Genomic DNA, 57,671 nt, shown 5'->3' with positions numbered 1-57,671 from the left:
TGATTCAGCTATTTGAAGAAAAGGGGAAAAAATGAAGGCATTTATTCAACGGTTACTTGCTTTTTCAATTGGCCCGGCAGGTGGTGCGATCATTGCGTTTATTACGATCCCAGTGACGACACATTTTGTTTCACCGGGGGAATATGGCAAGGCAAGTATGTTTGCACTCGTATTGACGATGCTGTCCACTTTTCAGTATCTAGGCATTGACCAGGCCTATACCCGGGAATTCAATGAAGTGAAAGACCGAGCTTCGCTTTTTCTTCATGCCTTGCTTCTTCCCTTAGCATTTTCCATCCTCTTGCTGATCTTGATCATGCTGAATCTTGGGGCAACGTCCCATTTCTTATTTGGTGAAAGCGACCAATATGTTGCATCCATCCTGCTTGGAATTTTGCTCATTTTTGTCACGTTTGAACGGTTTATTCTGCTGTCCATTCGTATGGAGGAGAAAGCGCTGGCTTACTCCATGTTTACCATTTTTATTAAGTTAGTCATTCTAGCTGCGACACTGATTTTTGTCCTGATGATTCGAAGAGACTTTTTGGCTGTGGTATATTCGGCAGCTATTGGTCAGATCATTGGCGACGCTTATTTAATCATTCGGCATCGCCGCTATTTCGTTTTTCGTACCTTTCGTTTTGACAAAGCGCTTCTAAAGCGGATGCTGGTCTTCGGACTGCCGCTTGTGGTTGCTGCTTCTGCCTCCACGCTGCTGAATTCTGCCGGCCGTCTTGCGCTCAGATCATGGGGCAGTTTCTACGATATCGGCATGTTTACGGCTGCCTTGAAAATTGCGGCTGTTTTAGCTGTTGTCCAAACAAGCTTCACTAGTTTTTGGGTGCCGACCGCCTATCGGTGGTACAGCGAGAAACAGCCGATCAGAAATTTCAAAGTGGTCAGCGAAGGTGTCCTCCTTGTCATGTCGGTCCTCTATTTTGGCGTGCTCCTATTTAAAAATCAAGTAATGTATCTTCTTTCACCTGAGTATGTGCCCGCAGCAGGTCTGCTTGGCTTGCTCTGCCTGCAGCCTGTCCTTTATACGGTCAGTGAAACAACAACCCTAGGCATCGTTTTCTCTCGTAAAAGTTATCTGAATATCTGGGTCAGCTTGTGCGCACTGCTGCCATGTCTGGTCATTAATATTCTGATGGTCCCGCGCTTCGGTGTGATCGGCGCAGGCCTCGCAACAGGCATTTCCTATGTCTTGTTCTTTTGGAGCAGAAGCTATTTCTCCGCAAAAAATTGGCAAGGATTTTCCCTGAAAAAGCATTACCTAGTGATGCTGATCCTTCTGTTTGCGGGAATTATTAATGTTTTCCATTTTCCATTGATGGTTTTGGCAAATTTGGGCATGCTTTTAGTAGTGATTCTTATTCAAGCGCGATCGCTTAGTACTGTTTATCGAAAATGGATCCGAACGAAACATTCGGAAGAGGGCTCGTCCACACTTTTCTCTTAAAACTTCAGTTATCGATGATCTGAATAGAGGGGATTTGTAAAGCGCTCGACACATTGTTTACACAACCTTTAATAAAACACCACATTCCCTACATAAACGTTCTCTATAATTGAAACAAGTTCAGCAGAGCAAGCAGCAGATGAACTAGAGAGGTGTTTCATGTGAAGGCGGAAAAAGAAATAGAGGTTTATAGCGGTTATACGTTGGTGAAGCCGTCAAAGATGGCCCTTCCCGAGGGTATCGAAACCTATCTCTGGATCAAAAGGGTCTTTGATATTCTATGCGCATCTGTTGGAGTGGTGCTTGCCGCGCCGATCATCCTTGTTTTTTCACTCCTTATTGTGCTAGAGACTCCTGGATCGCCATTTTATGTTCAGGAACGTGTCGGCAAAAACGGAAAAACGTTTCGGCTGGTCAAGCTCCGCTCGATGCGCAAGGATGCTGAACGCGGAGGCGCAAAGTGGGCAGAGGCACACGATCCGCGTGTAACCCGAGTCGGCCGCTTTATTCGAAAAACGAGAATCGATGAACTTCCTCAACTTATCTCTGTTCTTAAAGGAGATATGTCGATGATCGGACCGAGACCTGAGCGGCCGATGTTCACGGAGGAATTTGATCGCGAGATTCCAGGCTTTAAAAATCGTTTGCTCGTGAAACCGGGTCTGACGGGACTTGCTCAAGTCAGCGGAGGTTATGATTTATCACCAAAAGAGAAACTTGTTTTTGACCTTGTCTATGTACGCAATTTATCGCCGATGCTGGAACTGAAAATTTTGCTGCGTACCATCAAAGTGCTCTTGACCGGCGAAGGTGCACGATAAATCGCATTATGGAATACGAAATCAGGAGGAATTTTCATGGAAAAAGTGCTGGTTACAGGAGGAGCTGGATTTATTGGCTCTCACGTTGTTGAAGCATTACTCCGGAAAAACTATGCGGTTGCTGTTATCGACAATTTTTCAACTGGGCATCATGAAAATATAGCGGGACTGCCCGTTGACTTATATATTTGCGATATTGCTGATCCTGCCGTCATTAATGTGATTCAGTCCATTCAGCCTGATTACATTATTCATTTAGCAGCGCAAATCAGCGTTTCTCAGTCCGTTGCGGATCCGCTTTTTGATGAGCGGACCAATGTTACAGGTTCATTGAACATTATGAATGCTGCAAGGCTTGCCGAAGTGAAGAAAATCGTGTTCGCCTCTTCGGCTGCCGTTTATGGAAATCCTATTGAAATTCCTGTGACCACGAAGCACCCGACGAAACCGGAATCACCCTATGGCTTGACGAAACTAACCGTTGAGCATTATTTGCAGATGTTCGAGAAATTTTACCAGCTTCCATACAGCATTCTTCGCTTCAGCAATGTCTATGGACCAAGGCAGGATGCGGAAGGAGAAGGAGGAGTCGTTTCGATCTTCTCAGACCGTATTCAAAAAGGAACACCGCCGATGATCTATGGTGATGGTGACCAGACGAGGGACTTCATTTTCGTTAAAGATGTTGCAGCAGCAGCTGTAGCTGCCATCAATGTGAAGGAGAGCCTGTGCGTGAATATTTCATCACAGACTGCAATCAGCATCAAAGATCTTTTTCAATTAATGAAAGATGTGTCCGGCTCTGAACTTGATGTCTATTATGGTCCAAAACGCGAGGGAGACATCAGACACAGTGTGCTCTCAAATCAATTGGCTAAAGAATTGCTGCATTGGGAACCTACTGTCTCTTTATCTGATGGTCTTCGTATGACGATCCGTTCAATTAGACGCAAAAAACGTGCAGCGGTGCAAGCGCGTTAATGTGGAGGCATGGGATGGCCGAAACCTCATTATTTGTAGGCGAGAGTCCTATAGAAAAACATCGGATCGTTCTTGAAACAGCGTTAATCATTAGCCTCCTGACGGCGGGTCTCATCGGGGTTTACTGGATCGGAACAGTTTGGCTGCAAGTGGTCGCACTGTTGTTATGGACATGGCTGACTGTATTTTCTGCACTGTATTTCAAGGAACGTGCGACAAGCGCTGACCTGCTCTCAAGCATGATGTACGTATTGATCGCGTCCACTTTCTTGAATCAGGTTTTGCTTAGTCTTTCTGTAGGATTTTTCACTCTATTTATATACCGATTGCTCTTAATCACCTGTCTTGTCGTGTTTTTGGCTCATTCTGTGAAGATCGGCGGTTTCTATAAAGAGTGGAAGACAATGCCGGTGAAAGGGATAATCTATTTTCTCATGTTTTGGATGGCCTACGGCGCTGTATCTTTGCTATGGTCCTGGTCGGTTATCGAAGGCATTAAATATCTTTTTCTGCTTGGCATTGGTCTTCTTTTTATTTTTCTGGCCGTGTTCACGTTTACGCGTGTCGATCACTTAATTGCCTTTCACATGATTTGGTTGTTGATGAGCGGATTGCTTATTGCCATTGGCATGCTCAACCATTTTGGGCATATTCAATTGCCGACATCGACTTTGTATGGCGGGCCGAACTATAAACAAGCGTATCCAACCGCTGTGTTCACGAATCAAAATGATTTCGCGACAATGCTTGCGATCTCATTCTTTTTTTATTTGGCAGCAGCCAGGCATTTCAAAAAGCCTATTGCTAGGGCAACCTGTCTTGTATTCGCGACTGCTTCAGTTTGGCTCATTTATTTAACTGAGTCTCGTGCAAGCTTGCTTGGCGTGGCAGCAGGGGGAATTCTTTATTTGTTTCTGTTGCTTCCTGCAAAGTACAAAAAAGGTACATTGCTATTCAGCCTGTGTCTGACTGTCGGAGGCCTTCTCGTTATCTCAGGCAAGCTGTTTGTGAAGTTGCATGATTTAGTTGTACCATACACGGCATATTCAGTGAACGAAAATCCCAGCTCCAATACGGTGCGTGTCCATCTGCTTCAAAGCGGCTGGCATTATTTGACGGAAACGTTCGGCATAGGTGTTGGCGCGGGCAATCTACCTGTCTATCTTGAGCATCAACCCATCTTGAATACGAACCATATTTTCGAAATTCACAATTGGCTGGCTGAACTAACCGGAAATTTTGGATTTCTGATTGGTGCCGGTTATCTAGCAATGTATCTGACGATTTTTTTCTCGTTATACAAAATATATGCAAAACAAATGGGTAGAAAAGCAAAGCTGCTTCTGGAAACATGCATGACTGCTCAAATTGCATTCTTGGTGTCGAGCATCAGTCCTAGTTCTATTAGCAATTTGTATTTTCACTGGGTATTTTTGGGATTTGTCATTTGCACGGTCTCTGTGCTCAGTCAATCTCAACAACAACCTATACAGTCGGGAGAGGCGTAAAATCGATGAATGCTTTTAATCGAGTGGCAACAAGATTGAAGACACATATTTGGATTGTCCTCGCGTTGCCTATTCTGCTTGGAATCGCCGGATGTGTTGTCCCATTAGGCAAAATGCCATCAAATTATACGGCGCAGGCGACCATTCAATTGGGGAGTTATGGAAATACAGAGTACAACACTCCAGAACAGGTGATTATTCTTCTTTCCAATGCTCCTTTTTATCAGAAGTCACTGCCGGATTTATGGCAGGAAAATAAGCAAAACTTGACGAGTCAGCTGAACATCAGTTCTTTGCCGAATCATCTGATTCAGATCAGCTCTAGCGGCAAGACAGCTGATGAAACTGCGAGACGCGTTAATTTAATTGCAAATGCTTTTCTCACGAATGATCGGAAACAGTTCAATCAAAAATCAAAAATGATCGATCAAGCAATTGGTGACCTGAAAAAGGTAAAGACGTCACAGAGTGATGCTGTGGATCGCGTGCGGCTGCTCTACAAGCTTGAATCTGAGAAATTCAAATTACAACCGGCCCAGTTGCTAGAGGCTGCGGTACCGGGAACCGGATCAAGAACTGTGCCTTTTTCTTCCAAGAAAAGAGCAATACTGGGCTTTATGGTTGGAATCACAATTATTCTGGTTGCGGCATCGCTGCCGGAGTTTGTACGCAATAAGGAAGAAGCGTAGGAGGTGGAGAACATGGCCATAGAACATACGCTGGTTTCAATTATTACACCGACATATTGTTCGGAGAAAACAATTGAACAAACGATCGAATCTGTACGTAACCAAACTTATCCTCATTGGGAAATGATTATTGTTGATGATGGATCAACAGATCAAACTCGTCGATTGCTTCGTGAAGCTGCAGCGGCAGATAAGCGTATACGTCCTATTTTTCTGGAGGGCAATCACGGAGCGGCAGTGGCACGAAATACAGCCCTGGATCTTGCACAAGGCCGCTACGTTGCATTTCTCGACAGCGACGATTGTTGGAAACCAAAAAAATTGGATGAACAGCTTCGCTTTATGGAGATGCATCAATATGAATTTACGTTTACGGGATATGAGCTGATGAGCGCAGGTGGAAATCTTTTAAATAAAGTGATCTCGGCGCCGGCACGAGTAACCTACAAGCGTATGCTGAAGAACACAATTGTCGGCTGCCTAACGGTAATGATTGACAGAGAAAAGACAGGTTCTTTTCATATGCCGGATCTGCGCGCACGGCAAGATCTGGCCACATGGTTGTCTCTGCTCAAAAAAGGGACAGTGGCATATGGGTTAGATGAAACTTTGGCGGAATACCGGATTAGCGGCAAGGCATCTCTGTCCGGAAATAAGTGGAAAGCGGCTAAAAAAACGTGGTTTGTCTACCGACGGGTGGAACGACTTCCACTCTGGCTGTCCTGCTGGTATTTCTGTAATTACGCCGCAAATGCAGTCATCAAACGATTTATCAGTATTTGAATGAGTGCCTTAGTGCTCTATCGAAGGGAAGGAAGACCTTGGAAAATATACATGTTGTGGTTGGTGCGGGCATGTGGAAGCAAGATGGGCTGCGTTACCGCCGTCACCGGCTTGCGGATTTTCTGGCGTCGCAACCAGAAACACATCAGGTATTCTGGGTATGTCCCTCGCCAAGTCAGGCATCTGACACGAGGGTGGGTACGTCCGGAACTATTGAGCAGTGGGCAATAAAAGATTTACTCCCACAGAAATGGTTTCGGTTTGGACGCTATGTGCAGCTCCTTCACAAACAGAAGCTAGAGTCGTTTGTTCGCCGAATACAACCGCTTTCCGGTCAGTATCATTTCTATCTGTGGTATACTTTCCCAGGTTTTCCCGTTCTGAGTGAGATGTTTCATTGGGATAAAGTGATTTATGACTGCAGCGATCTTTGGGCAGCTCCGATCAGCGGCAGGATGTCACTTGCCGGAAAAACGCGCAGACAGCTCATCTTAAATGCTGAGAAGCACATCGTTAACCGAGCCGATCAGATTTTCTGCACCTCGGACTTCCTACATCTTCAGACGGACTTAAAACTGCCTGCCGAGAAGCGAAACCGTGTGCTCACTTTTGAAAATGGGGTTGATTATGACCTATTCGCTACAAATGAGCACATACCAGCCGATTTTTCAGATTATGCCGGAAAAACCGTGCTTGGCTACATCGGCGGCATTAAGCCTAAATTGGATTTTTCACTCATTGATGCCGTTGCACGTAAAAAGCCTGATTGGCAAATTTTACTGGTTGGTCCGGATGGAACAAATGGCGATCCGACATTCGCTCGTCTGCTTGAACGCAATAATGTGAAATGGGTTGGAGGCGTCTCGCCTAAAGAGGTACCTCAGTACATGCGTTTGATTACGATCGGAATGATGCCCTATAAATCCTCTCCTTATAACGACGCGGTGTTTCCATTGAAATTGTTTGAATTTCTTGCGGCGGGCATATCGGTGGTTGGTGTTCATCTGCCGTCCACCAAAAAATATGAGGAAGCGTCTGTATACACATGTCTCGATAGTGGGGATCCAGAGCAGCTCATTCGTGTTTTTGAGCAGATGGAACATGGTAACGACAATCAAACCGCTGTTGGACGGAGGAAAGCTCTGGCGCGATCAAAAGATTGGCCGACAATCTTTACACAAATGATGGAAGCTCTATAACGTAATGTGCCTTCGCGTTCGTTTTATCCATTTCAAAAAGCCTGAATTTAAAATGGCCTTGTGACGGATAATCACGACACGCGTTTTTTTCTTTTATCAGCGCTATAATATATTGTGAATAAGAGAGGAGAAGCGGAACTTATTTTTGCTTGACTTACGGCTACTTCTCTATATAATTGAAATTGAATTTTTGTCGAATACTAGGAGGTAATCCTCCTTTTTGAGTGACTCATAATAGTAAAAATTAGCGAATCAGCGCGAATTTTGTATCGTCCGATTTCGCTACATGGATAGAGCACTTATCTCGCCGTTCGAAAAGAGGACAAAAAGGACCAAGGTCAGGCAGAACGCCACGTCCTGTGGCATGCCTGACACTAGCTCGTCCTGAGCGTCGAAGGTTAAGGAAGCGAAGCTTTGAGCACCGGAGCGTACTTCTACAGGATGTAGTGACTTCAACGTTGCGCATAGGACGTGCGCGTTCTTAGTTGAAGTTCCCCTGTTAATACGTGAGGAGCGGAAAAGCAAGCTGACGCAGAGATTCGCCGGTAATTTTTCCCGGAATTTTCGAACACTCACTTATACATTTTTCCTCTTCTAATACGATGCGATGTCATGGACCCAAAATAACTGGGAAAGGCTGTGAGGATAGGGTTGGAAAATAAGCTGAAATTGTACGGCTTTAACAACCTCACGAAATCACTGAGCTTCAACATTTACGATGTATGTTACGCGAAAAGTGAACGTGAGCAGCGCGATTATATTACTTACATTGATGAACAGTACAATTCAGAACGGCTGACCCATATTCTTTGCCGAGTGACAGAAATGATCGGCGCCCATGTCCTTAACATTAGCAAACAGGACTATGATCCCCAGGGCGCAAGCGTAACGATCTTAATCGCGGAGCAGGAATTTCCAAAAGACAAGATTGATCGCTCGTGCAACTTAGGTCAATATACGAGTGATACGATTGTCGGACACTTGGACAAAAGCCATGTCACGGTACACACGTATCCCGAATTCCATCCTGGGAATGCGATCGCTACGTTCCGTGTTGATATTGATGTGGCCACCTGCGGAGAAATCTCCCCGTTAAATACATTAAATTATTTGATCGGCAGTTTTGATTCGGACATTATTACGGCGGATTACCGCGTGCGCGGTTTTACCCGCGATGTAAATGGAAAAAAGCTGTTCATGGATCATCCCATGACTTCAATCCAGAATTATATTGATGACGAGACACTTGAAAAATATGATGCAGTGGATATTAATGTGTACCAAGCCAATTTATTTCATACTAAATTACTCATTAAAGAGCCGGAACTGCAGAACTACTTGTTCAATCGGGATGTACTTGAAATTCCGCCGAAGGAGCGACTGAAAATCAGCAACAACCTCCGCAAAGAAATGATCGAAATTTTCAGCGGAGCTAATATATTTGATTAGTGGAGTAGAGAAAATGACACATTTAACACAAGAAAGTGCGCCGGTACTTGAGGCGCTGAACCGCTACAAATCGATGCGTGTTGTGCCCTTTGATGTGCCGGGGCATAAGCGGGGCAAAGGAAACCGGGAATTGACTGAATTTCTCGGAGAAAAGTGCCTAACTGTGGATGTCAACTCGATGAAACCGTTAGACAATCTTTGTCATCCGGTCTCGGTCATTAAAGAGGCGGAAGAACTGGCAGCTGCCGCATTTGGCGCTCGTCACGCCTTTTTTATGGTTAATGGAACAACATCTGCTGTTCAAAGTATGGTGATGAGCGCCTGCAAGCGAGGCGAGAAGATCATTATGCCGCGCAATGTGCACCGCAGCGCGATTAATGCTTTGATTCTCAGCGGCGCGATTCCTGTCTATGTCAATCCAGGGGTTAACAAAGAACTGGGTATTTCCCTTGGCATGTCGCTTTCCGATGTTGAGCAGGCTATTCTTGAAAATCCTGATGCGAAAGCTGTTCTCGTCAATAACCCGACATACTATGGTGTGTGTTCCGATCTGAAGGCGATCACAGAGCTTGCCCACAAACACAACATGCTCGTACTCGCCGATGAAGCACATGGTACCCACTTTTATTTTGGCGAGGGGCTTCCTGCTTCTGCAATGTCGGTTGGCGCAGATATGGCGGCAGTCAGCATGCATAAATCAGGTGGTTCGCTGACGCAGAGTTCGCTGCTCCTTGTCAACAACGAATTAAGCGAAGGTTATGTTCGCCAGATTATCAATCTGACACAGACGACGAGTGGTTCCTATTTGCTTATTTCTTCACTCGATATTTCACGAAGAAATTTAGCACTCAGAGGACGCGAGATTTTCAAAAAGGTTGGCGAAATGGCGGAATACGCACGGGCGGAAATTAACCAGATCGGCGGTTATTATGCTTATTCGCGCGAACTGATTAACGGAGATTCGGTCTATGATTTCGATGTGACGAAATTATCGATACTAACGCTGGACATTGGTCTCGCCGGCATCGAAGTCTACGATATCCTCCGTGACGAATATGACATACAGATTGAATTTGGCGACATTGGCAATATTCTGGCCTATATTTCAATCGGAGACCGGATCCTTGACTTGGAGCGGCTTGTCTCCGCACTTTCAGAAATCAAGCGCCGTTACGCGAAGGACAGAACGGGAATGCTCAGCCAAGAATATATAAGGCCACAAGTGGTGCTCGGTCCTCAAGAAGCCTTTTATGCGGAGAGCGAACCGACACCGCTTGACCAGAGTCTCGGACGTATATGCGGTGAATTTGTCATGTGTTATCCTCCAGGGATACCGATCCTGGCACCCGGAGAGAAAATTACCGCTGAAGTGCTGGAGTATATTAAGTATGCGAAAGAGAAAGGCTGTTTTCTGACCGGTACCCAGGACAGTCTGGTGAACAAAATACAGACCGTAAAGGAGTGATCCGATTGGAACTGTGGTTTACAGAAGAGCACACAGATAATGTCACTTTTTCGATAAAGGTGGATCGGCAGATTTACAGTGGTCAGAGCGAATTTCAGCGTATCGATATTTTTGATTCGCTGGAGTTTGGCCGATTTCTGACCCTTGATGGCTATATGATGCTGACGGAAAAAGATGAGTTCATTTACCATGAGATGATTGTCCATGTACCAATGGCTGTTCTCCCTGAAGTCAAAAAGGTGCTTGTGATCGGTGGCGGTGACGGTGGAGCCGTTCGTGAACTGGTGCGCTATCCTAACGTCGAACAGATTGATCTGGTTGAAATTGACCGACAAGTGATTGAGGCATGTAAAACTTATCTTCCACAGACGGCCGGCAAGCTTGATGATCCGAGAGTAGCTATTCATTATGCTGACGGATTGAAATTCGTCCGCTCAAAGAAGGATGAATACGATCTGATTATTGTTGATTCGACGGATCCCTTCGGACCTGGTGAAGGTTTGTTCACAAAAGAATTTTACGGAAATTGCTACAAGGCATTGACAGAAAACGGTGCGATGGTGAACCAGCATGAGAGTCCGTTCTATCCTAAGGATGCCGTTGCTATGCAGCGTGCGCATAAGCGGATTATTGATTCCTTCCCGATCAGCAGGGTTTACCAGGCACATATCCCGACATACCCTTCAGGACACTGGCTGTTCGGATTCGCGTCGAAGAAATATCATCCGATTGAGAATTATGATGCTGCAGCTTGGAAAGCGCTTGGGCTGAAAACAAAATACTATAACGATAAAATTCATGTCGGTGCGTTTGCGCTGCCGAATTACGTGAAGGAACTGCTTGAAGAAATGGAATAGGAGAGATCTGCCTGACTGTAAGGCAAAATCCAGAATCCGGTTCGTAAAGCATTTAATGAGCAAGTCATATGGACAGGCTTAACTATAAGGAGGCGTTTCGATTGGGTAAAGCATTGATCATCGGCGCGGGAGGCGTCGCGAGCGTTGTGGTACATAAGTGCTGCCAGAACTCAGAGGTTTTTGAAGAAATTTGCATTGCGAGCAGAACAGTTTCAAAATGTGAGGCTTTAAAAAAGAAGCTTGATGGTGGAAAGACAAAAATTACGACAGCGCAAGTCGATGCGAACAACGTACCGGAACTGATCACGTTAATTGAAAAGGTTAAACCTGATATCGTCATCAACGTTGCACTGCCTTACCAGGATTTGACGATCATGGATGCTTGCTTAGCGACAAAGGTCGATTATGTAGATACGGCAAACTATGAACCGGAAGACACAGCAAAATTCGAATACAAATGGCAATGGGCCTATCGTGACCGTTTCAAGGAAGCAGGTATCACTGCGCTGCTCGGAAGCGGATTTGATCCTGGTGTCACGAGTGTCTTCTCGGCTTACGCACAGAAGCATTATTTCGATGAAATCCATTCGATTGATATTCTCGATGCGAATGCAGGAGATCACGGTTATCCGTTTGCGACAAATTTTAATCCGGAAATCAATATTCGTGAAGTGACTGCGAATGGAAGCTATTTCGAGAATGGCCATTTTATTGAAACGGAACCGATGTCCATCAAGCGCGTCTACGATTTTCCGCAGATCGGACCGAAGGACATCTATCTGCTTCATCACGAAGAAATGGAGTCGCTCGCACTTAACATCAAAGGCATTAAGAAAATTAGATTTTGGATGACGTTCTCCCAAAACTATTTGACACACCTTAAGGTACTGGAAAATGTCGGTATGACCTCGATTGAACCGATTGAATTTGAAGGTAAGGAAATTGTGCCGCTGCAATTCCTTAAAGCTGTGTTGCCGGATCCATCGTCACTCGGCCCACGGACGAAGGGCAAGACGAACATCGGCTGTATCTTCCAAGGTGTGAAAGATGGTAAGCCATTGACTTATTATGTTTATAATGTCTGCGATCATCAAGAATGCTATAAAGAAGTCGGTTCTCAGGCCATTTCGTATACTACAGGTGTTCCGGCGATGATCGGTGCATCGATGGTAATGACCGGTAAGTGGAAACGACCAGGTGTTTACAATATTGAGGAATTCGATCCGGATCCATTCATGGATGCGCTGAATAAATTCGGCTTGCCTTGGCATGAGAATTTCGCTCCGGCGCTGATTGATTAAGGAGTTATTCAATGAATATAGATTTTAAAAGTGCCCCGTCTCCAAGCTATATCGTTGATGAGCGGCTGCTGACGCGCAACCTTGAAATCTTGAAAGACCTGGAGGAACGGACAGGCTGCAAGATTCTACTTGCTCAGAAGGCTTTCTCAATGTTCTCGCTTTATCCACTTGTTGGCCAATACCTGAGCGGTGTGGCTTCGAGCTCCTTTTATGAGGCACGGCTCGGACGCGAGGAAATGGGCAAAGAGGTGCATATTTATTCACCGGCATATGATGAAAAAGACTTTGCAGAGATTCTTAAGGTCAGCGATCACATCGTATTTAACTCATTCAGCCAGTGGGCGAAATTCAAAGACCAAGTGAAAAGCTCGCCTAAGCACATTGAATGCGGCATTCGAGTCAACCCTGAATATTCAGAAGTGGAGACCGGCCTTTATGATCCATGCGCCCCTTATTCACGAATGGGCGTGACCGAGGCGAACTTTGACTTTGAAGCACTTGACGGAATTGACGGGCTGCATTTTCATACGTTGTGTGAGCAGAATTCAGACGCGCTAGAGCATACATTGGCTGTGGTCGAGCGAAAGTTCGGCGACGCTCTAAAAAACATGAAGTGGATTAATTTCGGCGGTGGGCATCACATTACACGCAAGGATTATGATCTTGATCGTCTGGCACGGTGCATTACACGTATTAAAGAGAAATACGATGTGGACGTTTATTTGGAACCTGGTGAAGCAGTCGCACTGAATACAGGTTATCTCGTTTCCACTGTTCTCGATGTTTTTGAGAATGGGATGCCACTTGCAATTCTAGATACGTCGGCAACTTGTCATATGCCTGATGTTCTCGAAATGCCGTATCGTCCGGAGATTATTGGAGCCGGAAAGCCTGGGAAACGTACCCGAACGTATCGGCTCGGCGGCCCTACATGTCTGGCAGGCGATGTGATCGGCGATTATTCTTTTGATCGTCCACTTCAAGTAGGCGACAGAATTGTGTTCTGCGATATGGCGATCTATTCGATGGTCAAGAACAACACATTCAATGGGATTGCGTTGCCTGCAATAGCTTCGTTCAATGAAAAAGACGGCATTCGCGTCATCAAACAATTCAGTTATGACGACTTCAAAACTCGGTTGTCCTGATAAAATTGAGTGTTTTGAAGCATCAAATAGAATGAAAAAAACCTGAGCTTGCGATGATCACATCGCGGCTCAGGGTTTTTTATTAATGTAAGATATTGGATCCATACGTATTCTAATCGACTATTTTTTTTCTAATTGCTTTTAATAATCTTTTCGGCGTAGCTGTTCTTCTCTCATAATACGGATTCCGTTTTGAGACGTTCGCACTTGATTCCGTTTGCGGCGGATACGATCTGTTTCCGTTCCATCCATACTGAGCGAAACATAAGCGTACCAGATTAGCATCAGGATAGGAAGAATGAACATAATCCAGTAAGCGGTGCTACTGATGTAAGCGCCACTCTCAGTCTGATAAATCATAAATTGTAAGTCTTTCTTTGTGCTCGTCATATCGCTTTGAATCAAGCGGCCGTCAGGATAAGCATCACGTTGGTCATAGGCTTTTCCACTTATATTAAAGGTGAGGGCGGATCCGGGACTGCCTTTGATGCGTGTAATCTTAATGATTTCTTCGTCCCCGATTGCCGAATTTCCATGATTCACTTTTAATGTTACTTTGCTTTTTGCTTTAGTGACAGAAAAGTCCTTAGAAAAAATGACTTTGCCTGTCCGCATATTTTTGATGGTGGCGTGATACGTACCGGCGCCTCTAACATCTCGAATGCCAATGGATACGCGGTTATACTGGTCATACGCGAGAAATGTTTGAGTGATGGAATGACCAGCATCCACGGTAATACCTTTCTTGCCAACGGAGTAACGTTGGTCGACAATGTAGCTCTGTTGCGGTGATTTTGCCTGCGTATAATCAAAGAACCCTGCGTAAGCACACAGAAATACTGCAGCTAGCAAGCTGCCTGCTAGTACGAGTCTGAATCTTTTTCCAATCTGTACACCTTGGGGATCGTCTCTCTTTTTCATATTTAGAGCATGGACCAGCTCTTTAAAGCCAAAAACGCTGCCAAGTAAAATGAATGGTGTAAAGAGCATGCTATATCGCGGCTCTGCCTCCCAAACAAAGACATAGAAAATAAAATTTCCAAACAGACAGATCTGGATGAGCAGATTCAAGTCGACTTGCTTGGTTCGGAAATAGCGGAAGACAGAAACAAGCAAAAGAATGATGTTTACAAGATAGAACACCTGGATGATAAAGATCGTCAGCTGATTTTTATGATTAAATAAATACTGATAGGCTTTTGTCGGATGGCTCGACAGATGCGTGTACCAATAATAGCCATGAGCGCCTGCTCCCCAGGTTCGCGCAGTCTTGATGGCCCATAGCCGGGCGAGCCCGGCTATTCCGTAGGCCTTTACTCGCTTTTTAATTTCCAGCTGTTCCGCCTGTTTTTTTGAAGTCTGATTCGGCTGCAGTCGTGAGAGCTGATAGTCATGATGGTTGTAACCCCCATCGCGGGAAAATCCCAGCAAAATCCAGTTATAAGTAGGCATAGAAAGTGAAGGATCCTGAACATACCCGAAATGCCGTTCTACGCCCTGGGAAGCGAAATTGGTAGCACTGATCAGCATGCCGATGATGGCGAGATTGATCAGGACCTTCTTCCAATTCAGGACAAAAAACATGTAAATGGCTAATGCAGGAAGAAACAGGATCAGATTCGGACGGATCAGATAACCGATACCGAGAGCAAGCCCAATCAGCACAATGTAGCGAATCTTTCCCTTTTGACTGTAAAGATACCATAGATAAAGGAGGATAATGGGAAATATGATCGCAACAGTATCTGTGTAAAAATACATTGTGTAAAAGAACAACGGCAGACAGGTCAGCGCGATCAGCAGGAACAAACAGGCTGTACGGGCATCAAATAATTTTCCAACAAGTTTCCAGGACAGAAAGATACCGGCAAGCAGCATAAGTGCACAGAATGCACGATCGATAAGCATGTAATTTGATATATGTGCAAGACCAAACCCGCTGTAAAGAAAGTAGCGCAGCAGTGTGATCGGTATGTTATTCGGGTAAATTTTAAAATAAATACTGTCGGACGCATGTCCATGAGCAAGCAGATAAAGCGCCTCAACGTATGTGTGCCCGCCGTCAATAATCGGTGGAATAATCGAATGAAAAGTGATGATCATCGTTACCTCAAGCAGCACCATGATCAGGAAAATCCCTGCTGAGATTTTATTAATCGTCGGATCAGTAAATCTGACAAGCCAACGGTAGACAGCAAGAAAAAAAAGAATCACGATCAGTGCGAACATCGCCAGAGAAAGTGCAATTGGCAGAAGACCGGTATAATGTTGAAAAATCATCGGATAAAGAAAGCCGATCGCGAGTACGGCGAGAAAGCATGACGCAAATGCAATACTGAATAGCGTGATCAAGCTTTGTTTAAGTCTTAAAATTGTTGACACATCCCATCTGAACCCGGGGAGCAATTTCACGAAAGCCCCGGTGAAAGTTCTCAGATTTATTCTTTGACGTTTTTATTCAAAGCGCTTTTTGCTCAAAATGTTCATTTTTCGGTCTTACTTGCTGTTTTTCAATAATGTAGCGCGGACGATGCTTTGTTTCTTTGAAGATCTTGCCAATGTATTCTCCAATGACACCGATCGCAATAAGCTGCATGCCGCCAATCAGCCAAATCGAGAGAATCATTGATGTCCATCCGCTGACCGCATGACCGAGAAAGTGCTGGATAAGCGCGTACAAACCGATTAGGAACCCGATCCCGGCAACCGTGCCTCCAAGATAAGTGACCATCCGGATCGGTGCAATTGAAAACGAGGTGATGCCGTCAATGGCGAAATTCAGCATTTTTTTCAGAGGGTATTTTGATTCTCCTGCGAAACGTTCAGCGCGGTTGTAGTATACCTCGGTGCTCTTGAAACCAAGCAGCGGGATCATACCGCGTAAAAAGATATTTTCTTCTTGGTATTTCACAAATTCTTCAAGCACGCGGCGGCTGAGCAGCCTGAAATCAGCGTGATTGGGAACCGTTTTAACGCCGAGCCGGCTCATAACCCCGTAAAAAAGAAGTGCAGTGTTTCTCTTGAAAAAGGTGTCCGTCTCCCGTTTGTCGCGAACCCCGTAAACGATATCAAAGCCTTCCCGGTATTTGATCAGAAATTTTCTGATCGCATTTACGTCATCCTGAAGATCTGCGTCAATGGTGACTACGCAGTCGGAATAAGGAGTCGCTGTCTCCATTCCGGCAATCAAGGCGTTCTGGTGTCCAAAATTGCGGCTTAATTTCAGGCCGGTAACTTCTTTATATTCTTGTATATACTGATTAATGATTTCCCATGTGCGATCACTGCTCCCGTCATCGACAAACAGAATTGTGCTTCCCTGTGAGATCAGCTGTTCTCGGCATGCCCGTACCAAAACGGCACGAAGCCGGGTCACTGTCTCATTTAGGACGGCTTCTTCGTTATAACAAGGAACGACAATCGTTAGAATAGGTTCATTCATTTATTTTTTCCTCCTGAGATTTCTCTTAATCGATTTCATTCAAATTTGGTTACATTGACCATCTTAAACTTGAATTGTTACGTGGTAACAAAGGCAGTATGAAAATATCATGAGAATTTTCTCATTGAATTCTCATGCTGGATTCCTGACAGCTGTTTCTAGGAACAGTATAATAAGCAAGAATGAAACTGATTAAAGTAAGGGAAAATTTCTAACATTGGAAGAGATGTGCGTTCTCTATGAATAAGGCAAATATATTACTTGTTGAAGATGAGAAGAGCGTGGCTTCATTTTTGTCCACAGAATTAAGCTTTGAAAATTACCAAGTCGAGGAAGCCTATGATGGGGAGCAGGCTCTTGATCTGTTTCTTCAGAACGAATCAAAGTGGGATCTTGTTCTGCTTGATTGGATGCTGCCGAAACTTAATGGACTGGAAGTGTGCAGACGCATTCGAAAGAGGAGCCTTGTCCCGATTGTTATTATGACTGCACGTGATTATGTTGGTGATAAAGTGGCGGGACTTGACGGTGGGGCAGATGATTACATCACGAAGCCTTTTGATATTGAGGAACTGCTTGCCAGGGTTCGCGTGGCGATCAGACGAAAGAACAGTTATGAAGCGGCACCAGCGAGCCATGTGTATCAAGTTGGCGATCTGAGCCTTGATATTGAGAAACGAACCGTTGTACGCGAGGGAACGACCTTCAATTTGACACAGAGGGAATTCGATCTTCTCGCTGTTTTGATGAAGAACGAGGGCAAGGTGATGACTCGTGAAGAGCTGCTTTCTAAAGTATGGGGTTTTGATTACATGGGGCAAACCAACATTGTTGATGTTTATGTCCGCTATCTGCGGAATAAGATTGATAAAAATCAGACAACCAGTCTGATTCATACTGTTCGTGGGATCGGCTATGCATTGAGGACTGAAGAATGAGAAAATGGATGACTGCATTAAAATTAAATAAGAAGACCACACTTTTTCAAATGAATTTCTGGTATATTTTGATACTACTTTTAACAGCAGTATCTATCGGAGTGGCCGTTCTTTCGATTGTGAGTTATCAGCTATACAAAGACACCGAACATGAAGTGGAGTATGTTGAGAAGCAACTTGATATCGAGTCGAGAGAGAAACATCCGGATTGGACCGATTCCATTGAAAATATCTTTTATACCCAGCACCCCGACTTCTATGTTCGTATTAAAACGCCTGATAAAAAAACGATCTATTCCAAAGGCAGCGAGAGTATTACCGATCACAATCAATATATGATCAAGCTTTCTCTGTTTTCATCGATCTCTTTTAAAAAGAAATTTGTGCCCATCTACCACCATCGCGCATCTCATAATGGCTATATATTCGATTTGTATGTGCGGATGATCAGTATCCACAAGTTTATTGTTCTGATGGTCAAAGTACTTGGCATATGTGTTTTATTAGGTATTCTTATCGGTGCACTTGCGATCTATCAACTGTCCAAAAGACTGAGCAGGCCGCTTATGGATGTCACTAGGCTGATTAATCAGGTAACGCAAACAAACAACCTGAAACAGCGTGTGCCCGTGCCGGACCGCCCAAAGGAAGTGCACGAGCTTGCTTTGGCATTTAATCAGCTGATGGGACAGCTTGATGAGCAAGTTGAGCGGGAGCTGCGCTTCGTATCAGACGCTTCTCATGAACTGAGAACACCACTGTCGGCAATCCGCGGTCATGTTGAACTTATTCAGCGCCACGGAACCAGTCATCCGGAGCTGATTCAGAAGTCAGTCCATTTCGTTGACCAGGAATCCAAACGCATGCAGCGCCTGATTGATCAGCTCTTAATGATTGCCCGCTTGGACCGAAGATCAAAAGTGCTTGATGTCGTCAATCTATCGACGATCGCAGATAATGTGATCTCCGATTATGCGACGGACCTCGAACAGAAATTTTTCGTAGATATCACCGATGATACGTATGCATTGGCGAATGAAGATTATGTGCATCAAGTTATGGTATCTCTGCTTGGTAATGCGCGCAAATATACTCCGGCTGACGGATGGATCAAATTGATAATCAGAAGTGATCAGCAATACGCATATATACATGTCCAGAATTCGGGTACATCAATCCCCGACGATGAAAAAGAGAAAATCTTCACGCGTTTCTACCGGCTGGACAAAGCCAGAACCAGTGAGAATGGCGGATCCGGTCTTGGTCTCGCGATTGTCAAAGAATTGGTTGAGCTGGATCAGGGAACGATCTGGGTTGAAGATATCAAACCTGCCGGCAGTGAATTCATTGTCCGGCTAAATAAGAAAGCACCAGATGCAGCAAAATCGGAAGAATGAATGTTTATCTGAAAGGTATCAGTTGATTAAAGATCACAAAACATGTTTCTTGTCTAAGTTCAAGTTACTGATGACAAGTTCAAATCAAGGCTTTCTAAAAGAGGAAACCGCTGTTTCGTATATGAGACGGTAGTTTTTTTGCTTCCTGAGAAATTTTAACAAGGGACTGCAGAAATCGACAGAATTTTGCTATACTTGTCCATAAGGGTTATGCAATCAAAATGCCACGAGTTTAAAAAGAGAAAGAACACTATACATAAACATTTTTAAAATTGGCTAAGTTTAAATCTAATGTTGTTTTTACCCATGTATAAGCTGAAGAACGCGTGGTGCGAGACTCCTGCGGGATTGAACCAGTTAATACAGGCCAAGGGAGACCCCGCAGACGGCTAAATTGTTTGAGGAGGCTCCCGGACTGCCGCGGAAAGCGAGCACCGAAAGCGTTTAAAGACTTAAAGACCATATAAAACAACATCTAAGTTTAACAGAGCCTTGACTTCAAAGGGGGGATTGTTACTCTCGATTCGAAGAAATGAACGATGCACTAATCATTCTGAACATTTCTACGATTAAAAATGTTTTGCCTTGGCTTTTCGGAATGCCAAGTGCATCGTTATTCGTATATTCTTATGCGTTACGAAGACATAAGCCCCTTTAAAAGGCACAGTTATGCGATGGAACAAAAAAAGACGGACTTTTGTCCTGAGAAATGAGGTATAATTTATGGGTGATGAGAAAGCAGTTGACTTGCTAAAAGAACTATTAAAAATTAATACGACCAATCCTCCGGGAAACGAAGCAGAGGCGGTTGCACTGATTCAACCGATCTTTGAAAAGGCAGGAATTGATACGGAGATTGTGACGTATGGAGAAAAACGCGAGCAGCTGATTGCGACATTCAAGGGGAGCGAACCGGGAAAAGTGCTTGCTTTTACCGGTCATCTGGATGTCGTTCCGGTGGGAGAAATTCCATGGGATTATGATCCGTTTGGCGCTGAAGAGGCCGACGGGAAGATTTATGGACGCGGCGCATCGGACATGAAAAGCGGTCTGGCGGCGATGATTGCTGCGATCATTGAATTAAAAGAAGAAAAGGCACCGCTTAAAGGTACGCTTAAATTTATCGCAACGGTGGGTGAAGAAACCTCCTCAATTGGTGCTGAGCAGCTGGTTAACGGCGGATACGCGGATGATCTGGATGCCGTTTTAATCGGCGAGCCGACAGGCAATGAACTGTCCATTGCTGAAAAAGGAGCACTATGGGTACGGTTGACAACAATTGGCAAGACGGGACATGGGTCAACTCCTAGTCATGGCATTAACGCGAATGAGCATATGATTGCGATACTCTCAAAATTCCAGTCCGAATTTGAATTTGACTATGAAGCCGATGATCTGCTTAGCGCGCCGACCTCAAGTATCGATGTCATGCATGGGGGCGCTGGAACGAATGTCATTCCTGATAAATGTACGGTAGAAATTGACATGCGTACACTGCCTTCACAGAATCATAAAGACATCATTGCTGCGATTCACAAATTGATCGATTCAGTTCGAGAAGATATTCCAGAGTTAAATGCATCAATTGAAATCATTAACGATATGCATCCGGTCAAGACGCCAAAGGATGACAGCTTCGTTCAAAGTCTTGTTAAAGTGATTGAGGACGTGCGCGGCAAGAACATTGAACCATACGGTTTTTCGGGATATACAGACGGCGCGTTCTTTTCACAAGTGAATAAAACATTCCCGATCGCGGTAGTCGGTCCCGGCTATCCGCCTGTTGCACATCAGCCCAATGAATATGTAGAACGTGCGCCATTTTTTGAGTCTATTAAAATTTACAAGAAAATCGCACTGGATTTTCTGAGCTGATAAGGGTGTTTGGTTTATGGATAGAGCGTTAAGCCGGCGGGTTTTTTATTCTGGGTTTACTTTTACCTCAGGGGGATGCAGATGATGAATCCTCATGATGAAAAACGTATGCGTTCAGGCGTTCTTTATACTTTTTCTGCTTTTTCAATATGGGGATTTTTGACTTTATATTGGAAATGGCTGGGATCAATTTCCTCGGCCGAAGTGCTGGCCCATCGTATTGCTTGGGCGTTCGTATTTATGCTTGTTGTGATTTCAGTACGTAGGGAATTCGGAGCCTTTCGCGCGCAAACAAAATGGCTTATTCACCAACCGAGGCAGTTGCTTGTTGTGACGGCAAGTTCTGTGTCGATTAGTGCCAATTGGATCATTTATGTGTGGGCGGTTGCTCATGAACACGTAATTGAAGCGAGCCTGGGACTGTATATTATCCCTCTGGTCAGCATGCTGATGGGCATCCTTTTCCTGAAAGAGCGGACAGGGGTGTGGGAGATCAGCTCAATCATTCTTGCTGTAATCGGTGTTTTGGTCATGACGGTCAGGTATGGACACATTCCATGGCTAGCGTTGTCCCTCGCCGCCACTTCAGGTGTATACAGCCTATCCAAGAAATTTGTCGTTTTTGAAGCGTATGTCGGAATGACAATCGAAACTATGCTGATGGTGCCATTTGCCGTCGTTTTCCTGATATTTGATGGGTTTCAATCGCCTGCTTCCGTACACTATTTTACTCAGGTGACCGGACTGCTTCTGATCGGTGCGGGTATTCTAACTGCGCTTCCTTTGATCTGGTTTGCAGAAGGTGCAAAACGGATACCGTTGACGATGATCGGCTTCTTTCAGTATATGACCCCATCAGCAGCATTTCTGATCGGATTGTTTATTTTTCGGGAACCGATTGATCGCATCCAGCTCTTATCTTTCATTTTTATTTGGCTGTCTATAGTCGTCTACGCCTGGAATGAACTCACGAAAAGTGCTGCAACGAAATCGGCCTGCGAACCAATCCGAGAAAAGCATCTTAGCGACTGATTCATTGACAAGTATGTGCTGGTATTAGAAAATAAACATAACTGATTTATTATTGCGATAATTATTTTTTTTTTGCGATTTGAAATGGTAGGGCGGTGGTTTTATTAACGCGGAATTAGAAAGGTTCAAAGATCTGGTCGCTTTTCTTGGAGAAGTGCTTGGCGACGATATTGAAATCATTCTTCACGATGTCACCGACCTTGAAAATTCAGTTGTGGCGATCAGTGAAACGAATTTGAGCGGACGTGAAATCGGATCTCCAGTTACGAATCTGATTTTGAAGATGCTGAAAGAAGGACGTGCACAGAATAAATCGTTCATCACCAATTACGAGGGTGTTGCCAAAGACGGAAAGGTTCTACGTTCATCTACTTTCTTCATTCGAAACGAAAATAATGAGATTATCGGCATGCTCTGTATAAATATTGACTACAGAAAAATGGAGCGTGTGATCGATTACTTAAGCAAATTTGTCGGCGTGCAAAAAATTGCTGAAAAGAAAACCGCGCCAACCGTTGAGCACCTGAGCCCATCTATTGAGGATCTTGCGAAAGCAAGCATTAAAGAAATTGTAGGTGGAGTAAACATTCCACCTGAACGCATGTCTCAAGAAGAACGATTGGAAATTATTGAAAAACTGAATGAGAACGGAATTTTTCTCCTCAAGGGCATTGTCAGTATTGTTGCCGAAGAATTGTGTACCTCTGAAGCATCAATCTACCGATACCTGAGCAAGGTGAAAAAAGTACACGGCAGTGTGTGAAATCTATAACACTTCAACAAAAAGTCCTGAAGGGACCGAAAACGGCCCTTCAGGACTTTTTTGCGAGAAAGGTAGGGACTGATTCAACACTCAGGCTCCTGGAATTTTAGGTTGAAATACCAGTGTATTAACGAATGAATAAAAAGTAGTAACCAGTCCCAGGGAAATTGTAAATAAACGCTTGAAGTAGCAACGAAAATACGAAGTAGTAACGAACGAGTAAAAAGTAGTAACTAATTCTGGAAAAGTAGTAACTAATTCTGGAAAAGTCGTAGCAAATCGATCAAAAGTTGTAGTGAAATTCCGGAGTTCAAACAAACACGCAAAGTTAGACCGAACGAGAAAAAAATAGAGCCGAAATACGATCCCCTGCTGCGCAGCAATAGTCTTGATGAGCGAAATATTGATATACAAAAAAACCGGACTTTTTACCCGGCTTTTCAAATATAAATCTGTTCATTTCTAAATCATTGAATGCTGTGTGTATGCTTGATTAAGGTTATTCGTTCCATAACGTCGTTTTTAGCAAAGAGATTAGAGATCAGATACTTTTTTCAGCATGTCGGCCGCCAGGTTTGCGAAGAATTTCGCACTTGGCAGGATCGCTTTTTCATCGATGATCAGATCCGGGTGATGAAGTCCTGAATTCCCGGATACACCCATGAAGAAAAATGCCCCAGGAATCTTTTTCATATATTCTGCAAAGTCTTCTCCTGCGGAGGATGGAATTGGGGTAATGACATTCAGTCCTGAAGCTTTGGCTGTATCAACAGCCCAATTCGTCAGTTTTTCGTTATTGATCAATGCAGGACCAAGTTTTGTATAATGCAATGTGCCTTTTGCACCTAATCCGGCAGCTACTCCTTCGACAACACGTTGCATTTTTGCCGGTATTTGGTCACGGACATGTTCCTGGAAAGTGCGCACGGTACCTTCCATTTGTGCGGTTTGCGGAAGCACATTCCATGTGTTGCCGGCTTCCAAACGTGTAACGCTGATAACTGCATTGTTTAATGGCGAAATGTTTCGGCTTACAATCGATTGCAGAGCTGTGATGATGTGAGAGGCTACGAGAATAGAGTCGATCCCCTTCTCAGGAGCGGCAGCATGTGAACCTATGCCTTCGATATCAATGGTGAATTGATCAACACCGGCCATTAAGGCACCAGGTTTGATGCCAATTGTACCTGTTGGAATATGTGGCATATCGTGCATGCCAAAGATCGCCTGCACGTCATCGAGCACTCCGGTTTCTAGAACTTTTAGAGCTCCGCCTCCGTTTTCTTCGGCAGGCTGGAAGATAATTTTGACCGTTCCTTCAAGCTCCGCTGCACGTTCATTCAGCAACAAGGTTGCGCCGAGAATAGACACGGTGTGAAAATCATGGCCGCAAGCATGCATTTTTCCCGGAACTTTTGAAGCGAAAGGCAATCCTGTCGTTTCTTGAATAGGCAAGGCGTCAATGTCTGTGCGCAGGCAAATGACTGGTCCCGGTTTTCCACCACGGATAACGGCGAGCACGCCTGTCTCTAAGGGAAGATTAAGCATTTCAACGCCAGCTTCTGAAAGCCATCTCTTCAATGCTTTGGTAGTTTCATATTCTTCAAAAGCCAGTTCAGGATTTTCATGCAGCTGGTGGCGACACTCAATCAACTTTTGTTCTAATTGTGTGTCATCAAGGGTCTTTGTCAATGGTAAGTCTCCTTTGTTTCAGCAGTTTAGTCATTTAGTTATTTAATCTATTAAAGCCGCAGGGTACGGTTTTAAGCAATTTATTGAACAGGTGGCAATAGTACGGATGGTGATTGATTACTGATACCTGAGAAAGCAAGCATGATGAGTAGAACCGTCTGCGCACCGAGATAAGCTTTTTCAGGATTATAAAATTCTTCAAGAGTATGCTCACCCCCGCATTCACCCCCGCCACTTAGGGTAAGTGCCGGAATGCCCAGGTTGATCGCAACGTTAGAGTCGGTACTCATGGGCTTGAAAACAGGTTCCAGATGGAAAGCGCGAATGACAGCTGTAGCAGCCTGAACGGCCGGGGCGTCTGCTGGTTGAGCACCCGCCGGACGATCTCCGACTTGTTCGATAAATGCCTCAATAAGATCCCCATTGTTCCATCGCGCGTTTTCATCTTTAACTGCCTGGTGAATGTATTGCATTGCCTTATCTTCCAGTTCGCTTAGAGCTTCTTGGGATACCGATCGCATGTCCAGCCCCATTGAAGCTTCTTGTGCAATCGAGTTAATGGAAGTTCCGCCGCTAATCGTTCCAACGGTAAAGGTGGTTACCGGGTCTGAAGGAACAGTAAGATCACTGATCGCTGCGATGGCCCGTCCGAGCGCATGAATGGCGCTTGGTAATCCGAACTGCCCAAAGCTATGCCCGCCAGGTCCTTTAAACGTAATCTTATAGCGGTGGCTGCCTACTGCGGTTGCTGTGACCCGTTCAGGGGTACCGGGTTCTACCGAAAGAAATCCACCGATATCTTCTCGCTCTCTGAAAAGTGCCTTGACCCCGCGCAGATCGCCAAGACCTTCTTCGCCGACTGTGGCGACAAACAGGAGTGTGTGTAGAGGCTTGATTTCTGAAGCTTGGATGGCGCGTATTAAAGTCAGAAGCACGGCTAGCCCTCTGCCGTCATCAGAAATTCCCGGAGCATAAACGATTCCATCTTTAATCACTGGGTCAACCTTTGTACCTTCAGGAAATACAGTATCAAGATGTGCAGAAATGACAATCTTCTTCTCATCCGCAGTTCCGGGAATAAAGCCGAGCACGTTGCCTTCAGCATCAGTATGTACGTCTTTTAATCCAAGTGCCTGAAAACGGCCGGCTATCCAGACACCTTTTTTCGCCTCTTTGAACGGGGGAGCGGGAATCGACGTCAGCTCAATTTGTTCAGCGGTGGTCGCTTCATTATCTGCAGCGAGAAAGTTCATAGCTTCATTGACTGTGGGAAGTGTCAGCAAGTCGCTGATCACTTGATCATAGTTAAGAGATTTGCTCTGACCATCCATCGTTTTTTCACTCCTAAACATGTATTTGAACGTGTACTATTAGAAATTATAAAACTTTCTTTAAAAAAAAGCTTGGCAAAGGCAAGTTTTTATTTAAAATGGTGTTCAAAAAGTCCGGGAAAAATTGCTGTCGAATCTCTGTGTCAACTTGTTTCTTCGCTCCTCACGTATTGTTTGCATACGCTCCGGTGCTCGAAACGGCGTTTCCTTGATCTTCTCGGCCCTTTTTGTCCTCCTTTTTGAACAAACTCTTTAAGAATACGCTCCGTTTAAATTTTGAACAATTTGTGTATTGTCAAATTCGAAATAATTTATTATTATTGTAATAAATTCTATCATACACCAAAATTTGACGAAAAAAAATGATGAAAAATAAATAAATTGAATGAAAAAGCAGCTGGAATGTCAGGTTAGTTGACAAATGAACGTGAAAAACGTTTATTATTTTAATAATTTTTTTGACTAATGGTGTGTGCTCATTTATAATGGCTTTATAGATTTGATGAATTCTGAAAATACAATATTGTGTCATTCTTGTTATTTATTATTACTTTCTAAGCAGGAGGTCAGAAAATGAACGCTTCATGGTCTGACGATTTGGAAAATTCTTTTGATACGATGGTTGAATGGCGAAGATTCCTTCACCAGCATCCCGAGCTGTCTTATCACGAGACAGAAACATCGGCATTTATCCTGGAGAAACTGAAAAGTTTTGGTATTACAGATATCAAAACACATGTTGGCGGTTATGGAATTGTAGCCAGAATTCATGGAGCAAAACCCGGTCTTACCGTTGCGCTACGCGCAGACTTCGACGCGCTTCCAATTAACGAAGAGACGGAAGTTCCCTATAAATCGAAAGTTCCGAATGTCATGCATGCATGCGGACATGATGGGCATACGTCAACATTGCTTGGCGTTGCAAAAGTGATTCAAGAGCACCGTGAGGAATTAGCAGGGGATGTTGTACTCATCCATCAACCCGCTGAGGAATATCCTCCGGGCGGAGCTCAGGCGATGATCAAGGACGGCTGTTTGGACGATGTGGATCTCGTATTTGGCACACATCTTTGGAGCACCGAACCCTTTGGCACGATTGGTTACCGCAAGGGTTATTTTATGGCTTCCGCGGATTACATAAAAATCAGTATCCAAGGAAAAGGCGGACATGGCTCCGCACCGCACCTTTCTGTTGATTCTGTTGCGGTTGCATCTCAAGTTGTTAATCAACTACAACTCATTGTAAGCAGAGAAGTAGATCCTCAGAAAGCTGCGGTTGTAACGATCGGCAAGTTTAACGCAGGTGTCGCACCAAATGTAATCGCAGATACCGCTGTATTGGAAGGAACCGTTCGGACCTTTGATCCGGCTGTTCGTGAAAAAGTGAAAAAAGAATTATCGGTGATTGTTGAAAACGTCTGCTCCGCCTTTCATGCGCAGGGAACCGTTGATTATGTGACCGGTTATCCGGCTGTATATAATCATGAAAAAGAGACAGATGTTTTTAAGCATGTCATGGATCAGACTTTTGGCGAAAATGTAGCAAGAGAGATTGCACCGCAGATGGGCGGGGAAGATTTCTCACATTTTCTTCTTAAAAAACCGGGCGTGTTCTGGTTTTCCGGTGCCGGCAATCCGGAGGTTGGCGCAAGTTACCCGCACCATCATCCGAAATTCAATTTTGATGAACGCGTCATGCTTGTTGCCGGAAAAGCGTTCCTCTCATTAGTAGACAAATACCTTTGTGAAAAGGAAGCTCCGAAATTAACCAATGTGGCTTTCGGAAAATAATAAGGAGGGACAGCGTTTTGGGCGAACTCTTAAAGGTAGACAAAATTAAAACCCAATTTCAAACGGAAAAGGGCCCTGTTACTTCCGTTGATGAAGTGAGCTTTGATTTAAAAGAAGGAGAAACGATCTGCCTTGTCGGTGAATCAGGCTGCGGAAAATCGGTAACCTCGCTTTCCATTATGCATCTGCTGGATCGAAACGGTTCTGTAACTGAAGGCTCGATCCTTTTTGAGGGAAAAGACCTGGCAAAAGCGACCGAAGCAGATATGCGAAAAATTCGCGGTAATAATATTTCAATGATTTTCCAAGAACCGATGACTTCACTCAATCCAGTTCTCACAATTGGTGATCAGTTAACCGAGGGAATCCGGCTGCATATGAAATATTCCAAGACTGAGGCAAGAAAATATGCAATCGACATGCTGAAAAAAGTAGGCATTCCAAGAGCTGAAGGAATCATCGAGGAATATCCGCACAAGCTGTCAGGTGGTATGAGGCAGCGTGTCATGATCGCGATGGCACTTAGCTGCCGACCGAAACTCCTCATTGCCGATGAACCGACAACCGCTTTGGATGTGACGATTCAGGCTCAGATTCTGAATTTGATGAAGAAATTGCGTGAAGAATCAAATACAGCGATCATTCTGATTACACACGACCTCGGTGTTGTTGCCGAAATGGCAGACAAAGTAGCTGTAATGTACGCCGGTCAGGTTGTTGAAGAAACTGATGTGTACACACTGTTTGATAACCCGAAACACCCATACACACTCGGCCTGATGAAATCCATTCCGCATATTACCAATCCGGATGATATGAGACTCGACTCGATTCCTGGATCGGTACCTAGTGTGCATAACATGCCGAAGGGCTGCCGTTTCTATGACCGCTGCCCGCATGCAATGAAGCGTTGCCTTGAAGAAAAGCCTCTGCTTAAACCAATTGAGGATAAGCAATCACATAGCATCCGCTGCTTTTTGTATGAAAAAGAAGAGCAAGACTATGAAAATAAGAAGCTAGCAGAAAAGGAAGTGAGTTCTTGAACATGCCGTTGAGCGAGCAAGAGAAACCCTTACTTCAGGTCAAAAATCTAAAAAAGTATTACCCGATTAAAAAAGGCGTCATTTCCAGGACTGTTGGCTATGTAAAAGCTGTGGATGATGTAAGCTTTGATATTTATCCGGGCGAGACAGTCGGGCTTGTCGGAGAGTCGGGATGCGGGAAATCCACAACTGGACGTTCCCTGGTCCGGCTCGAAGATCCAACAGCTGGACAAGTTATCTTTCAAGGGAAGGACCTGGCGAAGATTTCCAATAAAGAAATGCGGAAATTAAGGACAGAGTTGCAAATTATTTTTCAAGACCCTTATTCGTCGCTGAACCCGAGAAAACGTATCGGTGATTTGCTTGCTGAGCCGCTGATCGCTCATAAATTGGCGACAAGAAGTGAAGCAGATAAAAAAGTAAATGAAATTTTGGAAATTGTCGGTCTTTCAAAACAATACAAAAACCGCTATCCACATGAATTTTCAGGTGGACAAAGGCAACGAATTGGTATTGCTCGCGCGTTGATGCTTCATCCGAAATTGATCATTTGCGATGAACCGGTATCGGCACTTGATGTTTCCATTCAAGCGCAAGTGCTCAACTTGCTGAAAGATCTTCAAAAAGAATTGAAGCTGACTTATGTGTTTATTGCTCATGGACTGGGTGCGGTCAAATATATTAGCGATCGAATTTGCGTGATGTATCTTGGACGAGTTATGGAATTTGCAACAACAAAAGAAATTTTCGAGCACCCATTACATCCATACACAGAAATTCTGCTCAATGCATATCCGATTCCAAACCCGCACATGCGGGATCGAAAGCAGATTGTGGTTGAAGGCGATGTACCGAGTCCCGCCAATCCTCCGAAAGGCTGCGTTTTCCATACACGCTGTCCGTTCGCAAAAGATATCTGCAAAGAAAAAATTCCGACACTGACCGGCAAAGGCCATACAGTCGCTTGCCATTTTCCACTTGAGTCAGTCAATGTCTGAAAGGAGGATTATCAGTGCTTCAATACATTTTTCGACGCATTTTAATTGCCATACCTGTGCTTTTTGGCGTTACCATACTTAATTTTTTCATTATCAATCTTGCTCCGGGTAACCCTGTAGACATGATGGTCAATCCATCTGCAACGCCTGAACAGCTCGCAATGCAAAAACATGCACTTGGATTAGATCAGCCTGTTTGGTCACAGTATCTACACTGGCTTGTGCAATTGTTCCATGGCAATCTGGGATTCTCCTACTCAACACGTGAACCTGTGACTCAGATTTTGGCATCACATATAGGCCCAACGGTCTTGCTGATGGGGGTTTCATTAATCGTTGGTTACTTAATTGCCATCCCACTCGGTATTGTCTGTGCGAGAAAGCAAAACTCATGGATTGATTATTTGGTTACAGGATTCTCGTTTTTTGGAATCTCGGTTCCGCACTTCTTTTTAGGACTTGGCGTTATTTATGTCTTTGCAAGCAAGCTCCTATTATTTCCAACGGGAAGCATGAATACCCTTGGCGGCGACGGGAGCCTGATGGATACAATTAATCACCTTGTGCTTCCTGTTGCTGTACTTGCGACCGGAATTGCCGGGAACATGGTGCGTTATGTCCGCTCCAGTATGCTGGATGTTCTTGGGAAAGATTATTTGAGAACGGCGAAGGCCAAAGGATTGTCTCAGTTTATTATTACGAATAAACATGCACTGAGAAATTCGCTGATTCCGATTATTACTGTGATCGGGATTGACATCCCAATGCTTATCGGCGGTGCAATTGTTACCGAACAGGTCTTTCAATGGCCGGGATTGGGGCTGCTTACCATCCAATCGATCACATCTCGGGATTATTCAACACTGATGGCAATAAACCTGCTTGCAGCAGTAACCGTGCTTGTTGCGAATCTGCTGACAGATATTCTGTATGCCGTCGCCGACCCAAGAATCAGGTATGACTAAGGAGGAACGGATGACATGGCGATGAATTTAAACCCAAATAAAAACGTTCCGGAAACGGAAGGCCTGAAGAGCTCGGAGCAGATTCTTCTGCAGCTTGGAGAAGAAGAAAGCTACCTGCACATGGTTATGAGGCGTTTTTTAAAACACAAATTGGCAGTTGCCGGACTTATTGTTTTTGGATTAATTATTCTTATTGCTGCGCTGGCTCCGGTTATTTCGCCTCATGATCCGAATAAAATTTTCGGTGAATTTGAAGCTGCGCCATCAGCAACACATATCTTAGGAACTGATCCAGTTGGGCGCGATGTGATGAGCCGCCTGATCTATGGTGCACAGGTATCAATAGCGGTTGGTATCGGCGCTGTTGCTATTTATGTAGCTCTAGGCATTGTTCTCGGACTAGTTGCTGGATACTTTGGTAAATGGGTGGACATGCTCATTATGCGTCTTACTGATATCTTTATGTCCTTTCCTTATTTCATGGTTATTCTCGTATTGGTCAGTATCATCGGACCAAGCTTGTTTAACATCACATTTGTCATTGGTCTTCTCGGTTGGCCTGCCATTGCCCGCTTAGTCAGGGGCAGTGTGCTCTCAATAAAAGAAATGGACTATGTAAAGGCAGGTGTTGCACTCGGCTACTCAACGCCGAAGATCCTTTTCCAGCATATTCTCCCTAATGCGCTGGCACCAATTCTTGTTAATGCAACTTTTGGTGTGGCGTCGGCGATCATTATGGAGGCTTCATTAAGCTTCCTTGGTATGGGCGTACGGCCACCGGCAGCCAGCTGGGGAAACATGCTTACACAGGCTGAATCCATTACCGTGCTCTCATCGCAGCCATGGCTTTGGATTCCACCGGGCTTGATGATTTTACTTGCTGTTCTCTCGATTAACTTTATCGGTGACGGCCTCCGTGACGCTATTGAGTCACAGAATGCAAAATAATCAAACAATAAAGGGGATGCAAACAACAATATGAACAGACAAAAATCAATTTCAAAACGCATTTTGAAATATGTGATCACATCCTTCATGGCATTGTCGCTTGTTCTGCTAGCAGCATGCGGCGGAGGATCCAGTTCTTCTTCAGGAAGCAGCAAAGGAAAAGACACCATTTATCTTGGTATGGTGAACCCTCCTAGTGGATTCAATCCAATCAACACAAGTGACATTGCAGGACAATTTGCTATTCGCGTGATGCTCGACTCATTCCTTGACATGACATCACCGCTGAAATTCCAGCCTAAGCTGGCAACATCGATTGATACAACCGATAATCAGACGTATACCATTCACCTGAATCCGAAAGCAAAATGGACAGATGGCAAGCCAGTTACAGCTGACGATGTTATTTTTACGTTCAACTTGATCGCAAACCCGAAATCAACCGTTGCTGTTGGTTCGAATATTTCAACGCTTGAAGGGCTGGACGCAAACGGAAAGTTGACCGGTGGAAAAACATCAATTCCTGATTTGAAGAAGATTGACGAACATACGGTATCTTTCAAAACAAAGACACCGGTTGACCCAAATTACATTAAAGAAATGATCGGTACGAAAATCATTACAATGCCTCAGCACGTATTGAAAGATATTGCACCTGCAGACTTTGCAAACAGCAAATACGCTCAGGCACCTAATGTAACAAACGGACCGTACAAATTTGTAACATACAACAAGAATACGTACATTCAATACAAAGCAAATAATAGCTACTATCTTGGCAAGCCTAAAACACCTAAGTTCTTCATCAAGATTATGCAGGCTCCGAACCTCTTGAGTGAACTGCAAGCCGGCACGATTCAAGCGAATGCTTCCGGCGGTATTGGGAACCTTCCGTTCCAAGATGTTGATACAGCTAAGAAACTCAAGAATGTAACAACAGAAATTCACCCGCAAATCGGATTCCAGACAATGGAATACAATACGAAAACACTGCCTAATCCGAAAATCCGTCAAGCAATTGCTTACGCGATTGACCGTCCACAAATCGTAGACAAACTGCTTAAAGGAAATGGTGAGATTATTGACGGACCATATACATCACAAAGCCCTTACCTCGATAAGAGCACGAACGTGATTAAATATGATCCTAAGAAAGCGAAACAAATGCTGAAGGATGCTGGCTGGGATTTCAACAAGACACTGAACTTCGTTGTTCCGATTGGAAACAAAGTGCGTGAACAATCAGCCGACATCATCGTTCAGAACTTTAAAGCAATTGGTGTAAAGGTTAAAGAAACGACTTACGACTTCCCAACAATCATGCAAAAAGGTGCAGCAGGTGACTTCGACCTTCTTCTAATCGGATTCACGTTCAACATTGACCCTGATGTTTCTGCACTGTATGGACCAAACGGCGCATATAACTTCATGAAATATGAAAATCCGAAAGCTACCAAGCTGATTGCTGATGGTAAATCACAACCGGACAGCGCGAAGAGAAAGGCAATTTACAGCCAACTCCAATCGATCTGGGAAAAAGATATGCCTGTACTTACCCTGTACTCAGACAATGAAGTTGTTGTAAAGAGCAAAGATCTTGCTTATGGCGGTGCTTCTTCTTACTGGCCAGGTACAGTTGCAGACTTCCAGAAATGGGCTTATAAGAAATAAGCATAGGTTCTGAAGCCATGCAAATTATCTAATCATATGTTTACACATTTAAACAGCTGCTCTTTTTGAGACAGCTGTTTAAATTTTAGTTTTGTTAAACTTGCCTGTTGATTTTTGCTCCATGTGCTCGCATCAACAGGTGCGACCGCGGGCGATCCGCGAGCCTCCTCGCTCGGGTACCTCGCTGCGGGGTCTCGCCTGGCTCGCTGGTCCCGCAGGAGTCTCGCACCTTCCGCTCTAATCAATAGAGTATCAACATTGAGATTTAACACAGCCAAAATTTGATCAATTCTATTAGTGAAATTTTGAATAGGGAAGCGATTTGATGACTACAAGTAATAGACAAGATCTAAAGGAAAAAGTAATCGCTCAAGCGGATCAATCGGTTGAGACACTGTATCGTTATTTACGCCTGACATCTGTTTCAGCACAACATTTGGAAATACCGGAAACCGTTCAATTTGTTGCTGATTTGCTGAAAAGTGTTGGCGGAGAAGTTAAGATACTTGATGACTTGGGTGGTAATCCGGTTATTTACGGATTCTTTGCCGCGGGAAGCAAAGGAAATGCGAATAAAACATTGCTTTTCTACAATCATTACGATGTACAGCCGCCGGATCCGCTTGATGAATGGGAATCAGAGCCGTTCGAACCTTCTCTTAAGGATGGAATTCTCTATGCACGTGGAACGGCAGATAATAAAGGCTCATTGATGCTTCGCCTTGCAGCAATTAAAGCGCTGGAACAGGCTGACGGATTACCGTGCAACATCAAGTTTCTTATCGAAGGTGAGGAAGAAATCGGGAGTCCGAATCTTCCGCGCTATTTGAAGGAATACGCTGAACTCTTTAAAGCGGATGCATGCATCTGGGAATTCGGAAGCAAAGATGCTCAGGAACGTGTCGAACTCTATGCGGGAATCAAAGGCTCCGCATACTTCGAATTGTCGACGAAAAGTGCCTCAATCGATATTCACTCATCGCTTGCAGCAGTCATTGATAATCCGGCATGGCGATTGGTTCAGGCACTAGCAAGCATGAAAAATCAAAATAATGACATTACGGTAGAAGGCTTTTTCGACGAAATTGAAGAACCTGATGAAGCACTGATGGAGATCGTACGCGCCTTGCCATTTGATAAATCCGGACTAACTGGTCCTTTTGGATTAACTCGGCCGCTCATTACAGAAGCACGCGGCGAGAATCCAAGAGATGCGCTGATGCTTTATCCGACAATGACCATATGCGGAATGGTCAGCGGATATATTGGTGAAGGGGCGAAGACGGTTCTTCCGAAAGAAGCGAAAGTAAAAATTGATTGTCGTATGGTTCCAGGACAGACAGGTGAACATTTACTTGCCTGCTTCGAACGTCATCTCGCTCGTCATGGATTTTCTGATGTAAAGGTGGAACTCATTGAATCACAGCGTGCGTATCGCTCTGACATTACTGATCCGTTCCTTCATTTGGTAAAGAAAACAGCCGAAGAAGCGTATGGTTCAGAAGCTGTTCTTTATCCGAATTCACCGGGAACCGGTCCGATGTATCAATTTAACGAATGTCTGCAACTGCCGATTGTCAGTACAGGTGTTGGCTGGGCCGAATCCAAGGCACACGCGCCGAATGAGTCAATCCGAATGAAAGATTATGCTGATGGATGCCTGCATATGGCCTATTTACTGACCGATTTTGCAGCTGAATAAATTGATAACAAAGGAGAATTAGTTTTGGGACTTATCGATGAAATCAAAACATTAATTTATGAAAAAAGAGACCTCTACCAAAATCTGAGTGAAAAGGTTTGGGATTTTGCAGAATTACATTTTGGTGAACAGAAGTCCTCTGAATTACTGAGCATCGCACTTGAAGAGGAAGGATTTACGGTTGAACGTGGCGTTGCTGGCCTGAAAACCGGATTTATTGGCAGCTACGGCGAGGGCAAACCGGTGATTGCCTTTCTTGGTGAATTTGACGCGCTTGCCGGACTTAGTCAGAAACGAGATAAGACAGTGCATGATCCTATTGTGCCAAACGGAAACGGTCATGGCTGCGGCCATAATTTGCTTGGCGTCGGCTCACTTGCGGCCGCTTTTGCTGCTAAAGAATACTTGGTGAAACATCAGCTTAAAGGCACTGTGCGCTTTTATGGCTGCCCTGCTGAAGAAAGCGGAAACGGCAAAGCTTATATGGCGAGGGAAGGCTGTTTCAGTGATGTCGATGCTGCATTCTCCTGGCATCCGGATTCCAAAAATGCAGTACAACATTTGTCGTCCAACGCGGTTATTGAAGCACGTTTTACCTTTAAAGGGGTGAGTGCGCACGCCGCCGCTCTTCCAGAACTCGGACGCAGCGCGCTGGATGCTTTGGAACTGATGAATGTCGGCGTCAACTATTTGCGGGAGCACATGGCCGACAAAGCTCGTGTTCATTACGCTGTAACGAACACCGGCGGCGTGTCGCCGAATGTTGTTCAGGCGATCGCGGAGGAACGATTTCTTGTCCGATCCCCGAAACCGAATGAAGTAAAAGAGCTTTTCAAACGCGTTGTCAATGTGGCCAAAGGCGCAGCGCTGATGACCGACACGGAAATGAGCTACGAGATTGAAGGCGGATGCTGTAATTTGATTCCAAATAAGGCGCTTCACCAAGTGATGACTGGCTTTATGGAAGAGATCGGTTATCCAGAACCATCGGAAAAGGATCTTGCCTTTATCAAAGATATTTATGCATCGCTCGGCGATAATGAAAAGAACTTTGCCAAAAAGTTCCTGCCGCCTGAACAGCGTGGAACGATTGATGAAAAACCAATTGCCGACTGGGTTCTTCCATGCCCAGATCAGGATACGTTTATGGAAGGTTCCACAGACGTTTCCGACGTCAGCTGGAATGTACCAACAGCCCAATGCTTCACGTCAACTTGGGCATTTGCGACGGTGCCGCACACATGGCAAGTAGTCGCCCAAGGCACCCAGGATTTTGCTTTAAATGCTGCACTATATGCCGGGGAAGCAATGGCATGTACAGCTCTCAAAGCATTGGAAGATCCGGAATTACTTGCAGAAGCGACACGCGAATTCAAAGAAAGACTGGACGGCGAAACTTACAAATGCCTGATTCCGCCGGAAGTGACGCCGCCTGTATATTAATTGACGCATTGCGGTGACTAAACAAGAAAAAGTGAATTAGGCTTAAGAAATCAATCGTTTGCCAATACATTAAAAAAGTGTAGATTGACTTAATATGTATGCAAGACAGTACTTTTCGAAATAGTAAAAAGTGTTTAGACTCGTAAACTTTGAGATATAGGGTTTACGAGTTTATTATTTATCAGTCCTATTGAGAAGTACGAATTTTTTAAAATCGTTAATGGAGAGGTGGATTTGTATGTATATTCCAAAGCACTTTCAAATCGATGATGAAGACGCTATTTATGAAGTTATTAAAGAAAATGGTTTTGCTACACTATTTTCCCAGCATCTGGGGAGTCCCTGTGCAACTCACATACCATTGACCTTGGATAAAGAAAATAAATATTTGTATGGACACTTTGCTCGGCCAAATGAGCAGTGGCAAGACATTGAAAAACAAGAAGTCCTCGCCATCTTTCATGGTCCGCATTGTTATATTTCGCCTTCTTGGTATGAAACGGGGAGAGCGGTTCCTACTTGGAATTACGTTGCTGTTCATGTGTATGGCTATGTAGAGATTCTAGATGGTGAAGAGTTAATGGGGGCTTTACGCGACTTGGTATTAAAGTATGAAAATCAGAAGAGTTCCTATCAATATGATCAGATTGATCCGCAATTCATTAAAGGAATGACTAGGGGACTTGTGGGGTTCAAAATAAAAATTGATAAAATTGAAGCGAAAGCAAAATTAAGTCAAAATCATTCAGTTGAGCGTCTTGAATGTGTGATTCAGCAATTAGAACAATCCAAAAGTGAAGATAGCCGAAAAATTGCTCACCTAATGAAAGAAAATCTTCGAAATAAATCTTAATTACGTGAGGTAAAGTACAAAATAGTATTTATTAACAAATATCAATCCCGCCAATTATAGATATTATTCATGCAAATGATATGTTTTTGAAAGAATTTTTCTTCAGAAGTGGAGAAAAGTTCTTTTTTTTTGCATGAAATTGGCTGTGACCGCGCAATTTAAGAAAGTGATGTGGGCGTAGAAGTGCTGATGAGCACAAGCGCCGGCTGGTTCAGGTAAGGAAAACATGCCTGGCGGAGGCCAGCGTACCTGCCCTCCGGGACGTTGTGTCCAACGCGGAAGGGAGAAGACATTGTATGCGACATAACGAACGGGAAAATTATTTAGTTATTAAAATCATAATTGTCCTTTTGTTTCTTGGGTGCGTGATCTCAGCCGTTCTCAGCTTTTTTCCCGGCAAGCAAACAGAAACAAATGTTCAGACGGTGAATGCAGAGCACCATACGCGCCAGCAGGAACGGATTGAGCATGTCTTTTTCAAAAAGCCTGAATTAAAGGGATATTTTGATAAAGAGCCGAAAGTTGCACATAAATTATTCAAAGGCATTCATTCCATTGACTTTACGTTTGGCGTGCTTCCGGATACCCAGTATTACAGCCGATCCCATCCGGACATTTTTAAACGGATGAATCAGTGGTTTGTCTCCAATCGAGATTCTTTGAATTTAAAATATATCTTTCATTTAGGCGATATCGTTAATAATTTTGATCAGCCTTACCAGTGGAAAACAGCTGATAAAACGATGCGGATTTTAGATGATGCCAAACTTCCATATGGAATTATTACCGGAAACCATGATGTTGGCTTTCAAAAGAATTACAGGCCGTTTTATCATTATTTTGGTGACGATCGCTATATGTGGAATCCATGGTACGGCGGGTCTTATGAGAATAATAAAGGCCATTTTGACCTGATCAATGCCAATGGACAGAAGTACATTATGCTTGGTATGGGCTGGGGCATTGGCGGTCAGGAAATTTCCTGGATGAACCATGTGCTGCATGTATATAGGAAGAGAATCGCAATTCTTTTTGTTCATGATTATCTTGGGAGCTATGGAAAGCGAACCGTTCAGGGACAAATGCTCTTTGAAAAAGTTGTGCAACAAAACCGAAATGTACGCATGGTTATGAATGGACATTCTTATGGTGCGGCGAGGCGTGTTGACGCTATTGATGATAACCGTGATGGAAAACCAGATCGTAAAGTGATGCAGATTTTATCAGACTATCAGTCGGTAAAAGGCGGACAAGGCTACATTCGTGTGATGGGATTTGATCTCACACACGACAAAATCTATGTGCGCACATTCTCTCCTCAAGTCAACCGTACACACGCGTTCAAGAAAAATAAAGACAATTTTACGTTCAGCTTTGATCTTGATCAGGACACAAAAAAGAGCAAGAAAAAGCGTAAAAATAACTAAACACCCAATCGGCAACTTATGAGGGTTTCAGATCGGGTGTTTCATGTACGGAAAAAGCAAAATAAATGTGAATTTATGGTTTGGGGGAAGTGAACGAATCGCTGTTATTTCAGCGAATACGTGTAGCAAACCACGGATTCTACTTGCTTGAATCCTTCGTGAGTATATAACGTCTTTGCGCGTTCATTCTCGCCATTCACGCACAAAATTGTGCTGGAATACCCTTTTTCACAGGCGAAATTCAGTGATGAGCGGAGCAATGCTCTGCCTAAACCTTTGCCTTGGTATTCAGGGATGATCGCCAGCGGTCCAATGTTCATAATTGACGCGTTCTCATACTCATCATCTGCACCTCTGACAATGCCAACAGCCTTGCCGTTATGATAAAGAATTAACATTCCGTTTTCCAAATAATCGCTTTCCGAAATCATTTTTGTCACCATATCAGGAGTGACCGGTGTTTCACTGCCGAGCAGTTTCGCAAATCCCGCATTACGCACCTCTGCCCAGACTGCCTCATCTATTCCCGGACGGAAAGCCTTAATTTCAAAACCTTCTGGTAAGATGACGGGAACTGGATTCACGTTTTTCTTAACCAAAAGAAATGAATAGCGCCACTTGTTAAACTGCAGTTTTTCCATAATGTTGATCAATTCGGTGTTTATCGTTGGAAGAAACAGGGAAAGTTCATCTAATTCATCTGTATGACCGATAATTGCGTTCAATAGCAAACGGTAATTCTCTGCATCCGGCTGCTCTGAATGGAAGATTCTGAAGCGGCCTCTTTTGCTTCTGCGGTAATACTCCTCCATAAGCAGAGAAGCGGCACCGGAAATCGTGCCTTGCTCATTGATCAGCACATAGGTCGGATTTTCTTCATCCGGCTTGAAGTTCGCCAGGTCTTCATCATAAAGAAATGAATCATCGACTTCAGCCCGGTACTTTTTACAATAAGCGATGAAGTCATCCAATCGCTTATTACTCAAGAATTCAATGGTCATTGCGATCCCACCAATCTTTTCCTATACACAATCAGTATAAAGGAAACGGGTAAAAAGAAAAATAGGGTGAACATGCATGCAAATTTCAAAAAAATCCCACATAAACTTAATCATTTATTCAAAAAGTTCAGTTAAGATAGGAGAAAGAAGAGAGGATGAATCCTATGAAAAGAAAAGTAACGTACTTGCAATTGGTGAAAAAAAATCAAGAAGAAATTTGGAAGAACAGCAATGAATTAAACAGGATCGAAACGATCATTGATGAGAGACGGATCTCCGGAATGAAAAAAAGCATCAAAAAATAAGGAACGGATAGCTCATCTGATGAAGAGTCCGGATTATAAAGCAGCAGGGTTTTGAAACATTTACCGAACCTTGCTGTTTTTGCGTTTTAGTGATGAAGAAGAACGTGAATTTAAAAAAAAAAATAATCGAGCTCATGAAGATTCGGGAAAAGTCCATAAGGCGGAAATGTATTCAAGTACAAGAGATGCTGTTGCATGGATTCTGATTTTCAACGATGATAGAAATAGAATTGTTGAAAGAGGGAATAACCATGGGAAAATACTTACGACCCATAACACTGTCGATGGCATTCGCACTTATCTTATTAACTGCTCTTTGCGGTGGACAAAACGCCCTGGCGGCGTCGAAAATTCATACCTACACACTCTATGCGGCGAAACCATTTCGTCAGAGCACACCAGGACTGAGGTACATCCGATATCCGCAAGTTCGCGGCCTCTCGAACCGTGCTGCACAGACAAGAATTAATGATACCTTAAAAAACTTTGCGAAAAAGGTAAACGTAGATAGACAGAAGTTTATAAAAAAGAATCCCCCCGTATTCTAGCGATGGCGGCGTAAGCAAGAGCCAATATGGGCTATCTTACAAGGTACAGTATTTCGCACATGGAAAATTGAGCATTGAATTCAGCGAAAACTCTTACTCTGCCGGCGCAGCCCACGATGCTTCATCATTTAAAACCTTTAATTTTTATACAAAAACTGGTGAAGATGTTTCGCTCAAAGCAAATTTTAAAACCAAATCCGCTTATTACAAGGCGAACAACTATGCCCAATTGTATATGAAGAAGCATAAGAGCTATCCGCTTGCCTTTAGCTTGGGCAACAAAGCAACCATATACGGGCACCCTTATTACTGGACTTCAAATGGACTGAAGATTCAGTTCGGGCAATATGAGGTGGCACCCTTTGCGCTTGGCGCACCAACGCTGTTCATTCCGTCGACGTATTTTAAATAGAATGCATTGATGAATGTAATTAATCAACCACTTTAATTCCAAAGGATGAAATAAGACTTGCCGCTTGGAATTGGTTAATTTTTAGTCCCGTTGCCAAATTGACGTCGATCCGGATCATCGTAAACTCACAGCTGGACAAGTTGATGTCCTTAAGTGCCGTTTCGCTGAAGTCCACACCATCTATATAAGAGCGATCAAAGCTCACTTTTTTCATTTGGACATGCTGGAAGGAGCTTTCATTTAGTTTATTTGATTCGAATTTTACATTGGTGAGTTTTGAGTCTGAAAAATTTACATAGGTCATGAGACAGTCAGAGAACTGTGTATCTTTTACACCGGCTTGAATAAAATTTGTACCCAATAGCTTACATGCGGTAAACGTATCTCGATACAAAATTGCTTTCTCAAAATTAAAGTTGGAGAACTCACAATGGGAAAAGGAGCAGTCCAAAATCTCGGTTTTCGAAAAATCATCAAATAAAAACACACAATTAATAAATTGAGCGCCGCTCAGCAGTTTTCGCTCCTGATTGCTGTCGATTTCACAATTTTTTAATACAGCACCTTCTTCGATTTCTTCAAGAAAAATCGTTTGATTTTCAATAGGCTCGATATGGTTCATATGGGGATTCACCATGCTTTCGTTTTCTATTGCAAAACAAATCATTATTGATCTTAATTTATATTATTTCTCATAATGGATTAAAATTGCTTAAAATAAGCCTAGATCCGTAAGACTGTAAATAGATTGACTTGAAGCATAGGAGCGTATATATGATAAAGAACAGAATCCCGAATCACTACTTACTACTATTTTCGTGGATTGTCGCCATTGTCGCAACAGGAGGCAGTCTCTTTTTTAGTCAAATCATGCATTTGGTTCCGTGTACGCTTTGCTGGTATCAGCGTATTCTGATGTACCCGCTCGTCATCAGTCTCGGTATTGCTTATTTAATGAATGATTTTTCGATTAGAAAATATATTTTGCCGGTCTCATGCTTAGGATTTATCCTTGCCTGCTATCATTATATCATTCAGATGCTGCCCCAATTCAATGCAGTGCGGTTTTGCTCGCCTAGCAATCCGTGCGCAGTGAAAGACTTTTCGATCTTTGGCTTTATCACGATCCCGTTCATGTCCGCAGTTGCTTTTTTGCTGATTACACTAATCATGATGCTGGTCAAGTCTGATTCCGAAGAACTTAAGGCTTCAGGATCAGAATCCGAAATCTCGCTGAGAGGGTAACAAGCGAAGTATCTGATAAAATATGGGATAGCCTCACATCTATTCAAATGAGCATATAAAATGAAAACAGCAAGGTTTCCATTCGAACGAAAACCTTGCTGTTTTCATATTTTTTAGAGACATAGTTAATTCAACAATCTTACCTTTGCGCGGCCAGTCGACTTTTATACTTTGTATGGTGAAAGATATCAAATGGTACCGAATAAAATTACATTTAACCGGTCATCAACTTTTGGCAGATTATTTTATTGTTGCTTAGGCAATGTTACACCTGCATCTTTATAGAGAGCTTTCAGGTAATCTATACCCTGTTTCTTGGCAGTTGGTTTACTTTCAACCAGACCGGTATCCGCATTTAAGTAAAACGGCTTATTTTTCCCATGATTTGTAAAATCAAACATGTTCTCTAGGCTTCCGGCCAAGGTATCAAAGGATTGATCGCCCATTCTCCCTAATTTCCAGTTATCTTCAATGAACCGTAAAATTGAGGATTGGTCAGTTAAAGTATTATCAACGAAATTAGATTTGGCGTATGGAGAGATCACGAGCAGCGGCAGACGTGGACCATAACCGGCACGATCCAAATAAGCACCTAGTTTAACTGTACCCGCTTTCCCCGGGCCATTCAATGCATCGACAACCGGATCATTCGAACCATTGACGATCGGAGGCATCACATGATCGTACCATCCGTCTGAATCATCATAAGCAATGATCACTGCCGTGTCTTTCCATGAAGACAGTTGTTCGAGATTATTAATCGTGTTCGTCAGGAATGTTTGTTCATCAAGAGGGTCGGAGTATTTTGCATGTCCATCTTGATAAGCTGGGGCTTTCAAGAAGCTTACAGAAGGCAAATGTCCTGATTTTGCAGCAGTCCAGAAATCGGTTAAATCATATTGGTGATTCGCCTGATCTGTTTTACCAATCATCGAAGGCTTGGAAGGGGTCAGGTGTTCAGGATTTGCCGTGGATTCATAATATTGGAAGGGTTCATGATGTGGAATATAATCGGTTGATGCCCCACCTGCAACATTAGTATGCTGTTCACTTGATGTGTGAAAACCACCTTCAAACCATCCCCAAGTAATCTTCTTCTGATTGAGCATATCGCCAACATTTTTACCCGTCATCTTAGCTGCTTTTCCAACAGAAGTCTTATCAAAGTATGGGTCTATATCGCCGTACATTGTGTCATTATTAATCTTACTGTCTACTACGCCACTGTTGATTAATTCACCGTTTGCATCGCTATTAGCCGTATAAGAAACCGTTCCATGTGTTTGTCCGGAAATGAGATTCAGAGCGCCTGGTGTTGATGGCCCGAAGGTTGTACCAAAGGAATTATCATTCAATGAATAATGTTGCGCATAATTCCATAACCCCGTGACTGTATTTCCATCATAATAATCCAATACAAGATTATTACCATGGCCGCCAAAATCAACAAACTTATCCATCAATCCACCATCAAATGCTTTCTGTTCATCTGTATAACCGTGATCCATATCAGCTGTGACAGCCTGAGTTCGATCAAGTCTCTGAGGATTCGCTCCATTTGGATTGTTGGTGAGTAGCGAGGAACTCAGCCCATTGACTGTCGGGGTATTCGGCGCAGCATGAAAAGCAGGTTCGCCTTTTGGATTCTGTGCATGAGGATAGGTGCCGAAGTAATGATCAAATGAGACATTTTCCTGGAAAAGGACAACAACATGTTTGATCGGTGTTGTCGTACTCCCTTGATCGCTGACGTAGGATTTGTTAGTGGATTTCGTCATTGACTTTGCGGTCGATATCTGAGCATTCGTCAGCGCAAAGTAACTGCCGGTTGCAACAAGTGTGGCGACCAGAATACCAGCTGTCCATTTTTTCTTTAATTTGAGCTTGATCATTTTTTTATCGTCTCCCAATTAAATATTCTGTCACAATTTGATCATAAACTCAAAAGATTAACTATTGATATCTTTAATGTTTTATGAATGTAAAAAGTAAACAACGATTAGGAAAGATGGATTAGTCTAGATGGTACTGTTTCCGAGGAAATAAACTCATAATCTATTTATTTAGTCTTATCAATGTCTGGATGAATCACATTTTTATTATTTTTGCAGACAAATGCCCATGAATTAGTTATACTTATAAAACGATATGCGAAAATACGTTCGCTTTACAACCATTTGAGAAAGAAGGATTCATTATGGCATACTGCAAAGTTCGTCAGGCTGACATCTATTATGAAGATAAAGGAGAAGGAACGCCGATTCTCATGATCCACGGCTATACGCCGGATCATCGCTTACTTAGCGGCTGTATGGAACCTATTTTCAATAAAAAAGGTGGATGGCGACGCATCTATATTGATCTTCCCGGCATGGGATTGACAAAAAACTACGCGGCGATTAATAGTTCTGATGATATGCTGGAAGCTGTATTAGCATTTATTCAAGCTGTTCTTCCAAATCAAGACTATTTAATTGTCGGTGAGTCATACGGTGGTTATCTTGAGAGAGGTATCATCGAAAAGCAAAAGGAACACATACTTGGTGCAGCATTCATATGTCCTTGCATTACCCCGCTAAAAGAAGACCGTTCGATAGAGCCGCATCAAGTGATGAAAATCGATAATCAATTTATTTCTCGTTTAAGTAAGGAAGAGTTAGAGGACTTCAAAGCAAATTCAATAGTTCTCGATGAATATAATTGGCTGCGTTACCGTGAAGAAATACTCACAGGTTGCACGATAGCGAATAAGCAGTTTTTGGAAAAGGTGAAAAATAAATACGCATTTTCCTTTAAGATCGATCAATCCGAATTTAACAAACCAAGCTTGTTTCTTTTGGGAAGACAAGACTCTGCGGTTGGCTATAAGGACGCACTTAAAATCATAGACAAATACCCGAGAGGCACCTTTGCTGTAATGGATATAGCCGGTCACAATTTACAAATAGAACAACCTCAGCTCTTTAATTCGCTCATCAGTGAATGGTTGGATCGAGTGGCAGAAACCACGGAATAAAAACTTTTCACAATGTTCTGCAGTGGTCCAGCAACATTTGATGATTGGAGTGTTTTCTTGTGAATAAATATATTGTTATTAAGGACTATCAGTCCTGCTATCCGGACCCAATTGTTCTAAAAAAGGATGAAGAAGTAGTCTATGGAAAAGAAGATACCCAGTACCCAAATTGGATCTTTTGCAAATCAGTAATTTCAGAAAAAGAAGGTTGGGTGCCTAAACAGATCCTAACTTTGCCCGATCTTTATTCACATGCAAAGGTTTTACAAAAAAAGTGGCTTACAGCCACGGATTGAAATCCGTGGCTGTAAGCCATAGTAACTACTAAAATATCCCTAAAATTCTAAATAAAGATATAATAATAGTAACAACTAAGAAAGGAGGATAATCCATTGAAGGGGAAAATGCCAGACAAACAGAAAATCGCAATTAAAGAACGTATGGCTGAAGTTAAAGAACAATTTAAGTATGTATCTGGGTTTCGAGTTCGCGTATATCCAAGTGCACAACAAGCAGATATTATGCGTTTTAACGCAAACACTTCTCGCTATATCTATAACGCCCTTGTTTTTCGCGAATGGAGCACAAAAAAACATGCTAAGTGGCTTAATAATGACAAGCGATTAGATACAAATATGCCGAGTCTTGCAAATGCTGCGTATCAATCTGCCTGGAACAGGTGGCGTAAAGTCAATAACGCCGGAACGCCTAAACCGAAACGTAAAGACAGTTATCGTTTGTCGTACCAAACCAAGAATAGTTACGTTGCTAAAGCACGTATTGCAGGTTACGACATTTTCAATGGATCAAAAGTACGCGTGGTCGATTCGCATCATATCCAGATTCCCAAAGTTAATGTGCTGAAAGCGTCAGCAAACAACATTAAACACTTGCCTCGTGAAAAAGGTATTCGGATTGGCATCACAACAATCAAACAAGAACCTAATGGAAATTGGTTTATTTCTTTTCAAGTGAAATCGGATCATCCATTTAAAGAAAAACTAGTTAAAACAAACAAAGCAGTTGGTATTGACTTAAACCTATCTAATTTCTTAACACAAAGTGATGGCAAGGTCGTCGAAAACCCACATTTCTACAAACGGATCAAAGGTCAAATAGCCAAAGCCCAACGTGTTGTGTCTAAACGAGCAGTACGTGCTAAAAAAGAAAAACGCGCGTTACGTAACAGCAAAAATTATCAAAAAGCACGCCTTCGATTATCTGAACTGCAAAATAAAGTCGCTCGTCAGCGTCTTGACTTTTTACACAATGTTTCGACAACACTCATCAAGAACCACGATGTGGTTGTTTCAGAAGAATTGCGTGGAAAGAATTTGCTTAAAAATCATGCCCTTGCAATGTCCATAAGTGATGTTGGTTGGAGAACGTTAATTAACCAATTGGATTACAAAGCCAAATTATATGGTCGAATATATCTACCAGTCAATCCAGCATACACAACCAAAACATGCCATGTTTGCGGTGAAATTAACCACAATGTCAAGCTTGGTATGGAAGAATGGATGTGTCCTCACTGTTGTACATTTCATATTCGCGATCACAATGCAGCGATCAACATCAAGCGAAAAGGATTGTTGATCCTATCAAAAACAGGTGCCGTAGCAACTTCGGAATCCTAAAATGGCTTTGGTCATTAGCGTGTAAGACCTTACGTACCTTATGCGTAAGGCAGTGCCGTATCTAAGCAAATTGAGAGGGTTAAGTAGACGAATACCAATTTAAGGATGCCAAAAAGACATGGAAAAATCTGAGGATCGTTAACTTGGTACTACTGCACTCAATCCACTGACTTTAGTCAGTGGTAGTTGAGAGGACTATTCGGCTCACGAACTGACCGTTAAAAAAGGCGAGCTGCTGCGTGGATTCAAAAATCTAAACGAGTGGACATACTGTGAAACTAGAGCCGGTGAAAAGGGCTGGATTCCGACAGACCATATAGCTATTAACCGATGATAAATGGCCGCAGTGTATGTGTTTTCTTTGTAATGATTTGAAAATGCATAATGGATGATGATTTTTCAATACGAGGAGATTCGGATTGACTATGAAACTATTGAAATCTGACTTTAATTCAATTAAAACATGGATGCATCGCAACGCCCGCCCATTGGATCTGGCGAGATGGAACTATCATTTTGAAAATGGCTCTGGAGAAAATGTGCTGACTTACTTACAAGCATATCAAAATCAAGATGGTGGTTTTGGTCATGCACTTGAGCCGGACTCTTGGAATCCCAATTCGACACCTATTCAAACCACCACAGCTATAGAAATTCTTGAAGAGATTCATTTTGATGATAAGCAGCATCTATTAATCCAGCAAATACTCAACTTTCTGGAAAGCGGTACTGATTTTGAAGAGGGTAGATGGCAAAACACTGTTTCGTCCAATAACCATTATCCCCATGCTCCATGGTGGCACACGGATTCAGATAGCAATAGCCGAAGGGAATATAACCCAACAGCTATATTGGCGGGATTTATACTAGCATTTTCCGACAAAGGCAGTGATCTTTTTTCAGAAGGCTTTAATCTTTCTCAAGAGCTCTCAAAATCATTTCTACTCCAACCGCAGCTAGACATGCACCCCCTTTTGTGTGTACAACATATGCTTGCATATATCAAAAAGGCAGAGATACAAAACCATTTTGAGTATTACAGTCTATGTAAACTGCTTGATCAGCAAATAACTCACCTAATTAATAGAGACGCAGATCATTGGAACGATTATGGGTGTAGGCCAACTACATTCATTAAATCTCCTGATAATCCTGCTTATAAGGAAAACAAAGAAATTGTTGACCGAGAACTTGATTATCTTCTCAATACAAGAAACGCGGATGGTGTTTGGGATATAACGTGGAAATGGAGCAGCTTTAACAAAGAATTTGCTATAAGTGAAAATTGGTGGAAAGCCAATGTCGTTATTAAAAATACATTGTTGCTTCAAGCTTTTGGAAGATTTGAAGCTTAATTTATATTTACTTAAAAGCGTAATGAGTAAGCTCAAGGAATAAGATTGTGGGCAATTGGATAGAGGAAACCCTTAAAAAAAAATCCAATACAAGTATTGCGCACTGGAGAAATAACAAAAGTATCGATTAAAACATAGGTGTTGATTATTAAAAGAACTTTTTCTAATTCCATTCTACTGTTGAATAACTTTTTACAAAGTTAACAAATTTATTTAAAGAAGTGATCATTTGTTTATCTCCCTTGCGGCTACAAATATATACAGGCCGTCTTATCTCAATATCTTTTACTAGTACTCTACCTACTTCCTTACGTTTCAAATAGTCTATGACTGCAGGTGCTGGAGCCAGCATTGTACCATATCCCGCAATAACAGAATGGATCGATTCATTCAATCCATGAAATTGCAAGCCTACATTGGGAATAGGTACGTTATGAATTTTGCATAAAGAAAAGAGTATTTCTCTTGTTGAACTCCCTTCTTCTCTTAATAAAAAGGGTTCCGACATGATTTCCCTTAATGAAACTTCTTTTCCATCATATTTGTGCCCTTTTGGGACAATAAACCAAAAATCTATATCCATTAAGTGATCACGTTTTATATCCGGGTTATTCCACTCCTCTTTCACTACAAAAGCTATATCAGACTTGAAGTGTAGTAAATTTTCAATAACTTCATTTGAATTACCACAATAAAGGTTTACCTTTACTGAAGGAAAATCGTTCTTGAATTTTGCTAAGCAAGCAGGTAATAAAAAATTAGCTGGTAAATAGGTAGAGGATATTCGCAGTTCTTGCAATTCTCCATGCTTTAGTTGAATCAGCTTATTTTCAATAGCTTTTTCCATATCGAACAAGCTTTCCGCATGTACAACTAAAAATACTCCTTCTTTAGTTAGTTTTATACCTCTGCCTTCTGTTTCTATGAGTTTCAATCCTGTTTCTTTCTCTAAATTTCGTATTTGAACGGTTACAGCCGGCTGACTTATCGAAAGGGCTTCAGCAGCCTTGGTAACACTTTTCATAGCAGCTAATTTAGTAAATATGCGTAAGGCATGAAGATTCATAAATAGATCCCTTTCATAAATTTTATTTATAAATGATAGAAAAACATATATTAGATTTATCAATATTCATTATATATCCTTTTATTAACTGATAAAAAGGAGTTATTTATGAAAAAACAACTCATTACTGTTTTTAACCTTGTTACCATCATTTTTTTTATGAGCTTAGTCTTGTTTTTAGTGAGTACGTTATCCTTTAACAATCATCTTATCGTTCTGTGCTTAATTGGAATTGTGTCTTCATTTGTTGGTACTCTAGCTGGCGGTGGAGGACTCATTACACTTCCAGCTATGATGTTAACGGGTATTCCCATTCAAACAAGCATTGCTACTAATAAATTTTCTTCAGGCATCGCTGCTTTTTCGAGTGTATTCTATCTTATACATCGTAAGCAGCTAAGTAAGAAAACGATAATAAAAAACTTATTTGTGGCATTTATGGGAGGGATTGGAGGAGCGATATTTACAGCTCAAGTTTCAGAAAAAGCAATGAATAAGATTGCATTAATACTCCTATTTTTCGCATTAATCGTTACCCTAAAAAATATTAAATGGACAAAGACGATTCAAGTAGATCAAAATAAATCTTCAGATACAGTTTGGCATTCTTTAGTTCCTTTTTTTATAGCTGCATATGATGGGGGATTCGGTCCTGGCTCTTCTACATTTTGCATTTTATATTACATGAAGAAACAGCATACATATTTTAAAGCTGTCCAACTGACAAGGGTTTTGATTTTTGGTAGTTGTGCAGGAGGATTTATTGTTTATTATCAGACTGGTTTTCTTCAATGGTCCTATGCAGTAGCAATGGCTTTAGGTTCCATTATTGGTTCGCAAATTGGTCTTCTTGTTTTGCCTAAAGTTCCTTTGAAAATAGCTAAGTCATTGCTAATTATAATTATTTGTCTATTGATAACCCAGATGCTTATAAAATAATATAATTCAATCCCAATATAGAAAAATATATGCCAATAAGCGCAAAATAGATGATAGAGTAGAAACCATCTATGGTGACCAATTAGGCTAAATAAAGAAAACAGCAAGGGTTCGAATACACCGAAAACCCTTGCTGTTATCATTTTTATGGAGCATAGGGGGCTCGAACCCCTGACCTTTGCGCTGCCAGCGCAACGCTCTCCCAGCTGAGCTAATGCCCCTTAAAACAAAAAGCTAAGTGGTAAACAAAGATCGTCACAAAAAGCATTGTACAATGCTTTTGCAGGGCAGGTCAAGCATCAGCAAAAGTCATCATAAAAAGGTGCATAAATGGATGTCACAGCTTCGCCAATTTTTATATGGGAAAAGCAAGAAAAGTGCTGAATAGCAATAGTTTCTGATATGAAAACGGATGCAGAAATTCAACCAACTTTGCTATAATGAGGGCAGTTAAGTGATAAACGGAAGGAAGAAATGCCTTCATGAAAGCACAAGATAAAGTATTCGAGGCATTGATTCAGCTCGCTGATGAATCAAAGGCAGGTATTACGGCAACAGAGTTAGCTGAACGTTTGAATCTGAGTCGGCAGGTAACCAGTCATTATCTCACCGGTTTATTGAAAGACGGGCGCGCACAAAAAGCGGGAACAAAACCTGTTTACTGGCACGCAATCACAAATGAGAAAGCAAATCGGACGAAAGAAACGGATGCTTTCCAGAACTTTGTTGGTTATGAGGGTAGTCAGCGTACGATCGTTGAACAATGTAAAGCGGCTGTCAATTATCCGCCAAATGGTTTGCCTCTGATTATTAATGGGAAAAGCGGCGTTGGAAAGAGCTTTCTCGCCAGCCTGATCTTTCGCTATGCTGTGGATCGTGGTGCGGTTGGTCCTGATGCGCCTTTCATAATCTTAAATTGCGCCGATTATGCAAATAACCCTGAATTGCTTTCGACAACATTGTTTGGCTATAAAAAAGGTGCGTTTACAGGAGCGGACAAGGACAAGCAAGGGTTACTCAAACAAGCAGACGGAGGCTATCTGTTCTTTGATGAAATCCATCGACTATCGTTTGAAAACCAGGAAAAGCTCTTTATCTTTATGGATAAAGGCCAATTCCGCCCAATTGGAGAGAATAAAATCTGGCATACAGCGAACGTGCGCCTTATTTTTGCGACAACAGAAGAGAATGATCAAGTATTGCTCGCCACATTCCGAAGAAGAATTCCATTAAAGATTCATATCAGTAATCTGGACGCACGGCCATTCAACGAACGTCTGCGATTGGTGTATCACAGTTTTTTGCAGGAAGCAAAGAAGATTAAGAAAGATATTGATGTGAGCAGTGGAGCTTTAAATCAATTATGTTTTCAGCCGATGGAAGGCAATGTAGGCATGTTAAGAAACATGATTCAATTGAGCTGCGCACACGCGTTTACTGCGCAACAAAGCACAGAAGTCTTGAAGATTGATCATTCCCATCTGCCTCCTGTTAAAAAACAGAGTCAGGAGCATGTTGTCTTTGACCGAGAATTAGCACCCTTGCATATTCGTTATCATGAAGAGACCAAAATTCCTGAGCGTGAGACAACGGATCAGATTAGGCAAAGCACAACGGACTTTTTTTCTCTTTTAGCGGATTACCCGGAAGAAGATTCGGCACGTGATCGATCCGAATTAGTCCTTACATTTAAGAAATTGATGCAATTTATTCGCCAAGGCAAGGAAAATTCATATTTTTTCTTCGATCATATTGGGGCAATTAGAGAGCAATATGGCGCTCATGTTCAATGGTTAAAAGAACGATACGGTGTAAATTGTCCCAATGAAATAATAGATGCTATGTATGATACTTTTGTCTATTTTCAAAGTGTTGAATTAAGTAACTTTGATCATCAGCTGATTAATTGTGTCGCTCGGCTTTTTCCAAAAGCATACTATATCTCTGAGAAACTAGCAGAGAAGAATTCGCTCATTGTTGATGAACGGAGCGATGTTTTGACGCTCATCAATACTTTTTATCTGCAAGAATATGTTGAGGAGAACATCAGGCTGCACGGTCTTATCGTGGCGCATGGGCGGCATACGGCGAGCAGTATTCAGGCGGTCGCCAATCAGCTATGCCATACCTTTGTTTTCGAATCGATTGATATGCCCATGTCCACTGATATTGGCGAAATTATTGAGAAGGTCAAGGATTATTTAAAAAAGACGGACACGAGCGACGGTCTGGTTCTACTGGTGGATATGGGCTCGTTAAATAGGCTGTATTCATCAATTAAAAATCTGCTGAATGGGGATTTGCTGGTTATCAATAATTTGACAACTGCCGTTGCCTTGGACATCGGCATGAAAATGGTTCAAAATATCCCTTTTAAAAAGATCGCCGAGCAAGCGAAGTCCAACTATATTATTGAAGCACGATATTTTGAAGGACTGACGCAAGGAAAAAATATCATCATCTCATGTATGTCCGGAGTTGGTATTTCTAATAAAGTCAAAGAGATGATTGAACACTATATTCCACGGGAGCGACTAGATGTACTCACGATTGAATACAAGGAACTAAGAGATGCGATTGAACGCAATGATGAGTCTTATTTTAAGCAGACGCTTTTTATCATCACGACGACGGAACTGCCTGCTACACTTGATGTGCCAAACATCAACATTTACGAAATACTGGAAGAAAAGGGTAAGAACCATCTTTGGCATGGGTTAAAGTCTTATATCGGTAGGCCGCATTTTGAATTGATGATTCAGGATTTCTTAAAGAACTTTACCATTGAAGGGGTATCGAATCGTCTAAGCTTTTTAAATCCAAATGTCATTATTAATGAAGTGGAGCATGTCATCTCGCTGTATGAAAAGTATTATGAGATACAGCTCGACGGCAAGGTAAAGCTGAATTTGTACATGCACATTGCGCTTATGGTCGAAAGGCTGATTATTACTAAGGAAAATAGCGCACGAGATAATACGAGTGTTCAGCTTTCAGATAAAGAACAGGAATTTACAGCCGTAACCAAAGAGATTTTTCACGACATTGAATCGAAATATAATGTTCGAATCAACGGCTATGAACTTTCCCTACTTTATGAATTGTTGAAACCGTTTATCAAAAAATTACCGATTGAGTGATGATGGGTTTAATAGACCTTTCAAAGTGTTTAAGTTTATATTGGCATGTATTGAATGTGTCTAAAAAAAGGAAGAAAGCAAAATTTATGAACGGTCAATAGGTCACAATTTGGCGTTTTATGGCGTCTGGTGGTCACTATTGATCGTTTTTTATGTGTTTAAAAAAGTTGGCATGAAAGTTGCTTTGTAAAAAGAGAAGGCGAGGTGAAGAAAAATGAAGAAACTATTAGTTGCTTCTCATGGCAACTTTGCCGACGGGGTGAAAAGCAGCTTATCCATTTTAATCGGCAACACCGATTCGATTACTTTTTTAAACGCTTATGTAGATAAAGAAGACGTTGATGAAACACTTGAACACTTTTTTTCTGAATTAGGGGAAGACGATCAGGCAGTAATCTTTACCGATCTCCTCGGCGGCAGTGTGAATCAAAAAGTTACACTGTACGCGCAAAATCATCATGCATTCATCATTGCGGGTTTTAACCTGCCTATTATTCTGGAGGTTCTGCTTATGACAGAGCCTGTGACCAGCGAATCACTGAAGAAGAAGATTGAATCAAGTAGAAATGCGTTGCTGCTTGTGGAACAGAAACTTCCCGATCCATCTGAGGATACAGAAGAAGAATTCTTAAGCTGATGGGTAAGAACGGGGCGCAGGATGTACGTTAGAACAATTAATGAAATGGAGCTGATTTAAATGATCGTAGCATTAAGAGTTGATGAACGGCTGATTCACGGCCAGATTGCAATGACATGGTCAAAGGAATTAAAGGTTAAAGGTATTGTCGTGCCAAATGATGAAGCAGCGGGCAACGAAATGCAGAAAATGGCGCTGAAAATGGCCGTGCCAAGTGAGATCAAAGTATTAATTAAGCCGGTTGAAGAAGCGATTAAGGTGCTGAACAATCCAAAAGCCGCGAGCATGAGAATGTTGGTCATTGTAAAGACGATAAAGGATGCACTCACGATTGTTCAAAATGTTCCCGACATCCAATATGTAAACATCGGAAATGTTGGTAAATCTGTAGGCGGAAACAAAACCGAACTAAGCAGCTTTGTGCTTCTGACGGATGAAGAACTTGAAAATTTGAAAAGACTTGTTGAACTCGAACCAAAGACAGCACTTCAGGTCGTTCCTTCTGCTGAGAAGAAGCTAGCTGCTGATCTGTTGGGACAGTTAAAAAAATAAATGGGCGAGGTGTTTGAATGATGCTGTATGAAGCAATCGTTGTTTCATTGATTGTTATTGCTACTGTCGGCGGAGCTGAACTTCTAGGTTTAACCATGCTTAACCGTCCGATCGTCATTGGGCCATTAGTCGGTCTGGCACTAGGAGATGTCCAGTCCGGGGTGATTATCGGTGCGTCCTTGGAAGCTGTTTTTATGGGTGTTGTCAATATTGGTGGAGCGAGTGCCGCAGAACCAGGACTTGCCACTGCCGTAGGCACTGCTTTCGCAATTAATCTTGGTGGAGGAGCCGCAATCGCCTTACCTTTAGCGATACCCATCGGTATTCTCGGACTTCAAGTGAAAACGCTTTTATATGTTGGTGTTATTGGATTCTTCGCACCTGTATTCGACAGACTTGCTGCAGAGGGAAAAGAACGAGCGATTATAGGGCTGCATTACGGTGCCTGGTGCCTGCAGTGGGGAATTTACGGTTTGCTTCCTTTTATCGGTATTTTGGCAGGTTCCAGTGCGATTAATGCTTTTGTAAAAGCAATTCCTCCGGTAATTATGAATGGACTGAACATTTGCGGAGGCTTGCTTCCGGCAGTAGGTATGGCGATGCTGTTGAAACTGCTTTGGGATAAGAAAATTTACTTGTTCTTCTTCCTTGGTTTTGTTCTTGTCGCTTATTTGAAACTGCCATTAGTTGCTCTGGCTGTTTTAGGCGCTATTATCGCTGTAACAATCGCTCAAAGAGACTATCAGATCAGCCAATTAACGAAAAAAATGGAAAATGCACCGGCTTTGGCCACCCCATCGGGAAGTGTAAATGAAATGGATTCAGAAGAGGAGGACTTTTTTCAATGAGTAAACTGACAAACGTTACTAAAGATGAAAAAAAGATGCTGCGAAAAATGTTCTGGCGTGCGTTTACCTTGTATACAGCTGTTACTCCTGCGAAACAAGGTGCTTCTGGATTCTGTTATTCAATGATGCCTTTTATTGATCATTTCTATAAAAAAGATCCTGAAAAAAAGAAAGAAGCATTGGTCAGACATATGGCCTACTTTAATACGACCATTCCATTGTCTACATTTATTATGGGCATTGCTGCTTCAATGGAAAAACAAAACAGTAAGAACAAAGATTTTGATGCGAATTCAATCAATGCTATTAAATCAAGTCTAATGGGACCGCTTGCCGGCATTGGTGATTCATTTTTCTGGGGGGTACTGCGCGTTATTGCAGCCGGAATTGCAGTAAGCATGGGAAGTACAGGAAATATTCTTGCACCAATCGTTTTCCTGCTCATCTTTAATATTCCAACAATTTTAGTGCGCTATTATGGAACTTTTCTCGGTTACACACTGGGATCGACGTATATTGAACGTGTTTATCAAAGCGGATTGATTCATATTTTGACAAAGGCGGCAGGCATTGTCGGATTGATCATGGTCGGAGGAATGTCTAGCCAGATGGTTAAGTTTCAGACGAAGATATCCATGAGTATGCAAGGAGCTTCAGTTCTGAAACTGCAAAATATGCTGGATCAAATTTTTGTTGGCATCGTACCGCTTCTTTTGACATTGCTCTGTTTCTATTTGCTCAATAAAAAAGTCAGCATCAATTACCTGATTTTTGGTGTTATCGGTTTGAGTATTCTGCTTTCAGTATTACAAATTGCGTAAATCAAAGCTAATTATGATCGATGAAAGGAAGATAGATGATGAGTGACTGGTGGAAGAAAGCTGTTATCTATCAAGTGTATCCGCGTAGCTTCAAGGACAGTAATGGCGACGGATGGGGCGATTTAAAAGGAATCATTGACAAGCTTGACTATTTACAACTACTGGGTGTAGATGCACTTTGGATCAGCCCCGTTTATGATTCCCCGCAGGATGATAATGGGTATGACATCCGTGATTATCGCAAGATCTATGATCGGTTCGGATCGAATGCGGACATGGAACGGTTAATTGGTGAAGCGCATAAGCGACAGATCAAGATTATCATGGATCTGGTGGCCAATCATACATCGGATGAACATCTATGGTTTCAAGAAAGTAAAAAATCCAAGGATAACCTGTTCAGTGATTACTATATCTGGAAGGATCCAAAGCCGGATGGCAGCGCACCAAATAACTGGGGCTCTCACTTTGGTGGTTCTGCCTGGGAATATGTACCGGAACGCGGTCAGTACTATCTCCATTACTATACGAAGAAGCAGCCGGATTTGAATTGGGAAAATGAAAAGGTTCGTCAAGAAATCTACGATTTGATGCAGTTCTGGATTGATAAAGGTGTAGATGGCTGGCGAATGGATGTCATCGCCGAAATCTCCAAATACACAGATTTTCCAGACTATGAGCCTCAATCTGGCAAAGAATTCATCGTTGGTTCTATGCATAGAAATGGTCCGCGCTTGCATGAATTTATACAAGAAATGAATCGTGCGGTGCTGGCTCCTAACGATTGCATGACCGTAGGCGAAGCACCTGGATCTAATGCGGAGATTGCCAAACTTTTTACTAATCCTAAACGCCAAGAGCTCAACATGATCTTCACTTTTGAACATGTTGAACTTGACCGCGTTCCAGGATCTCCAAACCGCAAATGGGCACTCCGGCCGTTTATTTTCACTGAATTGAAACAGGTGCTCTCAAACTGGCAGGACACGCTGCACGGATGCGGCTGGAATGCACTGTACTTTGAAAATCATGATCGTCCGAGAATCATTTCACGGTGGGGTAATGACACAACATACCGAAAAGAATGTGCTAAAGCATTTGCAACTGTGCTTCATGGAATGCAGGGCACACCATATGTTTATCAAGGCGAAGAAATCGGAATGGTTAATGCC

General features: G+C 42.7%; 51 protein-coding genes and 1 tRNA gene (2 of these 52 only partly in view). 43 read left to right on the top strand and 9 right to left on the bottom strand.

The window, feature by feature from the left end:
* The 13 genes from P343_RS31990 to nspC all read left to right on the top strand — a co-directional run.
* On the top strand, positions 1 to 35 hold the end of the coding sequence (locus P343_RS31990; RefSeq protein ID WP_023510966.1) for a glycosyltransferase. Its footprint begins 1,201 nt before the window's first position; the window shows 35 of its 1,236 coding nt (coding positions 1,202-1,236); its start codon lies beyond the left edge, outside the window; its stop codon occupies positions 33 to 35.
* Positions 32 to 1,462 carry a lipopolysaccharide biosynthesis protein gene (locus P343_RS31985; protein WP_023510965.1) on the top strand — a complete coding sequence of 477 codons (1,431 nt, stop codon included), beginning with the start codon at positions 32 to 34 and terminating at the stop codon, positions 1,460 to 1,462. The genes P343_RS31990 and P343_RS31985 overlap by 4 nt, the downstream gene beginning before the upstream one ends.
* 221 nt (positions 1,463 to 1,683) lie before the next feature.
* Complete coding sequence (locus P343_RS31980; RefSeq protein ID WP_152525311.1) at positions 1,684 to 2,283, top strand: sugar transferase; 600 nt, start codon at positions 1,684 to 1,686, stop codon at positions 2,281 to 2,283.
* A gap of 36 nt (positions 2,284 to 2,319) precedes the next feature.
* On the top strand, positions 2,320 to 3,264 hold the full coding sequence (locus P343_RS31975; protein WP_023510963.1) for an NAD-dependent epimerase/dehydratase family protein: 945 nt from the start codon (positions 2,320 to 2,322) through the stop codon (positions 3,262 to 3,264).
* Positions 3,265 to 3,278: 14 nt separating this feature from the next.
* Positions 3,279 to 4,772: a teichuronic acid biosynthesis protein TuaE gene (tuaE, locus tag P343_RS31970; protein WP_023510962.1), complete on the top strand. Its 1,494-nt coding sequence runs from the start codon at positions 3,279 to 3,281 to the stop codon at positions 4,770 to 4,772.
* 5 nt (positions 4,773 to 4,777) lie between these two features.
* A complete protein-coding gene (locus P343_RS31965) occupies positions 4,778 to 5,461 on the top strand; it encodes a GumC domain-containing protein (protein WP_023510961.1) in 684 nt (227 codons plus the stop codon).
* Between the two features lie 12 nt (positions 5,462 to 5,473).
* On the top strand, positions 5,474 to 6,244 hold the full coding sequence (gene tuaG, locus P343_RS31960) for a teichuronic acid biosynthesis protein TuaG (RefSeq protein WP_023510960.1): 771 nt from the start codon (positions 5,474 to 5,476) through the stop codon (positions 6,242 to 6,244).
* 71 nt (positions 6,245 to 6,315) lie between these two features.
* Positions 6,316 to 7,443, top strand: a complete 1,128-nt coding sequence (tuaH, locus tag P343_RS31955) for a teichuronic acid biosynthesis protein TuaH (protein WP_051384775.1) — start codon at positions 6,316 to 6,318, stop codon at positions 7,441 to 7,443.
* A gap of 651 nt (positions 7,444 to 8,094) precedes the next feature.
* On the top strand, positions 8,095 to 8,892 hold the full coding sequence (gene speD / locus P343_RS31950) for an adenosylmethionine decarboxylase (protein ID WP_023510958.1): 798 nt from the start codon (positions 8,095 to 8,097) through the stop codon (positions 8,890 to 8,892).
* Positions 8,893 to 8,905: 13 nt separating this feature from the next.
* A complete protein-coding gene (locus P343_RS31945; protein ID WP_023510957.1) occupies positions 8,906 to 10,357 on the top strand; it encodes an aminotransferase class I/II-fold pyridoxal phosphate-dependent enzyme in 1,452 nt (483 codons plus the stop codon).
* Between the two features lie 5 nt (positions 10,358 to 10,362).
* Positions 10,363 to 11,214, top strand: coding sequence for a polyamine aminopropyltransferase (gene speE, locus P343_RS31940; RefSeq protein ID WP_023510956.1), 852 nt, complete (start codon positions 10,363 to 10,365; stop codon positions 11,212 to 11,214).
* A 101-nt stretch (positions 11,215 to 11,315) separates the two neighbouring features.
* Positions 11,316 to 12,515 carry a saccharopine dehydrogenase family protein gene (locus P343_RS31935; RefSeq protein WP_023510955.1) on the top strand — a complete coding sequence of 400 codons (1,200 nt, stop codon included), beginning with the start codon at positions 11,316 to 11,318 and terminating at the stop codon, positions 12,513 to 12,515.
* 11 nt (positions 12,516 to 12,526) lie between these two features.
* Positions 12,527 to 13,663 carry a carboxynorspermidine decarboxylase gene (nspC, locus tag P343_RS31930; protein ID WP_023510954.1) on the top strand — a complete coding sequence of 379 codons (1,137 nt, stop codon included), beginning with the start codon at positions 12,527 to 12,529 and terminating at the stop codon, positions 13,661 to 13,663.
* A gap of 141 nt (positions 13,664 to 13,804) precedes the next feature.
* Here the strand turns inward: nspC and P343_RS31925 are convergent, their stop codons facing one another.
* Both P343_RS31925 and P343_RS31920 read right to left on the bottom strand, forming a co-directional pair.
* The gene (locus tag P343_RS31925) at positions 13,805 to 16,045 is read right to left on the bottom strand and encodes a glycosyltransferase family 39 protein (RefSeq protein ID WP_152525306.1); all 2,241 of its coding nucleotides are present in this window, start codon (positions 16,043 to 16,045) and stop codon (positions 13,805 to 13,807) included.
* A gap of 76 nt (positions 16,046 to 16,121) precedes the next feature.
* Positions 16,122 to 17,105: a glycosyltransferase family 2 protein gene (locus P343_RS31920; protein ID WP_023510952.1), complete on the bottom strand. Its 984-nt coding sequence runs from the start codon at positions 17,103 to 17,105 to the stop codon at positions 16,122 to 16,124.
* A gap of 239 nt (positions 17,106 to 17,344) precedes the next feature.
* On the opposite strand from P343_RS31920, the gene P343_RS31915 reads away from it, so the two are divergent.
* From P343_RS31915 to P343_RS31900, 5 genes are all read left to right on the top strand, one after another.
* Positions 17,345 to 18,043, top strand: a complete 699-nt coding sequence (locus P343_RS31915; RefSeq protein WP_023510951.1) for a response regulator transcription factor — start codon at positions 17,345 to 17,347, stop codon at positions 18,041 to 18,043.
* A complete protein-coding gene (locus P343_RS31910) occupies positions 18,040 to 19,440 on the top strand; it encodes a sensor histidine kinase (protein ID WP_023510950.1) in 1,401 nt (466 codons plus the stop codon). The genes P343_RS31915 and P343_RS31910 overlap by 4 nt, the downstream gene beginning before the upstream one ends.
* A gap of 723 nt (positions 19,441 to 20,163) precedes the next feature.
* A complete protein-coding gene (locus tag P343_RS31905) occupies positions 20,164 to 21,315 on the top strand; it encodes a M20 family metallopeptidase (protein WP_023510949.1) in 1,152 nt (383 codons plus the stop codon).
* A gap of 81 nt (positions 21,316 to 21,396) precedes the next feature.
* Positions 21,397 to 22,347 (top strand): EamA family transporter RarD, encoded by a 951-nt coding sequence (gene rarD, locus P343_RS0119050; protein WP_051384771.1) that lies wholly within the window; start codon positions 21,397 to 21,399, stop codon positions 22,345 to 22,347.
* A 103-nt stretch (positions 22,348 to 22,450) separates the two neighbouring features.
* Complete coding sequence (locus tag P343_RS31900; protein ID WP_031264119.1) at positions 22,451 to 23,110, top strand: helix-turn-helix transcriptional regulator; 660 nt, start codon at positions 22,451 to 22,453, stop codon at positions 23,108 to 23,110.
* A gap of 534 nt (positions 23,111 to 23,644) precedes the next feature.
* Here P343_RS31900 and P343_RS31895 read toward each other — a convergent pair.
* Positions 23,645 to 24,802, bottom strand: coding sequence for an amidohydrolase (locus tag P343_RS31895; RefSeq protein ID WP_023510947.1), 1,158 nt, complete (start codon positions 24,800 to 24,802; stop codon positions 23,645 to 23,647).
* A gap of 80 nt (positions 24,803 to 24,882) precedes the next feature.
* Positions 24,883 to 26,133 carry a M20/M25/M40 family metallo-hydrolase gene (locus tag P343_RS31890; RefSeq protein WP_023510946.1) on the bottom strand — a complete coding sequence of 417 codons (1,251 nt, stop codon included), beginning with the start codon at positions 26,131 to 26,133 and terminating at the stop codon, positions 24,883 to 24,885.
* A 573-nt stretch (positions 26,134 to 26,706) separates the two neighbouring features.
* On the opposite strand from P343_RS31890, the gene P343_RS31885 reads away from it, so the two are divergent.
* The 10 genes from P343_RS31885 (at position 26,707) to P343_RS0119045 (ending at position 38,974) form a co-directional block, all read left to right on the top strand.
* On the top strand, positions 26,707 to 27,924 hold the full coding sequence (locus P343_RS31885) for a M20 metallopeptidase family protein (RefSeq protein WP_023510945.1): 1,218 nt from the start codon (positions 26,707 to 26,709) through the stop codon (positions 27,922 to 27,924).
* Positions 27,925 to 27,941: 17 nt separating this feature from the next.
* Positions 27,942 to 28,967, top strand: a complete 1,026-nt coding sequence (locus P343_RS31880) for an ABC transporter ATP-binding protein (RefSeq protein ID WP_023510944.1) — start codon at positions 27,942 to 27,944, stop codon at positions 28,965 to 28,967.
* Between the two features lie 2 nt (positions 28,968 to 28,969).
* On the top strand, positions 28,970 to 29,965 hold the full coding sequence (locus tag P343_RS31875; RefSeq protein ID WP_031264118.1) for an ABC transporter ATP-binding protein: 996 nt from the start codon (positions 28,970 to 28,972) through the stop codon (positions 29,963 to 29,965).
* A 14-nt stretch (positions 29,966 to 29,979) separates the two neighbouring features.
* Positions 29,980 to 30,930, top strand: coding sequence for an ABC transporter permease (locus P343_RS31870; RefSeq protein ID WP_023510942.1), 951 nt, complete (start codon positions 29,980 to 29,982; stop codon positions 30,928 to 30,930).
* Between the two features lie 15 nt (positions 30,931 to 30,945).
* The gene (gene opp4C / locus P343_RS31865; RefSeq protein WP_023510941.1) at positions 30,946 to 31,878 is read left to right on the top strand and encodes an oligopeptide ABC transporter permease; all 933 of its coding nucleotides are present in this window, start codon (positions 30,946 to 30,948) and stop codon (positions 31,876 to 31,878) included.
* 30 nt (positions 31,879 to 31,908) lie between these two features.
* Entirely contained in the window at positions 31,909 to 33,549 is a 1,641-nt protein-coding gene (locus tag P343_RS31860) for an ABC transporter substrate-binding protein (RefSeq protein ID WP_023510940.1), read from the top strand.
* Between the two features lie 325 nt (positions 33,550 to 33,874).
* On the top strand, positions 33,875 to 35,251 hold the full coding sequence (locus tag P343_RS31850; protein ID WP_023510938.1) for a M20/M25/M40 family metallo-hydrolase: 1,377 nt from the start codon (positions 33,875 to 33,877) through the stop codon (positions 35,249 to 35,251).
* A gap of 24 nt (positions 35,252 to 35,275) precedes the next feature.
* Positions 35,276 to 36,694, top strand: coding sequence for a M20 family metallopeptidase (locus P343_RS31845; RefSeq protein ID WP_023510937.1), 1,419 nt, complete (start codon positions 35,276 to 35,278; stop codon positions 36,692 to 36,694).
* A gap of 238 nt (positions 36,695 to 36,932) precedes the next feature.
* A complete protein-coding gene (locus P343_RS31840) occupies positions 36,933 to 37,547 on the top strand; it encodes an FMN-binding negative transcriptional regulator (RefSeq protein ID WP_023510936.1) in 615 nt (204 codons plus the stop codon).
* A 296-nt stretch (positions 37,548 to 37,843) separates the two neighbouring features.
* Complete coding sequence (locus P343_RS0119045) at positions 37,844 to 38,974, top strand: metallophosphoesterase (RefSeq protein ID WP_023510935.1); 1,131 nt, start codon at positions 37,844 to 37,846, stop codon at positions 38,972 to 38,974.
* Positions 38,975 to 39,078: 104 nt separating this feature from the next.
* Here the strand turns inward: P343_RS0119045 and P343_RS31835 are convergent, their stop codons facing one another.
* Positions 39,079 to 39,975 carry a GNAT family N-acetyltransferase gene (locus tag P343_RS31835; protein WP_023510934.1) on the bottom strand — a complete coding sequence of 299 codons (897 nt, stop codon included), beginning with the start codon at positions 39,973 to 39,975 and terminating at the stop codon, positions 39,079 to 39,081.
* 164 nt (positions 39,976 to 40,139) lie between these two features.
* On the opposite strand from P343_RS31835, the gene P343_RS36975 reads away from it, so the two are divergent.
* Complete coding sequence (locus P343_RS36975) at positions 40,140 to 40,280, top strand: FbpB family small basic protein (RefSeq protein ID WP_168371037.1); 141 nt, start codon at positions 40,140 to 40,142, stop codon at positions 40,278 to 40,280.
* Positions 40,281 to 40,895: 615 nt separating this feature from the next.
* Positions 40,896 to 41,240 carry an RsiV family protein gene (locus tag P343_RS31825; protein ID WP_023510931.1) on the top strand — a complete coding sequence of 115 codons (345 nt, stop codon included), beginning with the start codon at positions 40,896 to 40,898 and terminating at the stop codon, positions 41,238 to 41,240.
* 19 nt (positions 41,241 to 41,259) lie between these two features.
* On the opposite strand, the gene P343_RS31820 is transcribed toward P343_RS31825, so the two are convergent.
* On the bottom strand, positions 41,260 to 41,862 hold the full coding sequence (locus P343_RS31820; RefSeq protein ID WP_023510930.1) for a pentapeptide repeat-containing protein: 603 nt from the start codon (positions 41,860 to 41,862) through the stop codon (positions 41,260 to 41,262).
* A gap of 152 nt (positions 41,863 to 42,014) precedes the next feature.
* On the opposite strand from P343_RS31820, the gene P343_RS31815 reads away from it, so the two are divergent.
* Entirely contained in the window at positions 42,015 to 42,485 is a 471-nt protein-coding gene (locus tag P343_RS31815; protein WP_023510929.1) for a disulfide oxidoreductase, read from the top strand.
* Between the two features lie 245 nt (positions 42,486 to 42,730).
* Here the strand turns inward: P343_RS31815 and P343_RS31810 are convergent, their stop codons facing one another.
* Complete coding sequence (locus P343_RS31810; RefSeq protein ID WP_023510928.1) at positions 42,731 to 44,377, bottom strand: phospholipase C; 1,647 nt, start codon at positions 44,375 to 44,377, stop codon at positions 42,731 to 42,733.
* Positions 44,378 to 44,682: 305 nt separating this feature from the next.
* Between P343_RS31810 and P343_RS31805 the strand changes: the two genes are divergently transcribed.
* From P343_RS31805 to P343_RS31790, 5 genes are all read left to right on the top strand, one after another.
* Complete coding sequence (locus P343_RS31805) at positions 44,683 to 45,501, top strand: alpha/beta fold hydrolase (RefSeq protein WP_023510927.1); 819 nt, start codon at positions 44,683 to 44,685, stop codon at positions 45,499 to 45,501.
* 59 nt (positions 45,502 to 45,560) lie between these two features.
* The gene (locus P343_RS31800; protein ID WP_023510926.1) at positions 45,561 to 45,797 is read left to right on the top strand and encodes an SH3 domain-containing protein; all 237 of its coding nucleotides are present in this window, start codon (positions 45,561 to 45,563) and stop codon (positions 45,795 to 45,797) included.
* 96 nt (positions 45,798 to 45,893) lie between these two features.
* Complete coding sequence (locus tag P343_RS31795; RefSeq protein ID WP_023510925.1) at positions 45,894 to 47,141, top strand: RNA-guided endonuclease InsQ/TnpB family protein; 1,248 nt, start codon at positions 45,894 to 45,896, stop codon at positions 47,139 to 47,141.
* Between the two features lie 211 nt (positions 47,142 to 47,352).
* Positions 47,353 to 47,475: an SH3 domain-containing protein gene (locus tag P343_RS36815; RefSeq protein ID WP_084297823.1), complete on the top strand. Its 123-nt coding sequence runs from the start codon at positions 47,353 to 47,355 to the stop codon at positions 47,473 to 47,475.
* A 91-nt stretch (positions 47,476 to 47,566) separates the two neighbouring features.
* Positions 47,567 to 48,496 carry a hypothetical protein gene (locus P343_RS31790; protein WP_023510924.1) on the top strand — a complete coding sequence of 310 codons (930 nt, stop codon included), beginning with the start codon at positions 47,567 to 47,569 and terminating at the stop codon, positions 48,494 to 48,496.
* Positions 48,497 to 48,659: 163 nt separating this feature from the next.
* On the opposite strand, the gene P343_RS31785 is transcribed toward P343_RS31790, so the two are convergent.
* On the bottom strand, positions 48,660 to 49,562 hold the full coding sequence (locus tag P343_RS31785; RefSeq protein WP_023510923.1) for a LysR family transcriptional regulator: 903 nt from the start codon (positions 49,560 to 49,562) through the stop codon (positions 48,660 to 48,662).
* Positions 49,563 to 49,670: 108 nt separating this feature from the next.
* Between P343_RS31785 and P343_RS31780 the strand changes: the two genes are divergently transcribed.
* Positions 49,671 to 50,501 (top strand): sulfite exporter TauE/SafE family protein, encoded by an 831-nt coding sequence (locus P343_RS31780; RefSeq protein WP_023510922.1) that lies wholly within the window; start codon positions 49,671 to 49,673, stop codon positions 50,499 to 50,501.
* Between the two features lie 148 nt (positions 50,502 to 50,649).
* On the opposite strand, the gene P343_RS31775 is transcribed toward P343_RS31780, so the two are convergent.
* Positions 50,650 to 50,722: transfer RNA gene (locus P343_RS31775), tRNA-Ala, on the bottom strand.
* A 261-nt stretch (positions 50,723 to 50,983) separates the two neighbouring features.
* Here P343_RS31775 and P343_RS31770 point away from each other — a divergent pair.
* The 6 genes from P343_RS31770 to P343_RS31755 all read left to right on the top strand — a co-directional run.
* The gene (locus tag P343_RS31770; RefSeq protein ID WP_023510921.1) at positions 50,984 to 53,641 is read left to right on the top strand and encodes a sigma 54-interacting transcriptional regulator; all 2,658 of its coding nucleotides are present in this window, start codon (positions 50,984 to 50,986) and stop codon (positions 53,639 to 53,641) included.
* A gap of 214 nt (positions 53,642 to 53,855) precedes the next feature.
* Complete coding sequence (locus tag P343_RS0119040; protein ID WP_031264110.1) at positions 53,856 to 54,278, top strand: PTS sugar transporter subunit IIA; 423 nt, start codon at positions 53,856 to 53,858, stop codon at positions 54,276 to 54,278.
* Positions 54,279 to 54,338: 60 nt separating this feature from the next.
* A complete protein-coding gene (locus tag P343_RS0119035; RefSeq protein WP_031264109.1) occupies positions 54,339 to 54,830 on the top strand; it encodes a PTS sugar transporter subunit IIB in 492 nt (163 codons plus the stop codon).
* 17 nt (positions 54,831 to 54,847) lie between these two features.
* Positions 54,848 to 55,678 (top strand): PTS mannose/fructose/sorbose/N-acetylgalactosamine transporter subunit IIC, encoded by an 831-nt coding sequence (locus tag P343_RS31765; RefSeq protein ID WP_023510920.1) that lies wholly within the window; start codon positions 54,848 to 54,850, stop codon positions 55,676 to 55,678.
* Positions 55,675 to 56,499, top strand: coding sequence for a PTS system mannose/fructose/sorbose family transporter subunit IID (locus tag P343_RS31760; protein WP_023510919.1), 825 nt, complete (start codon positions 55,675 to 55,677; stop codon positions 56,497 to 56,499). Before P343_RS31765 ends, P343_RS31760 begins: the two co-directional genes overlap by 4 nt.
* 38 nt (positions 56,500 to 56,537) lie before the next feature.
* A protein-coding gene (locus tag P343_RS31755) for a glycoside hydrolase family 13 protein (RefSeq protein WP_023510918.1) crosses the window boundary here: on the top strand, positions 56,538 to 57,671 show its 5' portion. It continues 546 nt past the right edge of the window; the window shows 1,134 of its 1,680 coding nt (coding positions 1-1,134); the start codon lies at positions 56,538 to 56,540; its stop codon lies beyond the right edge, outside the window.

The sequence above is a fragment of the Sporolactobacillus laevolacticus DSM 442 genome (assembly GCF_000497245.1).
GTDB classification, from domain to species: domain Bacteria; phylum Bacillota; class Bacilli; order Bacillales; family Sporolactobacillaceae; genus Sporolactobacillus; species Sporolactobacillus laevolacticus.
Note: the sequence above shows the minus strand (reverse complement) of the source record. Positions and strands in the feature narration are given on the sequence as shown.

Coding starts and splice junctions, on each gene's coding strand:
- P343_RS31875 (WP_031264118.1), top strand. CDS start 28,970: ATGCCGTTGAGCGAGCAAGAGAAACCCTTACTTCAGGTCAAAAATCTA.
- P343_RS31810 (WP_023510928.1), bottom strand. CDS start 44,377: ATGATCAAGCTCAAATTAAAGAAAAAATGGACAGCTGGTATTCTGGTC.
- P343_RS31850 (WP_023510938.1), top strand. CDS start 33,875: ATGACTACAAGTAATAGACAAGATCTAAAGGAAAAAGTAATCGCTCAA.
- P343_RS0119040 (WP_031264110.1), top strand. CDS start 53,856: ATGAAGAAACTATTAGTTGCTTCTCATGGCAACTTTGCCGACGGGGTG.
- rarD (WP_051384771.1), top strand. CDS start 21,397: ATGATGAATCCTCATGATGAAAAACGTATGCGTTCAGGCGTTCTTTAT.
- P343_RS31815 (WP_023510929.1), top strand. CDS start 42,015: ATGATAAAGAACAGAATCCCGAATCACTACTTACTACTATTTTCGTGG.
- P343_RS31965 (WP_023510961.1), top strand. CDS start 4,778: ATGAATGCTTTTAATCGAGTGGCAACAAGATTGAAGACACATATTTGG.
- P343_RS31915 (WP_023510951.1), top strand. CDS start 17,345: ATGAATAAGGCAAATATATTACTTGTTGAAGATGAGAAGAGCGTGGCT.
- opp4C (WP_023510941.1), top strand. CDS start 30,946: ATGGCGATGAATTTAAACCCAAATAAAAACGTTCCGGAAACGGAAGGC.
- P343_RS31980 (WP_152525311.1), top strand. CDS start 1,684: ATGGCCCTTCCCGAGGGTATCGAAACCTATCTCTGGATCAAAAGGGTC.
- P343_RS31790 (WP_023510924.1), top strand. CDS start 47,567: ATGAAACTATTGAAATCTGACTTTAATTCAATTAAAACATGGATGCAT.
- P343_RS31910 (WP_023510950.1), top strand. CDS start 18,040: ATGAGAAAATGGATGACTGCATTAAAATTAAATAAGAAGACCACACTT.
- tuaH (WP_051384775.1), top strand. CDS start 6,316: ATGTGGAAGCAAGATGGGCTGCGTTACCGCCGTCACCGGCTTGCGGAT.
- P343_RS31985 (WP_023510965.1), top strand. CDS start 32: ATGAAGGCATTTATTCAACGGTTACTTGCTTTTTCAATTGGCCCGGCA.
- P343_RS31840 (WP_023510936.1), top strand. CDS start 36,933: ATGTATATTCCAAAGCACTTTCAAATCGATGATGAAGACGCTATTTAT.
- P343_RS31785 (WP_023510923.1), bottom strand. CDS start 49,562: ATGAATCTTCATGCCTTACGCATATTTACTAAATTAGCTGCTATGAAA.
- nspC (WP_023510954.1), top strand. CDS start 12,527: ATGAATATAGATTTTAAAAGTGCCCCGTCTCCAAGCTATATCGTTGAT.
- P343_RS31890 (WP_023510946.1), bottom strand. CDS start 26,133: ATGGATGGTCAGAGCAAATCTCTTAACTATGATCAAGTGATCAGCGAC.
- P343_RS31920 (WP_023510952.1), bottom strand. CDS start 17,105: ATGAATGAACCTATTCTAACGATTGTCGTTCCTTGTTATAACGAAGAA.
- P343_RS31885 (WP_023510945.1), top strand. CDS start 26,707: ATGAACGCTTCATGGTCTGACGATTTGGAAAATTCTTTTGATACGATG.
- P343_RS31820 (WP_023510930.1), bottom strand. CDS start 41,862: ATGAACCATATCGAGCCTATTGAAAATCAAACGATTTTTCTTGAAGAA.
- P343_RS31805 (WP_023510927.1), top strand. CDS start 44,683: ATGGCATACTGCAAAGTTCGTCAGGCTGACATCTATTATGAAGATAAA.
- P343_RS0119045 (WP_023510935.1), top strand. CDS start 37,844: ATGCGACATAACGAACGGGAAAATTATTTAGTTATTAAAATCATAATT.
- P343_RS31765 (WP_023510920.1), top strand. CDS start 54,848: ATGATGCTGTATGAAGCAATCGTTGTTTCATTGATTGTTATTGCTACT.
- tuaE (WP_023510962.1), top strand. CDS start 3,279: ATGGCCGAAACCTCATTATTTGTAGGCGAGAGTCCTATAGAAAAACAT.
- P343_RS31760 (WP_023510919.1), top strand. CDS start 55,675: ATGAGTAAACTGACAAACGTTACTAAAGATGAAAAAAAGATGCTGCGA.
- P343_RS31905 (WP_023510949.1), top strand. CDS start 20,164: ATGGGTGATGAGAAAGCAGTTGACTTGCTAAAAGAACTATTAAAAATT.
- P343_RS31770 (WP_023510921.1), top strand. CDS start 50,984: ATGAAAGCACAAGATAAAGTATTCGAGGCATTGATTCAGCTCGCTGAT.
- tuaG (WP_023510960.1), top strand. CDS start 5,474: ATGGCCATAGAACATACGCTGGTTTCAATTATTACACCGACATATTGT.
- P343_RS31835 (WP_023510934.1), bottom strand. CDS start 39,975: ATGACCATTGAATTCTTGAGTAATAAGCGATTGGATGACTTCATCGCT.
- P343_RS31975 (WP_023510963.1), top strand. CDS start 2,320: ATGGAAAAAGTGCTGGTTACAGGAGGAGCTGGATTTATTGGCTCTCAC.
- P343_RS31860 (WP_023510940.1), top strand. CDS start 31,909: ATGAACAGACAAAAATCAATTTCAAAACGCATTTTGAAATATGTGATC.
- P343_RS31945 (WP_023510957.1), top strand. CDS start 8,906: ATGACACATTTAACACAAGAAAGTGCGCCGGTACTTGAGGCGCTGAAC.
- P343_RS0119035 (WP_031264109.1), top strand. CDS start 54,339: ATGATCGTAGCATTAAGAGTTGATGAACGGCTGATTCACGGCCAGATT.
- P343_RS31780 (WP_023510922.1), top strand. CDS start 49,671: ATGAAAAAACAACTCATTACTGTTTTTAACCTTGTTACCATCATTTTT.
- P343_RS36975 (WP_168371037.1), top strand. CDS start 40,140: ATGAAAAGAAAAGTAACGTACTTGCAATTGGTGAAAAAAAATCAAGAA.